Here is a 57,671-nt window from a genome sequence, read left to right on the forward strand (position 1 = left end):
CGTATCCCAAGGGGAAACACCGACGTTGGCGGGCGGCCCACCCTGATTTTCACGCCTGCGAGGCGTCACCGGAAGGGATAGGAGAACTGACCTGAGAATCGCCCCCGGCCTCTGCCGGGGGCGATTCGTCGTTCGGGCCGGTGAACGGTTCGCCTCCGGCCTACACCGCGGCCCGGTACGCGATCTCCCGGTCGAGCAGCCAGGCGGTGGTCGTCGTGGCATCCTGCGGGCGGGCGATCCCGTAGCCCTGCGCCAGGTCGCACCCGTACCCGCGGAGCCGCTCGAAGATGTCCGCGTCCTCCACCCCTTCGGCGATGATCTGCATCCCGAGCGAGTGCGCCAGCTGTACCGTGCTGTGCACGATCGCCGCGCTGCGCGGGTCGACACCGCAGCGGCTGACGAACGCCCGGTCCAGTTTCAGGTCGTCGACCGGCAGCACCTGGAGGTAGCTGAGGCTGGAGTAGCCGGTCCCGTAGTCGTCGACGGCCAGCCGCGGACCCATGTCGCGCAACCGGCCCAGCGTCTGCAGCGCGTTGTCGGCGTCGGTCATCAGCACGCTCTCGGTGACCTCCAGCTCCAGGGCCTCCGGCGGCAGGCCGTGCCGGCGCAGCAGCGCGCCCACCTGCTCCGGGAAGCCGGGATCGCGAAGGTCGGAGACCGACAGGTTCACCGCCACCGACACCGGCAGACCCTCGTCGTGCCACCGGCGGCTCTGCCGGCAGGCCAGGTCCAGCACGACCGCGGTGATCCGGCCCATCAGGTCGGCGCTCTCCGCGGTGTAGAGGAACGCGTCCGGGTAGATCAGCCCGCGTTCCGGGTGCTGCCAGCGGACCAGCGCCTCCACCCCGACGACCCGGGCGGCCGCGTCGACGGTCACCTTCGGCTGGTAGTGCAGCACCAGCTCACCACGGTCCAGGCCGGTACGCAGTTCCTCCAGCATGGTGAGCCGCGCCCGGGCGTGGTCGTCGAGGCCGGTCGCGAAGACCGGACCGCCGCCGTGACCGGTCTTCGCGGCGTACATCGCCACGTCGGCCCGGCGCAGCAGGGTGGACCGGTCGGTGCCGTCGTCGGGGCAGATCGCGATGCCGATGCTCGCGTCCACGTGCAGGTCCACCTCCGGCAGCACGAACGGCTCCCGCAGCGTGCGCAGCACCCCGGCGACGACCTCGGCGGCCCGGTCCCGCCCGGTACCCGGCACGATCAGCCCGAACTCGTCACCGCCGAGCCGCGCCAGCAGCACCTCGGTGCCCAGCGAGTCACGCATCCGGGCGCCGACCAGCCGCAGCAGGGTGTCCCCGACGTCGTGGCCGAAGCTGTCGTTGACCTCCTTGAACCGGTCCAGGTCGACGTAGGCGACCGCGAGCGTGGCGTGCGGCCCGTCCAGTTCGCGTTCCAGGCGCTCGACGAAGAACCGGCGGTTCGCCAGCCCGGTCAGCTCGTCGGTGCGGGCCTGCCGGCGGGCGGCGCCGAGGGCCTCCGCGGTACGGACGCTGGCCATCATCCGTACGATCGCCGCGGTGATCGCCGTCCCGGCGAGCAGGCTGCCGACCGGTGCGACGTCGTGTTCGGTCAGCGCCGCCCACAGCAGCAGGCCCAGGCAGCTGACCGCGAGGACGGCCGGGACCGCGGTGCTCAGCCACAGGCTCGGACGTCTCCTCTCGGCGCGCCCCACCGGCTGCCGGGCGGCCAGCGACAGCAGGGAGAGGCCGACGAGCCACGTCAGGTCGACACCGACCGGCACGTGGACGCCCTCCCACAGCAGCACCATGCTCACCGTGTCGGCGCCCGCGAACAGGGCCATCCCGGCGATCAGCAGGCCGAGCACCCGGTCGCGGCGCCAGCCGCACAGCGCCCACGCGCCGAGCAGGCAGCCGATGACCGCGATGTCGGCGATCGGGTAGGCGGCGTTCACGACGACGCCGAGCATCGTCGAATGCGGGGCCGGCTCGACCGCGGCGAGCACCGGCACCGAGACCAGCGACGTCACCGCGGTGGCCGCGATCACCCCGTCCAGCCAGGCGGCGGCGCTGACCCGGGGCAGCCGGTCGCGCAGCAACAGCACCAGCGCGATCCCGAAACTCGGGTAGAACGTCAGCCACAGCGGGTCGGCCGGGGTGATCAGGGGTTCCGGTTCGAGATCGCGGACGTACACCCACCAGTAGAGGTTGCCGCAGGCGTAGGCGAGCTGGCCCGCCGACAGGAACGCCCACGCCGTACGGACCGGGCGGGCGGCACGTCCGGCGACACCCGCGACGATCAGGCCCGGAATCAGGTAGAGGAGGTTGTGCAGCAGCCCGGCGGCGGTGCCGTCGGCCACGTCGAGGGCGTAGACAAGCACCTGGGCGGTCAGCAGGATGCCGAGGCACCACCACGCCACACGTTCGCGGCGGGTCGTCTCCGAGAAGAACGAGCGGGGCCACACGTCGGACCTATCGGAGCCCGGACGAGGATCTTGAGTGTTAGCCCGGTCTCCCCGAGGCACGGCAGGGCCGCCGGGCCACGCCGTGCCCGGCGACGTCGAGTTGCTGATGCTCGGGCAGGCGGGTGCCCAGCGCGGCCAGATGCACCGCGGTCACCACCTCGACGGTGTCGCCGGCCGGCATGGTGATCCGCGAACCGGGCGGCGCGACGGTGTCCGGTGGGCAGAGCACCGTGAATCCGTCGGGCCGGCGGGCGATCACACACGGGCCGACCGGGACCGCACGACGTCCCGGCGCCTCCACCCGGACGGTGCAGGGCTCGTCGACGTGGAGCAGAGCGAATTCGAGCCAGTTCACGCCCCCAAGATTGCCCGGCGGCGGCCGGATTAACCCCATGCCGGTCGCGACGGTGCCCGTGGCACGATCTCCGGATGCCGTACTACCCCGCCCACGACGGCCTGCGCCTGTTCTACGACGTGGCCGGGGACGGCCCGCCGCTCGTGGTACTGCCCGGCGGACCCGGTATGGACGTGCGCTACCTCGGTGACCTGGGCGGCCTGTCGGCGACCCGGCGGCTCATCCTCGCCGACGCCCGGGCCGGTGGCCGCTCCGAGGTGCCCGAGGACCGTTCGACGGTGTCGTTCACCGCCCAGGCCCGTGACCTGGAGGCGCTGCGCGAGCACCTGGGACTCGACCGCCTGGACGTCCTGGCGCACTCGGCGGGGACCCTCACGGCACAGGAGTACGCCGTCACCCACCCGCACCGGATCCGCCGCCTGATCCTGGTGACGCCGATCGGCCGGGCCGGCCGTGACACCGATCCGGCCGAGGTCGCGCGGATCCGGGCGTCCCGCTCGTCCGAACCGTGGTATCCGCAGGCGGCCGCCGCGGCAGGGCCGTTCGCGCAGGCGCTCATGGTGCCGTTCCACTGGCACCGATGGACGCCGGAACGCCGTACCGAGTACGTTCCCGGTCACGCCAACCGGCTGCCGTGGTTCCGGGACGGGTTCTACGCCGGTGACGCCCACCCGGGTCCGGTGCTCGCGCCGGTGCTGGTGGTGGCCGGCGCGTCGGACGGGATGATCGGCACCGCCCCGGCCCGGGTGGTGGCAGCCGCCCATCCGCACACCCGTTTCGAACTGCTGACCGAATCCGGTCACCGGCCCTGGGTGGAGCAGCCGGAACTGTTCCGCAAACTCGTCGAAGACTTCCTGACGTAGCGGTCGCCGTATCCGGCCCGCATCCGGCCCGCATCCTGCCCATCCCGGGTTGCGTCCGGCTAGCACCCGGTCGCATCCGGTAAGGCCTCCTAGGAGGCTGGGCCTGCCCCCGTCAGACCGTGGCCGAGTGCTCGACCTGCCGCGGGTCGTCGCCCGAAGGATCTCTAACCCAGGACGGCGACCAGGTGCTCGACCCGCCGCGGGTCTTCCCCGAAGGTCTCCAACACCGATCCACGTCGGCGACCGGCAGCACCACGATCTTGATCGTGCGATCCGCCATCGTCAGTTCGGTGGCTGGTTCGCTTACAGGAACGGCTGCCGCTCGCGCACCCCCGGCGTCGTCCCAGGGGGACTCCCTGGCCGGTATCCGGGCCGGATCCGCGGGGACGGGTCGCGCAGTGCCGGCGGGAGCAGGAAGGTGACGTTCTCGTCGGTGACCCGGTGTTCGGTGACGGTGTCCGGGCCGAGGGCGGCGATCACCTCGTCGACCAGGTGCGGCGGCGCGGAGGCGCCGGCGGTCAGTCCGAGGGTACGCACCCCGTCGAGCCAGTCGGTGCGGATCTGCGTGGCGTCCTCGATCAGGTGTGCGGGTGTGCCGTGGCGCCGGGCGACCTCGACGAGCCGGGCGGAGTTGGAGGAGTTGGCGGAGCCGACGACCAGGACGAGATCGCAGGCGGCGGCGATGGCGGCGACCGCCTCCTGCCGGTTGGTGGTGGCGTAGCAGATGTCGTCGGTGTCCGGCCCGGTGAGTTCCGGGAAGCGGTCCCGCAGCGCGCCGACGATCGCGGTGGTCTCGTCGGCGGCCAGGGTGGTCTGGGTCAGGTAGGAGACCCGTCGCGGGTCGTCGACGTCGACCGTGCCGGCGGCGGCGACGTCGCCGACCAGGCGGATCCCGGGGACCTGGCCGAGGGTGCCCTCCACCTCGTCGTGCCCGGCGTGGCCGATCAGCAGGACGGTGTCGCCGCGGGCGGTGAAGCGCCGGGCCTCGGTGTGCACCTTGGCGACCAGGGGGCAGGTGGCGTCGATGACGTGCAGGCCGCGGCGGGTGGCGTCGGTGCGGACGGCGGGTGCGACCCCGTGGGCGGAGAAGACGACGGTGGCGCCCTCGGGGACCTGGTCGAGTTCGTCGACGAAGATCGCGCCGGCGGCTTCGAGGCGGGCGACGACGTGGGTGTTGTGGACGATCTGACGGCGTACCCAGATCGGTGGTCCGTGCCGGTGCAGGGCGTTCTCGACCATGTCGACGGCGCGTTCGACGCCGGCGCAGAAGGACCGTGGGGCGGCGAGCAGCACTTCCATGATCACGGAGCTTAGGTGGGATGGTTCGCTGTTCTACAAAAACCGCCGAACAAGCCCCGAGCTGGGATAAAACGGGCTAGACGTAAGCCATATTCAGGGATGAAACGGGGCGTTGACTACCGTGACCAGTTCAGTGAAGCCGGCCAAGACCCGTGAGCAGCAGGACCAGGAGTACCAGCAGAGTCTCAGCACCATCGCGGCGCGGAACCTGACCCACACCACCAAGTCCGTCCCGCAGATGCAGGAGATCACCTCCCGGTGGCTGCTGCGCAAACTGCCCTGGGTCGAGGTCAAGGGCGGCGTCTACCGGGTCAACCGGCGGATGACCTACCGACTGGGTGACGGGCGGCTGACCTTCACCAACACCGGCGCCTCGGTGCAGGTGGTGCCGGGTGAGCTGCGGGAGATCGCGGTGCTGTCCGGGATCGAGGACGAGGAACTGCTGCGCGGGATCGCCGACCGGTTCGTCCAGCAGGAGTACCAGCCGGGTCAGGTGATCGTCGAGTTCGGCTCGGTCGCGGACAACCTCTACCTGATCGCGCACGGCAAGGTGGAGAAGATCGGCGTCGGGGCGTACGGCGACCCGCTGAGCCTGGGCGTGCTGGCCGACGGGGAGAAGTTCGGCGAACGGGTCCTCATCGACGACAACAAGATCTGGGAGTACACCGCCAAGGCGATGACCGCGGTGACCATCCTGGCCCTGCCCCGGGCGGCGTTCGCCGAGGTGACCGCACGCAGCGAGTACCTGCGCGAACTCGTCGAGGGATTCCGGGACAAGAGCCGCCGCCCGCAGAACAAGCACGGCGAGGCGGCGATCGCGGTCGCGGCCGGCCACTCCGGTGAGCCCACCCTGGCCGGCACCTACGTCGACTACGAGACCAATCCCCGCGAGTACGAGCTCAGCGTCGCCCAGACCATCCTGAAGATCCACACCCGGGTCGCCGACCTCTACAACGACCCGATGGACCAGCTGGAGCAGCAGCTGCGGCTCACCGTCGAGGCGCTGCGTGAACGCCAGGAGTACGAACTGGTCAACAACCGTGAGTTCGGTCTGCTGCACAACGCCGACCTGCGCCAGCGCATCCACACCCGCAGCGGCCCGCCCACCCCCGACGACCTGGACGAGCTGCTGAGCATGCGGCGCAGCACCCGGTTCTTCCTGGCCCATCCCCAGGCGATCGCCGCGTTCGGGCGGGAGTGCACGAAGCGGGGCATCTACCCGCCGCCGGTGGAGATGGACGGGCACACCGTGCCGTCGTGGCGGGGGGTGCCGATCCTGCCGTCCGGCAAGATCCCGATCAGCCACACGCACACCACCTCGATCCTGGCGATGCGGATCGGCGAGTCCGACCAGGGCGTGATCGGCCTGCACCAGACCGGCATCCCGGACGAGTACCAGCCGGGCCTGAACGTGCGGTTCATGGGCATCAACGATCAGGCCGTCATGTCGTACCTGGTCAGTGCCTATTATTCGGCGGCCGTGCTGGTGCCGGACGCGCTCGGCATCCTCGACCACGTCGAACTCTCGCACTGACATGTCGGTGATCTCGGATCTGCGGGGTGCGCCGCCGCCGCACCTGCGCGCACTGTTGCCGGGCCTCGGCATGTCCGCGGCCCGTGCGTTCCTGAAGCCGCTGGTGGCGCCGCCCGAGGACGGACGGCTGTACTGCCCGGACGCGATCAGGGACGATCCGGCGCTCGGCGCCCTGGTGGACGACCGGCTGCTCCGATGGGCCGGGGAGGTCGGGATCTACCCCGGCCGGCTCGACAAGCTGCGGTCCTACGGGTTCGGCCGCTACATGATGCTCGCCCACCCCGCCGTCAGCGACCCCGACCGGCTGTTGATGGCCACGAAATGCCTGGTCGCCGAGTGGGCCGCGGACGACTACTACGTCGACGAGGTGGAGCTGGGCGCCGAGCCGGCGGTGGTCGGCTCCCGCCTGGCCCGGCTGATCTCGGTGGTCGACCCGGCACAGATGGTTCCGCGGTACGCCGCCGACATGGACGGTTACCACCGGCTCCAGCCCATCTCGGAGGCCTTCCGCACCGCCGTGGAGCACCTGTCCGTCTACGCCTCGCCGGCGCAGCTGGGCCGGTTCCAGCATCAGATGGCGATCCTCTTCCTGGCCTGGACGCAGGAGGCGGACTGGCACGTCAACCGGCGCACCCCGCCGGTCTGGGAGTACCTGGTCCAGCGGCATCTCAACAGCTACCTGCCGCCGATGATCCTGATCGACGTGCTGGCCGGCTACGAGCTGCCGGCGCACGAGTTCTACCACCCGGAGGTACGCCGCGCCTTCACCACCGCCGGCAATGCGGCCGTGATCGTCAACGACCTGCACTCCGGGCCGGCCGAGTCAGACACCGACTTCAACCTGCCGCGCGTGTTGCAGCTGAACGAGGGCCTGAGCCACCGGGCGGCGATGGCCCGCACCGTCGAGATCCACAACGAGCTGATGCACACCTTCGTCGGGCTGGCCACCCAGCTCAGCGCCGCCGGATCGCCGAACCTGCGGCGGTTCCTCGCGGACACCTGGGCCTGGCTCGGCGGCAGCCGCCGGTGGCACGCCACCACCGGCCGATACAACCACGGGAGTCAACGATGACCAGCACGATCCTCCGTACCGACTTCGAGAAGTCCGTCGCCGCGTACTGGAACACCCACCGGAACGACCCGGTGAACCTGCGCCTCGGCGCGGTCGACGACCTCTACCACCACCACTACGGGGTGGGACCCTACGATCCGACGATCCTGGACGGCCCGGCCGAGGACCGCGAGCAGCGGATCATCGCCGAGCTGCACCGTCTGGAGAGCGCACAGGCCGACCTGCTGCTCGACCACCTCGGCCCGGTCGCCCCGGGCGACCTGGTCCTGGACGGCGGTTCCGGCCGTGGCGGCACCAGCATCATGGCGAACCAGCGGTTCGGCTGCGAGGTCGACGGCGTGTCCATCTCCGAATACCAGGTCGGGTTCGCCAACGAGCAGGCCGCGCGGCGTGGCATCGCCGACAAGGTCCGCTTCCATTTCCGCAACATGCTGGAGACCCGGCTGCCGGGCAACACCCGGCAGGCGATCTGGACCAACGAGACCACGATGTACGTGGATCTGTTCGACCTGTACGCCGAGTTCGCCCGGCTGCTGAGGTTCGGCGGGCGCTACGTGTGCATCACCGGCTGCGCCAACGACGTGACCGGCCTGCGCTCGAAGGCGGTCAGCCGGATCAACGAGCACTACACGTGCGACATCCACCCGCGCAGCCAGTACTTCAAGGCCCTCGCCGCGAACGGGCTCGTCCCGATCAACGTGGTCGACCTGACCGCGGCGACCATCCCGTACTGGGAGCTGCGGGCGAGGTCCGAGGTCGCCACCGGTATCGAGGAGTCGTTCCTGACCGCGTACCGGGAGGGCAGCTTCCACTACCTGCTCATCGCGGCCGACCGCATCTGATCAGTGGGCCGGGCGCGGTTCCGCCGCGCCCGGCCGTATCGCCCCGCTACCGGGCGGTCACCGCGGTATGTGGAACTCGACCTCGGTGCCCTGCCCGGGCCGGCTGTAGATCTCCGTGGTGCCGCCCAGGTCGGCGATCCGCCCGCGCATCGACTGGGCCACTCCGAGCCGTCCACCGGCCGCCGCCTCGTCCAGACGGTGCGGCCCGAAACCGGCGCCGTCGTCGCGCACGGTCACCCGTACGCCGTCCTGCTCGTCCTCCAGAAGGATCCAGGTCCGGGCCTCCGGGCCGGCATGCCGGCCGACGTTGTCGAGCGCCGCCTGCACCGCCGCCAGCAGCTCGGCCGCGCGGCCGGCCGGCAGGAGCACCGCCCCCGCCGGCGTGGACACCTCGATCCTCGGGGTGGCCAGCGCGGTCAGCGCCGCCCGGAGATCGACGTCGGCGCGCGGGTCGGCCGGGGCGGCGGCGCCGCTGAGCAGATTGCGCAGCGCCACCTCCTGCTCGCCGGCGAGGGCGGCGAGCTCGGTGCCGCCCTCCCGCTGCACCAGCGCCAGCACCTGGAGCACGCCGTCGTGAATGGGACGGGCCAGCCGGTCACGTTCCGCGGCGGCGGCCTCCCGCCGGATCTGTTCGGCGCGTCGGCGTTCGGCCCAGCGCCCGGCCAGGTGATGGGCGATGCCGAGGCCGGCGATCGCGGCGGCCGCCACCAGCATCAGTACGGCCGGGGTGGACAGTGATCCCATCGCCGACCCGATGTCCTGCGGAGGGGCGCCGCGCTGGATCCGGATCACCTCGAGGGCGGGCACGCCGGCCACCGTGAGCACCGCGGCGATCGGTCCGAGCGCTGCCGGGACCGCGCCGCGCGGTGCGAGCACGTGAGCGGTCGCCCCGAAGACCGCCGTCACCGTGGCGACCGCCAGCACGAGCATCAGGAAGGCGGGTACGACCCGCTGGTCGGCGGCCAGCCGCTGTGGTGCGCCGCCGGTGCCCTCCTCCACGATGAACATGGCCAGGGCGGTGCCGACCGCGAGGGTGGCGGTGGCGGCGATCCGCCACCGGTTGGCCACCGCCGCGATGCCGACGGCCACACCGGCGACGACGCCGATCAGGCGTGCGGGTCCGGTGGCGGCCAGGGTCTGGTGGGCGAGAACCAGGGGGTACGCCGCGGCGACCTGCACGGTCGCGGCGGTGAGTGCGCCGGTCAGTCCCCACAGCCCGGTCAGGGTGGCGCAGACGGCGACGAGCACGAGCGTCACCACGCCGAGGATCGCGGCCTTCTCGTTGCCGTACGCCAGGCTGTACCCGCTGACGCCCAGCAGCCGGGCGAGGTGCTCGGTGGGGAACAGCGCCACCGGCAGGACGACGAAGGCGGCCAGCCCGGCCGCGATCAGGAAGCGCAGGTGCCGCCAGGACCAGAAGCCGCCCTCGACGGCTCCGGTGGCGGCCCGATCGCCCTGTCGCAGCATCCAGAGCGCCGGCCCGACGGCGGCGAGCCCGGCGGTCAGCAGGCCGGCCCACCGGAGAGTGAGTCCCGCATCGGCCCGGTAGGGCTCCTCCGCGATGATGCGGGCCAGTGCCCCACCGGCCAGGACGGCCCCGGTGCCGAGCCCGGTCACCGCCACCCCCAGCACCACCGCCCGGTTGGTCAGCAGGCTCTGTGCGGCGCCGAGCACCCCGACGGCCAGCATCGGGAAGGCGGCGCTGGGCAGGTGGTAGAACGGCAGCGTCGTGGAATCGGGCAGCATGGCGGGCCAGACGATCGCCGTGCTGATCAGGCCACCCGCCACCAGCAGGTACGGCCACCAGCGCAGCAGGCACAGGGCCAGCACGGTCGCCGCGGTCGGGATGAGCGGGAAGACCAGGCCGCGCGAGTCGTAATACCCGTCCGGGCCCTGCACGCCGACCATCGGTGAGAACGTCGCGCCGTAGGAGGAGGCGGTCAGCGTGATCAGGAGACTGCCGCCCAGCCCGCCGAGCGCCGTCCACCAGCGCAGCATCCGCTCATTCATGGTGGTGATCATGACTGATGGACCGGCGCGGCGGCGTCCCGGTGCCTCGGCTCAGGCCGCCGGACGGTCACCGGGGAGCTGTGGAGATTCATGCGTCGACCATGCTGGAGACAGGTGGCCGCGGGCATGAGTACAGCTACTCATCTCCACCCGTTCTCCAGCTCAGGACAGATCGGGGTCAGGCCTCGACCAGGGCGGCGGCCAGACCGCGGGCGTGCTCGGTCCACGGGGCCGGGCGCATGGTGGCCGGGTCGAGGCGGATGTTGACGCGGCGGCCCTCGGCGTGGACCTCGGTGCCGTCCGGGGATGTCACCCGGAACCGGTAGTCGGCGCTGGTGGTGCCGAGTTTGGCCAGCCAGAAGTGCACGGCGATGTCACCGACCGAGGTCACCGGGCGGTGGAAGGTGATCGCATACTCCCGGACGGCGTTGAACGCGTCCGGTGAGGTGGGGCGGCCACCGGCGAACGAGACGCCCCGGTCGGCCCACCACTGGGAGACGGCCCGCTCGACCAGGACCGCGTAGCGGGAGTTGTGCAGGATGCCCATGGCGTCCAGGTCGTCGAAGTGCACCGCGGTGCGCTCGACGGCGCCGTGGGTGACGGTCGGCGTGGTCATGTCGTCTCCGGAAGGATCGTGGGGTCGGTGGCGATGGCGCGCAGGTGCTCCAGCAGGGAGCGGCGGGCCCGGCGGCAGGTGGGCCCGGCGCCGAGGACCGGGGACTGCATGACGGCGCAGACGCCGAGCGCCTCGGTCTGGTAGGCGAGCTGCCCGGGGTCGACGCCGGCCGGCAGGTCGCCGATCGTGACGGCCTCGGCGGCGAGCCCGGTCAGGAACGTCATCCAGTCGGTCAGCTCGGCGGCGAGACGGTCGCGGACGACGCCGGGGCGGGCGTTGAACTCGAAGTGGGCGTTGGCGAAGAAGCAGCCGCCGGGCAGCACGCCGGACTCGTAGAAGGCGAGCCGGCTGTCGTGCACGGCCCAGAGCCGGCGCACGCCGGGCGGGGCGGTCATGGCCGGCCGGATGACCCGGTCGGTCCACTGTGCGCGTGCCTGGTCGACGACGGCGAGCTGGAGCGCCTCCTTGGACCGCCAGTGCGCGAAGAGGCCGGACTTGCTGACCCCGAGCGCGTCGGCGACCTGACTGAGCGAGAGCCCGTCGAGCCCGGAGACGGTGGCGAGCAGCAGCGCCTGCTCGAGCACCGCGCTGCGGGTCCGCTCACCCCGGACCAGCCTGCCGTCCTGTGTCATAACCCGAACCTACAAAACGACCGACCGTTCGTAAATATTGAGCCGGTCACATCATCCGTTCCAGAACAAGCTGGCTCTCACCGCTGTCTCGGGGCCGCTGAGACAGCGGTGAGAGTCAGCCGACCGGACGGTTCGCCTACTGAGGGCGAGAGGGGGTTCGTCTCAGTCCGGGGCCTCGCCCTCGTCAGAGCCCGCGCTGTCCGGCTGGACCTCGTCGTCCGGCGCGGCCACCTCGATGTCCGGCGCCTCGACCTGGTCGCCCGGCGGGTCGGGCCGCTCCGCGTTGAGTGGCGGATGCTGTCCGGTGTCACTGCTGTCTGTCGTCATGACCTACCGGATCCCCGGTTCTCGGCGATCCACTCCTGGAAAGAGCGCACGAAGCGGCGGGACGGCCCGATTCAGCGGGTCAGGATCGGGGCGAGGACCTCGTGGACGTACGTGTTGGGGTGCTTGCCGGTGAACCGGTCGGCGAGCGGGCCGTAGGCGGAGACCGGGACGTCCTGCGCGGTGTGGCCGGTGGTGATCCACCGCATGCCGAAACGGAGCTTCGTGCCCTTGACCGGGAACGCGTCACCGTCGACGACGGCCAGGCCGCCGGTCTCGTGATCGCCGGTGACGACGACCAGGGTGCCGGGGTGGGCGGCGGCGAAGGACTGCGCGACCTCGACGGCCCGGTCCAGCTCGCCCATCGCCTGCAGGACGCGGCGGCCGTTGTTGGCGTGCGCGAACTCGTCGACGGCCTCCTCCTCGACCAGCAGGAAGAACCCGTCGGGGTCGGCGGCGAGGATGCCGAGGGCCTTCCGCGTCATGGTGGCGAGGTCGACGGGCGGCTCGTAGACGTCGCCGTTCTGCTGGAACATCTCCTCGTTGGCGAACAGTCCGAGCAGTCTGCCGCCGTCGGCCGCGGCGAGCCCGCCGGCGGTGGAGACGTACCGGTAGCCGTCGTCACGGGCCCGCGCGACGAGGTCGCCCTGCCGGCCGAGACTGGCCTCGGACGGGTCGGCGGAGGGCCGGTCCGGGTGGGCGCCGGGCGTGCCGGCGGGTAGCCACCAGTCCTCACCGCCGCCGAGGATGACGTCCGGTTTGGACACCTCCAGGTATTGGCGGGCGATGTCGTCCTGGGCCTTGCGGTCGACGGCGGTGGCGAAGAACGCGGCCGGGGTGGCGTCGGTGACCTGCGCGGTGGTGACCAGGCCGGTGGCCCGGCCGGCCCGTTTGGCCTGCGCGCCGAGGGTGGGCAGTGATCGGCCGCGGGTGTCGACGCTGACGGCGCCGTTGTAGGTGCGCCGGCCGGTGGCCCAGGCGCTGGCTCCGGCCGCCGAGTCGGTGACCACCGATGCCGGGTCGGCGGGGCTGGTGGTGAGCTGCCCGGAATACGGGAACCGGTCCATGGCCAGGCTGCCGTCCGGGCCGGCGAGGAAGAGCCGGCCCGCTTCGCGGTGGGCGGCGGCCATGCCGTCACCGTTGATGAAGATGACGTTGCGAACGGCCGCGGCGGACGCCGGGACCGCGACGCCGCCGTCGGCCGGAGGTTGCCGCAGCAGATACAGGCCGGTGAGGGCGAGCAGACAGGCGATCACCGGTACGGCCAGTTTGCGCACGAAACGTACGGTACGCGCAATCGCCGGTGTCAGGGCCGGGCCCGGCGCAGAACCTCCTCGGCGGTGAGCGCGCTCGCCGGGTGGTGGCTCAGGCACATCGGGGTGGAGACCTTGCGGAACGGGCGGCCCTCGGTGACGGCGTAGAACTGGCCGGTCCGCAGCCGGGAGATGTCCAGCACGGCACTGCCCTTGGCCTGGGCCACCTCCTTGGCGGCGGCGATCTGGGTGGGGCTGTTCAGGAACCCGAAGAACTGGGTGGCCGCGTTGCCGACGATCCGGTTGTGGATGCCCTTGGGCGCCTGGGTGGCGAAGATCAGGCCGAGACCGTACTTACGGGCCTGGCCGGCCAGTGCCAGGGTGCTCTCGGTGCAGGCGGTGGGGGCGCCGGACGGGGCGAACGTCTGCGCCTCGTCCATGACGAACAGGCCGCCGAGTGGGCGGTCGCCGGCCGGGTGGCGTTTGATCCACGAGAAGAGTGCCATCTGGAGCTGGTTGACGAAGCTCTGCCGCTGCTCGTCGTTGTTCAGCCCGATCAGGCTGACCACCGAGACCCGGGCCCGTCTGCCCGGCGCCGGGGTGAGCAGGACACCCGGGTCCAGGGGTGTGCCGGCGCCGCCCAGGAGCGGGTCGTTGACCATGGCGGCTTTCAGGGTCTCGGCCATCTCGGCGGCCAGTTCCCGGGCCCGGCCCAGCGTGGTGGCCTCGTCGGGCAGGTCGGTGAGCAGGTCGACGAAGTCGCCGAGGCCGCGCCCGCCGCTCCGGCCGAAGTGTTCCAGGGCTTTGCGCAGCACGGCCCGGCCGCGGTCGGCCTTGGCGGTGCCGGCCGCCATCCGGGCGCGCGGGGCGAGCGCGGCGACGGCCGCGTCCAGGGCGAGGGCGAACTCGTCGGGCTCGTCGAGGACGGCGGCGAAGTCCGGCAGCGGTTGCAGGCTCAGCGGGCGGCCGGACTCGCGGCGCGGGGTCCAGACGACCACGTCGGTGCCGTCGAGGTAGGCGCGGGCGCGGGCCGGGTCGTCACCGGTCCACGATCCGGGTGGCTGGGGCCAGGCGTCGCCGAGACGGGCCAGGTCGTTGTTGGGGTCCAGGACGATCGCCGAGACGCCGTGCAGGGCGCACTCCTCGACGAGCCGCCGGATCAGGACGGTCTTGCCGGAGCCGGAACCCGCGAAGATCACGGTGTGTTTGCGCAGCGACTCCAGGGTCAGCTCGACGGGTGCACCGGACTCGGCCGTGACGCCGGCCCGCACCGACGGCTCCCCCGCCGGGATCGGCACCGGCGCGGCGGCCGGGGCCGGCGCCCGCACCGGGACGCCGGGGTCGCCGAGGATCGCGGTGAACAGGGTGGTGCGCCCGGCCGGACGGTGCGAGCGCAGGAAGTCGGGCAGGGCGGGATCGTTCTCCGCCAGCAGGACGGCCAGAGCGGCGAACGTGCGCAGATCGTCCGGGGCGATCGTGGTCATCGTGCCGCCGAGGTCGAGGAACTCCTGGCGTACGCGGGTGCTGACCGGCCCGGTCGGCCAGTCGCCGTTGCGCAGCAGGACGGCCCGCCGTTTGGGGACCGCCGGGTCGAGTCCGGCGAGGCTGCGCAGCCGGGCCAGGCGGGCCTGGACCGCCCGCGCGTTGGTGTGCGCCAGACCGCGGAAGTACCAGTGGGCCTCGTCCTCGATCTCCGAGTTCAGCGTCTCGCAGAGCCAGGCGTGCGCCGACGGGTTGCCCTGTTCGACCGGCTGCACGGTGAACCGGCCGCCGCCCTGTTCCACCGCCCAGGCCCGTAACCCGGCCTCCAGCAGCCGCGGCATCGCCGTGTCCTCGGTCGCCGGGTCCAGCGCGGCCGTCACGTCGGCCTCACCGCTGAGCCGCCCGAGCCGGGCCGCGAGCCGGGACAGGTCCTCGGCGTCGGCGGGGGGCGGGGCCGGGGCCTCGCTCTCCCGGTGCCGGGTGAGGTCGGCGAGCGGGATGATCTCGTCGCGGGCCAGGCAGTACCGGACGTGCTCGTCGGCGCGTTCGATCAGCTGCCGGGGCGTGCGGTCGGCGGCACCCTCGAAGGCCTCCGGCAGGATCGGCCAGGTGAAATACGGCGGCTTGAACTCGGCCGCCTCGAAGAGCGGCGCGAACCGGGCCGCGATCAGCCGCTCCGCGACCTCCCGCGACGGCAGCCGCTGGAGCCGGGTCTCCTGCCGGAACCGGCCGCCGGGGGCGCCGTGGCGGATCCGCTGCCAGGAGGTCGGCAGGCAGGCGACCACGGTCACCGTCCGGAACAGCTTCTCCCGCAGGTCCATCAATCCGTGGCCCAGGTCGGCGGCGATCACGGCGGTACGGCCGGGGTCGCTCTGCGCGAAGATGACGTCGATCTGGTCGACCGCCAGCATGCTCGGGCCGGTCAGGGCGAGCAGCCGGGAGATCTCCACGGCCACGTCCTGTTCGGACTTGCCGACCCGGGGCAGGCGCCACCGTTCGGCGTCGGCGGGTGCCGGCTCGGCCAGCGACAGCAGCCAGGACTCCCCCAGGTCGGCGACGCCCGCGTCGGCGGCGGCCAGCAGGACCAGGGCCCGCAGAGTGAACCGGCAGTCGCGGCCGGCCTCCGGGTCGGCGGTCCGCACGCCGGCCACGAACGCGTCGAGGGCGGCCGGGGTGAGCGGTGCCTGCCCGCGGATCTGCCGGCGCAGCGTGCTGGGGATCTCGGCGCGTTCACTGAGACGTTCCAGGAACATCGCGAGCTGGGTGTGCCGGTAGTAGCCGGAGCGGCGCAGTCCCCGCAGCAGGGTGTGCACGATGTTCGTCCAGAAGGTACGGCCGTCGGCGATGCCCATCAGGAAGAAGTAGCCCTCCCGCTGCTGGGCCTTCTCCCGGGCCCAGCGCAGCAGGTGCGTCTTGCCGGCACCGTGCTGGCCCTCCACGACCAGACCCAGCGGGCTACCGGTACGGCGGGCCTCGGCCTCCTCGAAAGCGTGCAGCACGGCCGCCCCGGCCGCCCCGTTCAGCTCGTCGAGGTGCACGTCGAGGTCGGTCCACACGTCCTCGGGGGTGGGCGCCCAGTCCAGGCGCCGCAACTCGTTCAGCGCCCGCCGCTGGTCCGGCTCGATCACGGGCGGCCGATCGTGATCAGATGTTTGGCCTCGCCCCCGATGAGGATCGCCGCGTCGTGGGCGTCCGGGGTGAGTTCGTGGCGGGCCGGGTCCGGGTCGAGGTGGATCTCCCGGCGGCGGTCCAGGCCGGCCAGGGCACGGTCCTGGTCGGTCCGGTCGACGCCGGTCAGGCGCTGCCGGAGCGCGACGAGGCCGACCAGGTCGCCGGGTTTCTCGGCCAGTTCCCGGTAGGCGTCGAGGATCCGGTCCTCGATGGAGCCGGTACCGGTGCCGGTGCCGGGCCCGCGGTCGGGCTCGGTGAACACGTCGGCGATCTGCCGGTCGGTGCGGTCGAGGAGCCCGGCCAGGTGGCGGAGCGTGGCGTAGTGCAGCAGCCAGGCGCCGGAGACCCGCTCCGGTGGAGGGCAGCGGAATTCCCGGCGGGCCCGTGCCCAGCCCCGGTCGGTCAATTCGTGGAAGATCGCATTCCGTGGGCCCTTTTCGAAAACGAGCAGCCCGGCGGCGGCGAGTTCCTCGCGGACCGCTTTGGTGATCTCGATCCGATAGGCCTTACGAAGATCGGGATTCGACACCCGCTCCGCGCGCACCATCAGGGCGATCAGGACCTGGCGGGCGGGAGTGCTGAGCTCAGCGGCCATGAATGCGATCTCCGAACGATCATTCAGCGAACGGTACGACGCATGCATCATTACCGGATTCGATGAGAGCGCCATCATTCCCCGGATGTCCGCTATCCGATTCACACGCACGCCGGTAGGTCCATTGACACTCGACGAACGAACGGGCGCCCCCGTGGATCGAGGGCGCCCGTGCCGTTGACCACCGCATACGCCCGGCGGTCGCGCCGGGATCTTCAGGCCCGCCTACGTCGCGCCGTAGCGGAGGGTCGTCCTACTGGCTCGTACCGCATGACGGGTTTTGATCAGCACCAGGTCAGCGTGGAGTTGGACCGGGTGACGTTGCTGACGGTGTTGTTGCTGCCCGTGCAGGGGCTCCAGCGGATGTTGGTGTTGCTGACCGTCAGGTTCTGGAACCGGATGCCGGACGACGGCGCGAAGTCGGTGCGGGCCGCGATGCGGATCTCACCGCCGCCGCTGACCGTGCCGGAGACGCCGGCGACGACGACGTTGTAGCAGTTCTCGACCAGGATCGCGTTGTTGCCGGTGTTGGCGATGTCGACGCGGTCGATGGTGGCGCCGCCGCTCTCCGAGACGCAGAAGACACCACGGCCGCCACCGCGGGCCTTGACCGTGCCGACCTTGATGTTGTTCGGGTAGGAACTGCCGACCCGGCCGTTGCGGTTGGCCATCCGGAAGGCGGCGTATCCGGTGCCGGCTCCGGCGTTGTCGGCGTCGACGGTGCCGACGGTCGCGTTGATCGTCTGGTTCAGCAGCAGGCCGGACTCACCGACGCTCCGGGCGGTGACGGTGCCGATGGTGATGCCGTCGACGCCGTACGTCTCCATCGCGTGGCTGCTGGCGCCCTGCACGTAGACGCTGTCGACGCGGACGTTGCGGGTCCACTGGCTGGTGTCGCCGCGGTTGTCGATGCGCACGCCGAGGCCGCGGCTGAGCCGCATGTCGATCTGGCCCAGCCACACGTTCGTGACATTGCGCATGAAGATGCCGTAGATCGGCGCGCCGGTGACGTTGAGATACGGGACCTCGATGTTGCTGACGCCGCGGGCGTAGATCGGTGCGTAGTCGCCGCTGCCCGAGCCGGTCACGTTGATCGTGCCGCACACCGACAATGACGTGTAGCTCGCCAGGGAGATGCGACTGCCCGCGCTCATCGAGCCGTTGCCACGGACGACGACGCGCTGCATGGACGTACGGCCGGCGGTGAGACTGCCGATACCGGCCTGGACGGCGGCGCGGAAGTCGGTTCCGGTGTAGACGGCGGAACCCGCGGCGTTGCGGGCGGTCCAGGTGCTGCCGCTGACCGTCACCTGGGACTGGAAGGTGCCGTCACCACAGGCCGCGGCGGACGCCTGCTGGAGACCGAGGGCGGCGCCGGCACCGGCGAGGGCGGTGGTGAGGAGCGCGGTGAACGCGATCCGGAGGGAACGGGATCTCATGGGGGATTCCTTACGGTGAAAAGTGCTCACATCGGGGCATGTGAGCGCTCACGGGGATTCCCAGGAGTTTCCGCACGTTTCTTAAGACTGTCAAGTTTGTCGATGCTTATGGCAGGTAGACCTGATCCGCCTCGGTGATCGAACCGCCCTCGATCCGGAAACGCAGCAGCATGCCGCCCTCCAGCTGTCCGAGTTCGGCCTTCTTCAGCTCACCCAGATCGACCACCCGGATCCCGGCGCCGGGAGCGAACTTCACGGTGCGCAGCTTCGTGTTGTTGTTCCGCAGGTAATAACCGACGCACCAGTCGTTCTCGGCCGGGTTCTCGCCGTCGTCGGCGCACGCCTGCACGGCGGCCTTACCCACGAAATAGTCGACCAGGTCGTAGGTCAGCTCCCGGGATGCCGGGTCGATCTTGTTGATGAACGCGTACTGCGGACCGGAAACAGTCGCCGCCGGCGAGCCCGTGGCGGCCGCCGTCGCGGTCGCTGTGGTTGCGGTCGCTGTCGATGCGGGGTCCGCCGGTCCGGTCGTCGGTGCGGCGGCCGGCGCGGTCGTCGAGGCGCCCGGTGCCGGCGCGGACGGGGTGCCGGCGGTCTGGCTGCCACATGCGGCCAGCAGGAGAAGGAGCGGGACGAGAGTGAGGTGCCGGCGCATGCCGGTAACGTAACGGACCGCGACGGCCCGGGACCTCACCCTTCCAGGCCACTCTCCACCGGCCGGGCCCTCCCGCCCGTCGGCCGGCCGTTCGCGGCCGACTGCTGCTCCTCCGCCGCCGGGCCGTCCTTCGCCGCGGGGCCGTCCTCAGCCGCCGGGCCGTCCCTCGCGGCCGGTGTCCGGGCCGCTTCTGTGGCCAGCCGGACCGTCTCGTCGTGGTCGCGGCGGCACTCGATCTCCAGCTGCACCTCGGCGAGCGTCTCCAGCAGGACCAGCGCCCGCCGATGATGATCCAGCGCCGCCGGGAAGTCGCCGGACTCCCGCAGGGCGAGGCCGATCTGGTTGTGGCACCAGGCCTGCTGATGCGGCAGCCGGTGCTCGCCGGCCAGCCGCAACGCCTCCTCCAGCGTGGGCAGCGACCCTGTGGCGCGTCCGAGAGTGATCAGCCCGGTGATCCGCGCCGGGCCCTCGGCGAGGTCGAGCGCCGCCCGGGCCAGACCGGCCGCATCGTCGCGGTGCCCGAGCCGCAACGCCACCCACCCGTCGAACGCGAGCGCCTGCGATTCCCCACCCCGGTTCCCCGTCGCGGCGAACAGCGCCCTCGCCTGCTGAAATCTCTCCCGCGCCTCGGGATATCGCGACAGATCCCGGAGGACGAAGCCGGTCCGCAACGCCAGCGCTGCGGCGAGTTCCCCCTCCGCGGCGGCATCCTCCTTCGGGCGTCCAGCACCGTCCGGGCCCGCAGCAACGGCCGACTTCACGAAAACGGCAGGACTCGCGGAAGCAGCCGTGTTCGCGGAAGCAGCCGGGGTCAGGGGAGGCGCCAGGTCAGCGAGAGCCGCGGCGGCCTCATAGGCGTCGAGGGCCTCGGTGAGACGCCCGGCGGCGGCGTGCGCAAAGCCGAGATCGGCGAGCAGCGACGCCCGCTGCCGGTCCCGCCCGAGACGCCCGGCGGCGTCCGCGGCCTTTTCCAGCAGGCGTACGTGATCCGCGGTCCCCCGGTGCCGGAAGAACCAGACCCGCATCGCCGGCGCCAGATCGGCCACCACCTCGTCGTCCCCGAGGCGCACCGCGGTGTCGAAGGCCGCCACGAGATTGGGGTACTCCACGTCGAACCAGTCCGGCGCCGCCCCGGCCGCAACCGCCAGATAGTGCCGCAGCACCCGCCGGACCGCGGTTCCCGCTTCCGCCTCGTCCTCGGCGGCGAGGTCGGCCGCGTACTGCCGGATCAGATCGTGCATCCGGAACCGCCCCGGCGACGTCTCCTGGAGCAGGTGCGCGTCGACCAGTTCGTCGAGCACCTCGGCGCACCTCCCGCGGGGCAGCCCGGTGAGCGCGACCGCCGCATCAGTGCCGAAATCACCGCCCGGCAGCACCCCGAGCAGCCGGAACACCCTCCGCTGCCGGTCGTCGAGCTGCCGCAGCGACATGCCGAACGCCGCGTCGAACCGGTTGGCACCATCGCGCAACCGTTCGGCGAGCACCGCGACCGTCCAGCCGGGCCGGTGCCGCAGCCGGGCCCCGGCCATCCGCAGCGCCAGCGGCAGCCCACCACACTGCGCGAGCACCTGCTCGACGCCCTCGTCCTCAGCAGCGCCACCGGCCAGGCGACCCGTGTCGGGCCGAGAGAGGCCAGCGGCGCCACCGGACGGGCGGCCCGTGTCGGCGTCAGCCGCCGACCGGGAGAGGCGGGCGGCGGCATCGGCGGGAAGACCGGTAGCGGCACCGCCGGAAGGACCGCCAGGTGCGTCACCGGAGAGGCGGAGGGTGAGCCCGGCGGCGCGGGCGAAGAGGCGGGCCGCGTCGTCGCCGTCCAGAGGTGTCAGTGACAGCGGCGGCACAGCGTCCAGGCTGATCAGGCGGTTGCGGCTGGTCAGCAGCACCGCGGACCGCCCGGCGCCGGGCAGCAGCGGCCGGACCTGGGCGGTGTCGGCCGCGTTGTCGAGCACGACGAGGACCCGGCGGCGGGACAGTTCGGACCGCCACAGCGCGGCCCGGTCGTCGACGGCCGCCGGCAGGTGGGTGACGTCGAGGGCGCCGAGCAACCGTTCCAGCGCGACGGCAGGTGCCAGCGGTTCGTGGCCGGGAGTGAAACCGTGCAGGTCGAGGTAGAGCCCGCCGTCCGGGTAGGCGCCCGCAGCGCGGTGGGCGACGTGCACGGCGAGACTGGTCTTGCCGACTCCGGCCATGCCGTCGATCGCGACCGCCCCGGCGGTGCGCAACAGTTCCTCGGCGCGGGCGATCTCGGTCTCCCGGCCGGTGAAGTCGAACAGGTCGGCGGGCAGGTCGTTGCGGCGCGGCGGTGGGGCTGCGCCGGCCCGGTCGGCTTCGGCCCAGATCGGGCGCAGCGGCCGCGGGTCCCGGCCGACGGCCCGGCACAGGGCGACGACGGCGTCCCACGGCGGGACGAGACGGCCGGTCAGATAGCGCGACAGCGACGAGCTGCTCAAGCCGGCCCGGGTGGCCAGCGCGCGCAGGCTGAGGCCGCTCACGTCCTTGATCTGGGCGAGCTGGGACACCAGTCGCTCGTGCGGGCCGGCCACGTGCAACACCGTACCGTCCCGTCCCACGGCTGCCGTTCTGCCGTACATCCGTGCTGGTCATGGTGTTGCCGACTGTCCCACGGTGTCCCACGGGCGGCGCGGGCCGGGACCACCCGATGGTCCGATGGATCCAGCGAAGGGAGGAACGATGCCGATCGAACGGATGCCGGACCCGCTGACCCTGATCCCGGGCGCGGAACAGGCCCTGACCGCGCTGGAACAGGCGATCGCGGCCACCGGACTCGACGCCCGCCTGCTGGCGCTGTGCCGGCGGCGGACCGCCGAGACCAACGGCTGCGGTGACGGCCCGGCCGGCGCGACCGACGGCTGCGGTGACGGCCCCGCCGGCGCACGGACCGCTGAGGAACGGGCCGTACTGGCCCTGACCGACGCGGTGACCCGGCTCGATCCGGTTCCCGACCAGCTGTGGGACCGGGCCGCCACCCACTTCGACCAGCGCGAACTGGCGGCCCTGCTCCTGACCGTCGCCGTTGCCGGCGCCCGGCACCGGCTCACCATTCCGACCCGGAGAGGAAACACCATGACCAGGACGTACGACGGATTCACCGAGGCGGAGCGCGGCGCGATGAAGGAGCGCGCCAGGGAGCTCAAGAACGGTGCGAAGGAGTCCGAGGTGCTCGCGAAGATCGCCGAGATGTCCGGCACGGACCGGGAACTGGGCGAGGCACTGCACACCCTGATCCGCGAGGCGGCGCCGGGCCTCACCCCGAAACTCTGGTACGGGATGCCCGCGTACGCCCGCGACGGCAAGGTGGTCTGTTTCTTCCAGCCGGCCGCCAAGTTCAAGTCCCGCTACGCCGTGCTGGGCTTCAGCGACGAGGCCCGGCTCGACGACGGCGACATGTGGCCGACGTACTTCGCGATCACCGAACTCAGCGCCGGGGTGGCGTCGCGGATCAGTGCCCTCGTCGGCGAGGCCGCCTGACACTCCGGCTCCCCGCACTGGTGAGATAGGACCATGGCGTGGTTCACGGACGCGGATCTGCGGCGGCTCGCCGGCTCGAAGTCCTACGAGCGCGGCGCCGAGTACGTCGACGCGGTCGGCACTGTCGACGAGCTGCCGGACGGGGTGGTCGCCACGGTCGAGGGCACCGAGTCGTATGTGGTGCGGCTCGTCGACAGGCGCGGGCTCCGCGGCGAGTGCTCGTGCCCGTGGGGCGAGGACGGCAACTTCTGTAAGCACTGCGTCGCCGTCGGGCTGTCGCTGCTGGCCGCCGGGCCGGTCCGGTCGGGGGGCGGCGCCCGGCGCGGCCCGGTGGATCTGCGCGCCTACCTGGAGGCCGTGGACCGTTCGGCGCTGGTGGACCTGGTCGTGGAGCTGGCCGCCGACGATCCGGCCCTCTACCGCAAGCTGTCGCTGCGGGCCGCCACACACGGCGGGCCGGACGTCAAGGAGTTGCGCCGTCTCGTCGGCGGTCTGCGGGCCCGGGGCTTCCTGTCGTACGGGCGCAGTTTCGAGTACGCCCGCAAGGCCGCCGACGTGCTCGACGCCCTCGACTCGGTGGCGGCGGCGCACCCGGCCGAGATCGGACCGCTGTATCTGACGGCGATCCAGAACATCACCCGGACCACCGAGCAGGCCGACGACTCGTCCGGCAGCATCGGCGACGTCCTCGACCGGGCGGTGTCCGGTTACGCGGCCACCTGCCGGGCGGCGCCACCCGATCCGGTGAAACTCGCGACCTGGCTCGTCGACTTCCAGGTGAACGGCCCCGGCTGGCCGGACATCCCGATCGCCGACTTCGCCGAGGCTCTCGGCCCGGCGGGCCTGACCGCCTACCGCGACCGGCTGGCGCAGGCACCCGCCGACCCGGCCGGAACCATCCGTCACCTGCGTGAGGACTATCTCAAGGTGATCGCGAAGGACACCGACGCGCTGGTCGCCCTCTACGCCGAGGACCTGCCGCAGGCGTACCGCTACCAGCAGATCGCCGGGGTACTGCGGGCCGCCGGCCGGCCGGCGGAGGCGATCGCCTGGCTGCGGCGCGGCCTGACCGAAGCCGATCACCCGGACAGCCGGATCGACGAGATGCTCGCCGACCTGCTCACCGAGACGGAGGAGTTCGCCGAGGCGGCCGGGATCCGATGGGGTTTGTTCAGCCGGCGGCCGGGGACGGCGAGCCACCGGGCGCTGCTGGACGCCGCCGAACGCGCCGGAACGCTCGCCGGGACCGCCGAACGCGCCGACGCGTTCCTGCACGACCGCGCCCGGGCCGGCGGTTACGCGGCCGACCCGCTGATCGAGATCCTCAGCGCCTCCGGCGACGACGACGCCGCCTGGTCCGCCGGAATCGAGTACCGGTGCGGCCCCGGCATCATGTGGCGATTGGCGGTGGAGCGGGCGCGGGCCCATCCGGCGGACGCGATCCCGTTCTTCGCACGGCAGGCCGAGAACGAGATCGACAAGAAGACCAAGAAGGGGTACGCGGAAGCCGCGCGCCTGTTGACCGAGTTGAGGACGCTGCACGAACGGGCGGGCAGCGACGGTTTCCCCGCCTATCTGGCCGAGCTGCGCCACACCCACCGCAACAAGCCGACCCTGATGGCGACCCTCACCGGCGCGGACCTGTAAGCGGCCTGATCGTGTTGCCGGGCGCGGCTACGGTTTCGCCATGGCCTCTGTCTCCTACGGGCGCGCCGCCGCGGTCGCCGCCCTGCAAGCAGCGCTCAGCAGCACCTGGATCGCCGCGCGGGAACTCCCGCCCGCCAAACGGCGCCTGGCCCGTCTCGGTACGACGGCCGCCGTCGCCGCGATCGGCTATGTCACGTCGCCGAAGGAGCCGGAGCCGGACGGGGAGCCGGGGGAACTCGTGGTCGCCGACCGGCCGTTCCCGGTGTCCGAGCCGCCGGTGCCGGAGGACGCGCCCGAGCCCGCCTTCGACAAGCGCAAGGCAGTGGTCGGTCTCGCGATGATCGGCCTGACCGTGGCGGCCGTCGTGGGGCGCCGCACCGTGGAGAAGCGCTGGCTGGCCCGGCTCACCCGCAACGGGCACCCGCATCCGACGCGTGCTCTCGCGGTCCGGATCGGCGTGATCGAGTTCGCCGGCCAGTTCGCGCTACAGGTGGCGGAGGCCCGCCGGACCGCCACCCGCTCAGACGGCTGACCGCATTGACCGGACGCCGGGCCGCCGCCCGGTCGCGGGGCTGCCCGGCGTGCGGGGCCGCTGCCCGGTCGCGACGCTGACCTGGCGGCCGGATCTCATTCCCCGGCGGCGCTCAGGATGTCGGCGACACTGTCGCGTTTGACCGCGCCGTACAGCTGCTTCGACAGGTCCTCGTCCGGGAAGACGACGCTCTCGTTGCCCACCATGCCGGTCCCGAGGGTGGGGTTGGTCATGAAGGAGAGGTCGCCGCCGCGCAGTCCGCTCATCTCGGTGGCCGTGTCGAAGATCGACAGGGTCTTGTCCACCGAGACCGCGTCGGCGGTGGCCTCGATGAGGTCGGTGAGCTCGCCGGGGTTGGCGAGGGTGCCGCCGGAGACCGCCTCGTTCAGGACCGCCTTGATCACCTGCTGCTGGTGGCGGATGCGGGCGAAGTCGCCGTCGGCGAACTGTTTGCGCTGGCGGGCGTAGTCGAGCGCGGTGGCGCCGTCCATGTGCTGCACACCCAGCTCGAACCTGCGGTAAGGCTCGTGGATCGAGGTGAACTCCTGCTGGACGTCGATGTCGACGCCGCCGACCGCGTCGACGATCTGCTCGAAACCGGCGAAGTCGATGATCGCCACGTTGTCGATGCGGACCCCGGTGTATTTCTCGACGGTCTGCACGACCAGCGGGACACCACCCCAGGCGTACGCCGCATTGATCTTCGCCTCCCGGCCGCCGTGCTTGCCGTCCCGGCTCTTCGGCACGGCGACCCAGGTGTCCCGCGGGATCGAGATGAGCTGCGCGCTGGACCGGTCGGCCGGCAGGTGGGCGAGGATGAGGGTGTCGCTGCGGGAGCCGCCGGTGTTCTCCGGGTCCCGGGAGTCGCTGCCGAGCAGCAGGATGTTGCGGGCCTCGGTGGCCTCCTTCTGCGGGCGCTCCTGTTCCGGCACGCCGTCGAAGGCGTCGACCCGCTCGATGCCCTTCTCCACCGACCGGAGGTAGACGCCTCCGGCGACGGCACTGCCGGCGCCGAGGAGCCCGACCACCAGCAGACCGATCAGCACGTAACGCAGACGCCGGCTCGGCTTCTTGTGCCTTGCCGGCTCCGGTGTCTGCCCGGGCAGCTGGATCTTCTCGGTCTCCGCGTCGAGGGGCGGCGGGTTCGACATGGCGAGGATCATACGAGCGACCCTCATGTTGACCTAGCCGCTGATCGGATATGCCCGAGCTTGGGTAGCGGTTTGTGACGAACACGACCGGCCCATGACCAGGAAACGGACGGCGACGCCCGGTGGACGATGCCCTGCGGCACGTCGAGGCGCCGGCCGCGCTGCTGCCGGAAGCACAGCGCGGCGCCCACGCGTACGCCGACGGCACGCTGGGCGGTTACCGCCGGCCGCCCGGGGAGGCGGGTCAGCGCAGCAGGACCGGTAGCGACGCGAGGCCGCGGGCCCGGAACGACGGCCGCCAGCGCAGCTCACCCGGCGGAACGGCGAGCCGTAGCGCGGGAAAGCGGCGCAGCACGGTGCCGACGGCGATCTCCAGCTCGATGCGGGCCAGCGGCGCGGCCACGCAGTAGTGGATGCCGTGCCCGAAGCTCAGGTGACCGCCAACCCGTCCGGGGCGTACCTCGCCGGGTTCGGCGAAGGCGTCCGGGTCACGGTTCGCCGCGCCGACCACCAGCAGTACGGTCTGCCCGCGCGGCACCACCACACCGGACACGTCGACGTCCTCGGTGGGGAATCGGCGCAGCAGCACGGTGGCCGGGGATTCGTACCGCAGCAGTTCCTCGACGTCGAGCGGCAGGCCGGGGTGGCGCAGCATGGTGAGGACGCCGGTGCCGATGGCGTGCACGGTGTTCTCGTAGCCGGCGAGCAGCAGCAGGAAGGCCAGCGACGTCAGCTCGTCCTCGCCGAGCCGGTCACCGGAGTCGCGGGCGGCGATCAGCGCGGACAGCAGGTCATCGGCCGGGTCGGCGCGTTTGGCCGCGATCAGTCGCCGCAGGTAGGAGTGGATGGCCCCGATCGCCGCCGCGGCGGCGGCCCGGTCACCGGCCGGGGGCAGCAGCATCGTGTCGGTCCAGAGCCGGAAGTCGTCCCGGTCGGCGCCCGGGAAGCCGAGCAGGTCGGAGATGATCGCGACCGGTAGTGGGCCGGCGTAGTCGCGGACCAGGTCGGCCTCGTCGTCGCCGGCGATCCGGTCCAGCAGGGTGTCGGCGGTGTGCTGGATGACCGGGCGCAGGCTCTCGGTGCGGCGCGGGGTGAACGCCTGCGAGACCAGGCGCCGGATCCGGGTGTGGTGCGGCGGATCGGTGTTGAGCAGGTTGGCGTCGAGGGCGGGCGGCAGGGCGAAGCCGCGCCAGCTGCCGTCGCCGTTGGCCTTGTCGACCGACAGGCGGGGGTCGGCGAGCAGGGCGCGGACGTCGGCGTAGCGGGTGACCAGCCAGACCGGGGAGCCGTCGGGGAGTTCGGCCCGGCACGCCGGTGCGTTCTCCCACAGACGTTCGTGCAGGTCGCCGGGGACCGTCATCGCCTCGTGCCTCCCGGGCGGACCCCATGGACGGGAAAGGCGGGGCATAGGAAGGGCCGGGCATCCACGGGGGGAGATGCCCGGCCTTTCACTGCAAATCGAACCACATGCATCGGCTTTCCGCTACCGGCAGGGGGCCCTTGATCGATTACAGTCTCGCTATGCCGGGGTTTCCGGGTCGCTCCAGGCCGTCTGCACCAGCGTGACGTCGGCGTTGCGGCGCACCAGGAAGCCACGGCCGGCCGGCTGCGGACCGGGGCGGACACTGCCGAAGAGCTGACCTTCGTCCCGGTCGCCGGACATGATCAGGGCGGGCGCGGAGAGTTCGCGGAGGCGGTGCAGCAGGGGCTCGTACAGGGCCCGTCCGGCGCCACCGGCCCGCCGCGCGATGATCAGGTGCAGTCCGATGTCGTGCGCGTACGGCAGCAGCTCGGCCAGCCGGCTCAGCGGATTGGTGCCGCCCGCGGCTACCAGGTCGTAGTCGTCGACCAGGATGTACAGGTCGGGTCCGCTCCACCAGCTGCGGTTGCGCAGCTGCTCGGCGGTGACGTCGGGGCCGGGCAGTCGCCGGGACATGGCGGCGTGGATCGACTCGATGTTGTCGGCCAGGTGCTGACTGGTCGACGCGTGGACCAGCAGGTGTTCGCCGTCGATCGCGCCGCGCAGGCCACGGCGGTAGTCGACCAGCACCACCCGGGCCTCGGCGAGCGAGTGGGTCGCCACGACGGCGCGGGCGATCAGGCGCAGCAGGTTCGTCTTGCCGCATCCGGCGTCGCCGAAGATCACCAGGTGCCGGTCGGTGACCGGGTTGAGCGCGACCGGGGCCAGGTTGGCCTCGTTGAGGCCGATCGGCAGGCCGGGGGTGCCGGCCAGGTCACTCGCCGGGACCAGGGCGGGCAGCAGCCGGACGCGGGGTGCCGGGTCGTCGGGCCAGGCGGCCTTGACCCGCCCGGCGAGGTCGGTGACGCCCTCGGTGATGTCGTGGACGTCGGTGGAACCGTCGATGCGGGGCAGGGCGGCCAGGAAGTGCAGCCGGTCCGGGGTCAGGCCACGGCCGGGGGTGCGGGCCGGGACGTCGGCGGCGGCCCGGCGGTCGATCACCGATTCGCCCGGTTCGTCGAGGTGCAGCTCCAGGCGGGTGCCGAACAGTGGCTGCATGGCCGTGCGCAGGTCGCTCCACCGGTTCGCGGTGATCACCACGTGGACACCGAGGCCGGGACCGCGCAGCGCCACCTCGATGACGGTCTGCTCCAGCTCCTCGAAGTCGCGGCGCAGTGCCGCCCAGCCGTCGATGATCAGGAAAACCTCGCCGTACATGTCGCCGGCGTCACCGTGTGCGGTCCGCTCGTCGACCAGGCCCGCCACCTCGGCCACGACGCGGCGCACGGTGTCGGTGTCGGTGTGGCCGGCGACCCCGGACAGGTGCGGCAGCCCGTCCAGGCCGTGCAGTCCCCCGCCGCCCAGGTCGACGCAGAAGAACTGCACCTCGCGGGGGCTGTGGGTGAGCGCGAGTGCGCCGATCAGGGTGCGCAGCAGGGTGCTCTTGCCGGACTGCGGGCCACCGGCGACGGCCAGGTTGCCCACGTCCAGCACGTACGGGTCACGGCGCTGCTCGAAGGGGTGGTCGACGATGCCGATCGGCACGGTCAGCCGGCCGGCGCCGGGCCAGCCGTCGGCGACCAGGCCGCGGCCGTCGACGACGTGCAGGTCGCCGAGCAGGTCGCCGAGGGCGGGCGGGTCGGTCATCGGCGGCAGCCACACCCGGTGGGCAGGCCGGCCGTGGCCGGCGAGGCGGTCGACGACGACACCGAGAACGGTGCGCCATCCGTCGTCGGCGTCGCCGTGGATGCCGGAGACGTAGGCGGCCCGGAACCGGGTCAGCGGGCCGTCACCGGCCCTCAGCAGGCCGGTGCCCGGCAGTCTCGGCAACTCGTAGGCGTCGGGCACGCCGATCGTGAGCCGGCTCTCCACGACGGAGAAGGTGCGCAGACCGATCCGGTACGACAGGTGGGCGTCGAGGCCGTGCAGGCCGGCCTCCTCCAGCCGCTGGGTCGCCAGCAGCAGATGTACGCCCAGCGCCTGCCCGGTCCGGCCGATCTGGACGAACAGGTCGGCGAGGTCGGGTTGCCGCTCCAGCAGCTCGGTGAACTCGTCGCAGACCACCAGCAGCGCCGGCAGCGGGACACCGTCGTCGACCGCCGTCTGGCGGCGGGCCAGTTCACCGGCGAGGGCGTCGCGCAGCCGGGCGACCGCGGACGGTTCGTCGGTGTGGCCCATCAGGGCGCTGATGTGCGGCAGTCGCTCGAACTCGGTGAAGGTGGCGGCGCCCCGGTGGTCGACCAGCACGAGGTTGAGGTCCTCGGGCCGGTTCGTGACGGCCAGAGCGGTGACGATCGTGCGCAGCAGTTCGCTCTTGCCGGAGCCGGTGGCGCCGACGATCAGGCCGTGCGGGCCCATCGTGCCGAGGTCGAGTTCGACGACGTCGCCGTCCGGGGCGAGGCCGAGCGGGATGCGCAGTCCGTCGCGGTCCCGGCGGGCGGCGGTGGGGTCCAGTGCGGTCAGGTCACCGAGGTCGAGCAGGTCGGCCAGTTCGTTGCGGCGTGGCCGTGGCGGTTCCTCACGAACCGGCGGCGGTGGCTCCTGCGGAACCTGCGGCGGTGGCTCCTCCCGAACCGGCGGCGGCGGTGGGGGCTCCTCGGGGGCGGCCTCGCGGACCGGGGCGGGTGGGGGCTCCTCGACGGCGGTCCCGGCCGGGTCGGACAGGCGGTGGAGGGCGATCTGCTGGGCCGTCTGCTCGGCCTGCATCGCGCTGAGGGTGTCGGGCCGGCCCAGCGAGGTGACCCGGACGCCGGTGTCGACGGTCAGGGACGACGGGGCGACGTCGAGTCGCAGCAGCGAGCGCGTGTCCTCGTACCACCTCGGATTCTGATCCTCGGCCGGCGGACCGGAAAGCTCGACCACCGTCATGGTGTCCGGGATCTCGACGGGCCGCTCGGCGCCGTCGAGGACGACCACGAGCGGCGCGTCCGCGGCCGCGAGCACCTGGTCGAGTTCGGTCATGGTGTCGAAGACCAGGCGGCCGCCGGCCGGGCCGGTGTGGGTGTGCGGCAGCCACAGCACCCAGTCCCAGCCGGCCCGCCGTTCGGGCGCGGCGACCACGGCGATGCGCAGCTCGTCCGGGGCGTGCAGGGTGGCGAGCTGGCCGAGCAGGGCCCGGGCCAGGCCGGTCACCGGTTCCCGGTCGCCGCGCAGCAGCACCCGGCGGAACTCGCGCAGCCGCACCGCCACCGGCAGCCCCGGCAGCGGCCCGGCGGCGGCCGGCACGGCCTCGGGAATGACGAGGCCGCCCGGCAGCCGGTGCCCGTCGACGGCGATGCGGACCTCGGCGAAATCGGCGTCCCCGGGACGCCGCTCCCACATCCGCGGGGAGGCGGCCACCGACGCGAGCGCGTCGGGTTCCGGATGCCGCCACAGCAGAGCGGTCCGCTGCTGGGCGAGGAACCGCAGGTAGTCCCGCGATTCGAGCAGCATCTCCGCCCCCGGGGGCGGCGGGCCCACCTGACGTGGCAGCCGTCGGAACACCTCAGCACTCACCCCTGCGCCTCCCGGGAATCGACGCCCATCGTAAGTGCTGACCGGTTCCCCTCGCAGGGTCGCGTCGGGTCAGCCGCCGCTCACCGGGTGGAACGGCTTCGGTGCGGTGCGCGGCACCGCGCCACGCTCGGCCGGCCGTGGGGCCGGGAGGTTGTCGAACAGGGTGCGGCCGATCGTGGCGTGGGCCTGCACCGCCGGGTGCGTGGCGCCGTAGTTCTCCGGCTCGCCGAGCCCTTCGGCGAACATGGCGTACGTCAGCAGCGGCGCCCCGTCGGCGCCGAACATGATGCCGACCTCGTGCCGGGACTCGCCGAGTTCGTTGAAGTCGGCGCCGTACTTGGTGGCGACGCGTTCGCGTTCCCGCGACGACATCACCCGGCGCACGCCGTCGTGGTAGCCGTTGAGCCAGCGGGTGATGCTCAGCAGGAAGTCACAGGACGCCGGTGTGAGCAGCGTCTTGGTGGCCAGCCGCCACAGCAGGTCGTGCATCTCGCGCGGGGTGGTGGTGCCCAGGAAGAACCGGTTCGGGTTGGCGACCGGCTCGACCCGGGTGTGCACGAACCCCTTGGCCGCCAGGATCTCGTTGATCTCCAGCGCCGGGACGACACGGCCGCACATGCGCACCGCCGTGTTGTCCGACACCAGCAGCATGGCGGTGAGGAAGTTCGCGACGGTGATCTCGTCGCCCCACACCCGGTGCAGGTGGTAGATGCCGGAACCGCCGAGGATGATGTCGGCCTGCATGTCCAGCCTGGTGTCCAGGCTCAGCAGCCCACGGTCGATCTTGTCCATCACGGCGACGGCGACGGCGAGTTTCTGCACGCTGTAGCCGTGGGTGACGTGATCGGCGTCGTCCTCCACGATCGGCCGGAGCGCCCCGCCGGCACCGACCTCGGCGATGTGGGTGTGCCAGACCCCGCCGGCCTTGCGCTTCTCCTTCTCGTACACCTTGCGGATGCGTGCCGGTCCCCGCGACGAGGCCTCGGCCGGGCTGCTCACGCCGGCTCCGGCGGCGGCGGCCACGGCTCCGAGCCCCAGCGCCGAGCGGCGGGACATGCTCGTTGACATCGCTCTCCCTCAATGTGGAAACGGTGAACCTGCGGCAAGGTACACCACATCCGCCCATAGGAGAGGAAACCGCAGCACAGGCCCCGTCCGGCCTCAGCGGCGTGCGAGCCGGCGGGCTCCTGAGGCGCCCGGCTGGTAGGGCAGCCCGTAGTGGGCGAAGACCGCCGGCTCGTCGGTGGCCGCCAGTTCCCCGTCGAGGTCGATGCTCGGGGCGTTGCCGACCAGCTTCTTGTCGTAACGGACACGGATCGCCTTGGGACTGACGGTCGCGCCTACCAGGGGCACGAAGACGAGCCGGTGCCGGCCGATGAAGCCGATCCGCACGGTGGCGAAGGCCGGTTCGTCGCCGATCGTGTCGACGTAGATCGCCTCCAGATCGCCGATCTTGTCGCCTTCCGGGTCGACGACGTTCTCACCACGCCAGTCACGCAGGTTCTCCGCTGGAAACATGTGAGGGGGATTGCCCGCGGGGAACCGCCGGAAACCCCGGCGTCAGTTCCCCTCGATCAGGCCCGCCGCGAACTCCGCACCCTGCTGCACCGTGCCGTTGCGCGGGTAGGCCAGGTGGGCCGCGAAATTGTTGCCACCGCCGCAGACCGGGTCGCCGTTGTTGCAGAACTCCTTGGCCTTCGGACCGAAGACGGCGCTGCTGCCGGCGATCGTACGGCGTTGCAGGCCCAGCGGGTTGCCGAAGACGACGACCGCCGACACCCGGCCGGCCAGGTCGGCGGGGATCGCCTCACCCGCGGTACCGGCCCCACGGATGCCCATCGCGATGTCGGTGACGCTGGCACCCTGCGAGTAACCGCCGATGACGAACTGCGTCTGCGGGCATGCCGCGGCGACCGACGCGATGTGCTGACTCATGTTGGTGGCGCCGGGGCCGGCGCTGCGCTGGTTGCTCGCCGCCGCGTAGACGACGGCGAACGAGCTGACCGTACGACCGGGAAGCTCCGCGCCGAGCGCCTGGGCCAGCGGCCGTCCGACGATGCCGAGACCCTGCGGTTCGCCGGTGCCGCGGGCGAAGACGAGCTGCACATCGGTGCAGCTGCCGTTGTCCGCGGCGGCCCCGCCGGTGCCGGTACCGGCACCGGCGTTGTTGCGGGAGCCGAAGAAACCGAACCGGCCGAAGCCCGGGACGGTGGCCGCGAACGCCTGCGGCGTCACCACCGCTCCGCCGACCACGACCGCGGCGCTGATCCCGACCAGCATGATGCGACGAGACTTCCCGGGACGCTTACGTTGTGTGACCATTCTGCCTCACCCTTTCCGCCATGGGTATGCGGTGAGGGGTACGGCGGGAGCTGGGCGACGGGCTCAACGGCCGCCGGTTCACGCGACGGCCGTCTCAGAATGCCCGTCACTCCTTGCGCTGGACGCCGATCTCGTTCTCACTGACCCGGGTCGGTTCGAGGACCCGGTGCAGGAACTCGCGGGTGCGCTCCTCCCGCGGCCGGCCGAACACCTCGGCGGGCGGCCCCTGCTCGACGACGACGCCGGCGTCCATGAACACGACCCGGGAGGCGACCTCGCGGGCGAACGCCATCTCGTGGGTGACGACGAGCATGGTCATCCCCTCGGCCGCGAGCCCCCGCATGACGGCGAGCACCTCGCCGACGAGTTCCGGGTCCAGCGCGCTGGTCGGCTCGTCGAAGAGCATCAGCTGCGGGTCCATGGCCAGGGCCCGGGCGATGGCGACGCGCTGCTGCTGACCGCCGGACAGTTGCGCCGGATACGCGTCGGCCTTCTCCAGCAGCCCGACCCGGGACAGGTTCGCGGTGGCGATCCGGGCGGCGTCGGCCCGGCTGCGCCGCAGCACCCGCCGCTGGGCGATCGTGACGTTCTCCCGCACGGTCAGGTGCCCGAACAGGTTGAACTGCTGGAACACCATGCCGATACCGCGGCGGACGGCGTCGATGTCGCAGTCCGGGTCGGTGACCTCGACCCCGGCGACCCGGATCGAGCCGGCCGTCGGCTCCTCGAGGAGGTTGACACAGCGCAGCAGCGTCGACTTGCCGGAACCGGAGGGCCCGATCACGCAGACGACCTCACCCGGCTCGACCGACAGATCGATACCGCGCAGCACCTCCAGGGTGCCGAACGACTTGTGCAGGCCACTGATCTCGATCGTCGACATCGCGGTCACCTCTCCCTTCCGGCGCGGCGTTCCAGCCCGCGGACCAGCTGCGACAACGGCAGGGTGATCACCAGGTAGAGCAGCCCGGCGACCACCAGCGGCGTCGGGTTGACCCGGGTGTTGAGAGTGTCACCGGCGAACTTGGTCAACTCGATCGTGGTCGAGGTGACGCCGAGGACGTACACCAGGGAGGTGTCCTTGGTCAGCAGGATGATCTCGTTGGTCAGCGGCGGGATGACGATCCGGAACGCCTGCGGCAGGACGATCGAGATCATCGCCCGGGGGTGCGACATGCCGAGCGTGCGGGCGGCCTCCAGCTGCCCTCGCGGGACCGCCTGGATACCGGCCCGGATGGTCTCGGCCATGTAGGCGGCGGCGGTCAGGCCCAGGCCGACGGCCACCGACCCGTAGACGCCGCCGGGGATCTCCCGGTCCGGAAACGCCAGGGGTACGCCATAGCCCACCATGAACAGCACGAGCAGGGCCGGCAGCCCCCGGAACAGTTCGATGTAGGCGGTGGCGAACCAGCGGTACGGCAGGATCGACGACAGGCGCATCAGCGCCAGCACGAGCCCGAGCGTCAGACCGAACACGAACGCCAGCAGGGTGTAGACGATCGTGTTGCGCAGCGCGACGGTGATCGCCTCGGGGAACATGCTCTCCGCGACGTCGAGGCGCAGGAACGCGTCGGACAGGCGCCCCCAGTCGGCGGCGGCGGCCACGGCGGCGATCGCCGCGGCGAACAGGACGTAGCCGGCGACCCGGAAGAGCTGCCGCCGGCGCCGTGGACTCATGGTCATACGGTGGGCTTGTCCCCGATCCAGGTGGCGTAGAGCTTCTCGTACGTACCGTCGGACTTCGCCGCCGCGAGAGCCTCGTTGACCGCCTTGAGCAGCGCCGCGTTGCCCTTCTTCACGGCGAAGCCGTACTGCTCGCCGGTGTCGAACCCGGCCGCGACGGCGACCTTGCCGGGGTTGGCCTTGATGTACTCGTTCCAGACCGGCAGGTCGTTGACGGCGGCCTCGACCTGGTTGGTGGACAGCGCCTGCTGGAGCGCGGCGAGGTCCTTGTACGACACCACCTCGACGTCGAGCTTCTTCTCCGCGACCTGGGTCTTGATGTAGTCCTCACCGGTGGTGCCGCCCTGCACGCCGAGGCGCTTGCCGGCCAGCTGCTCCAGGGTCTTGACCTCCTTGCCGGTGACGACGGCGAGCGCCTGGGTGGCGTCGAAGTAGGGGTCGGAGAAGTCGAGGACCTTCTTGCGCTCGTCGGTGATCGTCATGCCGGCCGCGGCGATGTCACACTTGCCGGACTCCAGGTCGGTGCCGGACTTGATGCCCTCGAACGGCGTGTCCACGATCGCCTGGGTGACGCCGAGTTTCGTGGCGACCAGGTCGATGAGCGCGACGTCGAAACCGACGACCTTGCCGGCGGCGTCCTTGGACTGGAACGGCGCATACGGCAGGTGGGTGCAGGTGGTCAGCGACCCGGTCTTGATCAGTGGCACCCCGGACGCGGTGGTGCCACCGGTGTCCTCCTTGGCACAGCCGGCGAGCGCCAGCGTCACGGCGGCCGCGAGGACCGCCACCTTTCGAGTGCGTCCCAGCATGTTCATACGTCTCCCCGGCCAGACCTGTTCGGACCACATCAGACTAATCCGATGTGGTCATCTTCTCAGGCCGGCTGGACGATGACGATCTTGCCCCGAGCCCTCCCCTCGCCGACGTGGGTGAGTGCCTCGGGCACCTGGTCGAGGGTGAAGGTGCGGTCGATGTGAACGGTCAGGTCACCGGCCACGCAGCGGTCGGCGACCGGGGTGAAGTGGTCCGGGCCCGCCTTGACCGCCAGCACCCCGATGCGGCGCCCGGTGAACGGGCCGGCGGTCAGGACGCGCAACAGTGTCCGCGTCGATCCGCCGACACAGCGGTAACGGCCGCCGGGGGCCAGGGCCCGGCGGTAGGCGAACACCGAGCGGTGGGCGACGAGATCGAGGATCAGATCGTACGGTCCGGTACGGGTGAAGTCGTCGCGCCGGTAGTCGATCACATGGTCCGCTCCGACCGCCCGCATGAAGTCGAGTTTGCCCTCGTTGTCGACGCCGGTCACCTCGGCGCCGGCCCGCCTGGCCAGCTGGATCGCGAACGCACCGGATCCGCCGCCGGCGCCGTTGATCAGGACGCGCTGCCCGGGCCGGGTACCGGCGACGCCCTGCATCGCGATCACCCCGGCCTGCGGGATGGTGGACGCCGTGGCGGGGTCGAGGGCGGCCGGGCGGTGGGCGAGCACGCGCTCGGGGGCGACGGCGTACTCGGCGAATCCGCCTTTGAGGGCGAGGTTGTCGCCGTACACCTCGTCGCCGGGCCGGAATCGGGTGACGCCCGGGCCGACCGTTTCGACCCGGCCGGCGATGTCGGAGCCGAGGACCGGGCGGGCCGGGGTGCGCAGGCCGCCGAGGCGGGAGTAGAAGGGGGTGCCCCGCAGGGTCTCCCAGTCGCTGAGGTTGATCGAGGTGGCCGCGACCCGGATCAGCACCTGTCCGGCGGTGGGCACCGGGGTCGGCAGGTCCTCGAGGCGCAGCATGTCGGGTGGTCCGTACCGTTCGTGGACGACGGCTCTCACCGGCCCGAACGTAGCAGGACGACGCCCGGCCGGCCCCCGATGCCCGCTCCGGGACGGGAGCGGGCATCGGTCCTCCGGCCGGGTCAGCAGGCGCCGGGTCCGCCGTAGCGGAAGGTCCGGCCGCTCAGTTTGGTGACGTCGTAGTGGTTGCTGGTGCTGCGCACGTACATGTCGACGGCCGGGCCGTTGATGTAGCTGACGCTGCCGATGCGGGCCGACGAGGTGTCCGAGGCGCCGTGCAGGCCGTTGCCCATGTCGGTGCAGGGCGCGGCGGCGGCGGCGGCCACCTCGCCGAACACCTGGACCAGGCCGGTCTGGGTGAAGCCGCCGGACCACAGCGACGCCGGGTAGTAGCCGACCCATTCGGTGTCGTACGCGATCCACCAGGCGCCGTTGTAGTACTGGATGCCGAGTCGCTTGGTGACGTCCTGCGGGAGCGTGTCGCCGGGGCTGATGTTGGCGCTGTACTGGACGAAGCCGCAGCCGTTGTAGCAGGTGGGCTGGCCGTTGACCCAGTGGAAGACGAACAGGTGGGGGTCGTCGTCGCCGTTGACGACCTGGTCCACGTTCCAGCCGACCTCGACGATCTGGTTGCCGCTGCTGGACTGCACGGCCAGTTCGGCGAGCGTGTGGTAGTCCGAGGACGCCAGGGTGGGCTTGTTGATGGAGAAGTTGGCATAGGCGCCGTCAGTAACCGCGGCCTGGGACCCGACGTTGTAGTGGAAGTAGACGGTCTGCGAGGCCTGGTTCATGGTCGGTGGTCGCGGAGGGACGATCTCGGTCGGCTCCGACTTGAGAACGCCGGTGCGCGAGGAGCGCCCTTTGGGGGCGTACTCGTCGGTGGCCGGTTCGTCGTCGGGTGCGGCCGCGTCCAGACCGGACGATTGCAGCATCTCGCTGCTGGCGCCGTCGGTGCCGGTGTCGAGGCTGGTGGGCGCCGCCCCCCAGGGCAGTCTCGGTGGCGGAGCGGGTTCGGATTCCTCCTCCGGGGCCGGGGAGACGACGGTGGGGGCCGGTTCCGGTACCTCCTCCGCCCCTGCGTTGAGGGTGGAGGTGAGTCCGATCGAGCCGACCACTACGGCGACCAGGGCGGCAGCGAACGCTCCTCGGCGTGAATTCGACACTTGTCAGTCCTTGGGTTTTCGTCGGGTGCCGGAATCGTGTCTCGGCGGCGCGGGTCACCGTATAGCGCCGTTGCAGCGCTCAGGAATAGGCCGTGATGCTATTAGCGGCGGAATATTCGAACGGGGTAGTCCGATCTTCCGAGTGGTCTCGTAGAAACCCCTGCGAGCAGCCACGATGAGATTTTTTCGGGTCTGCCGTGACATTTGCGGAACCGGCGCTCGGACCGGATTTCGGATGACCCCTCGCGAGCGATTACTGAAAGAGCCAATCTGACTTACGGTTCTTTCCAATCGTTCTCATGCGTCACCGGAGGAAGGCAACCTCGCCATGAAGGTCATCTCCGTATCACCACTCAGGCGCCCACTGTCGGCGGTCATCGCGGTTCTGCGCCGGATGCGCCAGCGGCGACGGGTGGCGCCGCCTGAGCCGATGCCGGCCCCGCCTGTCGCCACCCCCGACCGGGCGCCGATGAAGGCCGCGTACCGGGCGAACTCGGCCGCGCACCGGCTGTCCTCGACGCCGTCGGTGGTACGCCGGTCCCCCGCCATGCATTGATTGACATCGATCGCTGAGCGGGTGACGATACGACCGTCCGACTGGGAGCGCTCCATGTCAGAGGGGTCGTCATGCGAGGTCGTCTGCACGCCACCGTGCTGATCGCCGCGGCACTCACCGGCGCCCTGCTCGCCCCGTCCGCTCCGGCCCGGGCGGCGGCCGGTGACGGCACCCCGGGCGACCCCGGCATCGACTTCGTCGGGCGCTGGAACACCACGAACGCCTCGGCCTACGTGCCGTACTGGGCCGGGGCGTACCTGCGGGTCGGTTTCACCGGGCGGACCGTGAAGCTGAAGCAGCGCAACACCGTCGACCTGTGGGCCTCCATCGACGGCAGGCCCTTCACCGCCTTCAAGGGTTCCGGCACGATCAACCTGACACCCACCGCGCTGGCCGCCGGCAACCACACGCTGATCGTCAGCTACCGGCAGGTGGCCGGCTCCTACACCGGCGACGCCGTCTTCCAGGGACTGATCCTCGACGGTGGCGCCACCACGTTCAAGGCACCGGCCCGCCCCCGACTGGTCGAGTTCATCGGCGACTCGATCACGGCCGGGACGACGAGCAGCCAGCTGGCCGTCACCGGCTACGGCTTCCGGACCGGCGAGAGGCTCGGCCACCACCACACCCAGATCGCGATCGGTGGCATGTGCCTGTCCGAGACGGCGGACGGATGCTGGGCGCACGAGACCCGCTACTGGATGGCCAGTGGCGGGCAGGCCGGCACCGCCGCGTGGGATTTCAGCCGCTACACCGCCGACGCCGTGGTGATCAACCTGGGCACCAACGACCGCGGCCACGGGGTGGGCGGGCCCGACTTCCAGGCGAGGTACACCGCGTTCCTCACCCGCATCCGGGCCAGGTTCCCGAATGCCAGGCTCTTCGCCATGCGCACGTTCGCCGGCCGGTACGCGGCGGAGACACAGGCCGCCGTGCGGGTCCGCAACGCCGCCGGTGACGCGGCGGTGTTCTACGTGGACACCACGGGCTGGCTGCCGCCCGACGGCCTCAGCGACTCGGTGCACCCCAACGACAAGGGCCACCAGGCGATCACCGACCGGCTCGCCCCCGTCATCGGCGCGCGGCTCTAGATCACGCCGCGGCGGCCGCCAGCTGGTCCCGCCCGGAGCGTTTGGCGACGTAGAGATGCGCGTCGGCGCGGTCGTACAGGTCGCGGCCCGGTTCGCCGGGACGGCTCGCGGCCAGGCCCATGCTGAGGGTGACCCGCAGACCGGGCATGATCGTGTTCCAGTCACGGGCCTGGATCACCCGGCGGATGCGCTCGGCGACCGTACGGGCCTCGGCCTCCCCGGTGGCCAGGAACAGCGCGAACTCGTCCCCGCCGAACCGGATCGCCACCTCGTTCTGCCGGCAGTGCGAGCGCAGCACCGCGGCGATCTCGCCCAGCACCCGGTCACCGACACCGTGGGAGTAGCGGTCGTTGATGTCCTTGAAGTGGTCCACGTCGATGAGCAGCAGCGTGCCGCCGTCGACGAGGGTGTTGATGTGCCGGTCGAACATCCGCCGGTTGCCGAGCCCGGTCAGCGCGTCCGAGGCGGCGGCCAGGTCCGCGGACGTCCGCGCCGCCTCCAGCTCGACCCGGCGGTAGGCCTGCCGCAGCATCGTGCGCCGGTCCAACCGCAGCTGCCACAGCGCCTCGACGTGGGTGCGCAGCGCCTCCAGCATCGCCTGGGTGGCCTCACCGGGCACCTCGGACGCCGCCGTGACCGCCAGTTCGTACTGGAAGAGAAGCCGTTCGGCCCTGAGGGCGGCGAGTTCCAGGGCGGCCCGGAACTCGCGGTGGGCGGCCCGCCACTCACCGGCGGCGCGCAGGGCCAGCCCGTGCGCCAGGTGCAGCAGACGCGATTCGTGGTGCTGGCCGGCCGCCCGCATCCGGGGCAGCAGCTCACCGACCACGGCGAGCGCCTCCTCGATCCGGCCGGTCTTGGCGTGGCAGACGGCGAGCAGCGCCGCACCGAGCGGCGAGTCGATACCCTGCTCCATCCAGAACCGGAGCACCGGCTCGCACCTGCCGATCAGGCCGGCCGCCTCCTCGGTACGGCCCACCTGCTCCAGCCGCAGCGACCACTCCAGCAACAGCTCCGCGTGGGTCAGCTCGGCGCCGGACTTGTACAGCATGTCCGGCGAGTCGAACGACTGCAGGCTGCGGCGCATCGCGTCGTCGGCGAGTTCGAACAGGTCGGCGCTGCGGGCCGCCTCGCCCAGTGACGACATCGCGGAGAAGTAGCGCGGCCCCTTACGCGGCGCCACGTCCAGCAGCGCCATCGCCCGCGCCACGTGGTGCAGGCCGTCGTCGATGCGGCCGAGGTTGATCAGCACCCGCGCCACGTCGGCCAGGATCTTGGCGTCGGTCGCCCTCGGGCCGCCGAGCGCGTCCTGGTCGGCGATCAGTTCCTCGCCGATCTGCAGTGCCTCGTCCAGCCGGCCCATCGCGTTGAGCGCGTACATCCGGCCGAGCCGGCTGATCCGGTGCGTCCGCCGGTCCCCCAGCGCCAGCAGGATCGCCTCGGCCTCGTCCGCGGCGGTCAGCGTCTCCGCGTGGTGACCGCGGATGGTGAGGTCATGCACGTGCAGCGCAAGGCCGGGATAGGCACCGTAAGGTGACACCAGCACCGGCAGGCGGTTCATCGGCAAGCCCCGTTTCCCATGGCCATACCGTCGGCCGCCCGACCTCGGATGTGAGGTCTCCGCCCGGAACGACGGTGGTGCGCTCCGCGGTTTTCGCGTCTAGCGTCCTCCAGCCGTCGATTCCGGGAACAGGCGAACACGAGCCGCTAGATCGCCCGGCATCGAGGCAGGCCCGGCGAGGGAGTCGAGCACCTCGACGGCTCGGGCGGTGTCGCCGAGGACGGCGTACTGAACGGCCAGTTCCTCGTGAATCGCATACCTGTCGTCGGCGGGCAGGCCGTCTCGGCCACACGGTTCATCGACCAGTCGCCTGTACAGCGAGACGGCCGTTGCCCCCTCGCCCAGGTCGGCGTGTGCCCGCGCCTGCTCCCGTCGTAGGTGCAGGATCGCCGGATGTCCCTCGGGTAACCGGGCTTGCAGGATATCGAGCGCGACCGCGCATGCGGCGGCGGATCGGGCGGCGTCGCCCGCGGCGACCAGCGCCATGGCCAGGTCCCTGTGCAGCTCGGCGTGTTCGGGGCGATCGCGGCCCGGAGTCTGTGCGATGGCCTCCTCCAGGACCTCGACGGCCCTGTGGTGTTGCCCGTCTCGGCCGTAGCGTTCGGCGAGGGACCGAACCCGGCGCAGGTCGACGGGAGTCGAGTCCGACAGCGGCCTTCCCACCGTGCCGGCGTTCTCGGGTACGGCCGTGGCCGGTCGACGTCGGAGTTCGTTGTAACGCAGGATCGTCTCGGCAGGTGACCGGTTCACGAAGCCCACGAGCCGGGGAAGTGGTTCGAGTCGTGCGCTCAGCCGGTCGTACACCTCCGCGGCGGATCCGGGTCGGTGCTGCGGGGTCTCACTCGTCAGTTCCGCGGCCACGATCGCGAGGTCGTCGGGTATGTGCTCGTGTCCGGTGAGCAGGTCCTGTATCAGGTGCCCCAGGGCATAGAGATCCGTGCGGGGTGTCGAGATCCCGAGGGTTCGCTCCGGCGCCTGGTAACGCGCCCGACCGATGACAAGACCGGGCGGGGTGAGTCTGGTGGACAGGCCGCCGTACAGGATGGCCGCGCCGAAGTCCACGACCTTGACGCCGCCGTCCGGACAGAGGATCACGTTGTCGGGGGCGAGGTCGCGGTGGATCAGTGAGGCCGCGTGGGTGTGCGCGAGTACAGCCGACACCTGTGTGGCGATGAACACCACCCAGGGCAGTGGCACGGGATGGACCTCGTCGATGAGTTCTCGGATCGTGGAGCCCTCCACCCACTCGGCCACGATGTACTCACGACGGCCGTCTCGGCCCACATCGTGGATCATCGGGATGCCCGGATGGGTGACCCGGGCCGCCAGCCGAGCCTCCCGACGGAAACGACGTACGAACTCCTCCGCGACGTCGTCGTCGAGAAGGTCTCGATTGATCAGTTTGAGCGCCACGAACCGGTCCAGGCGGGTGTCGTAGGCGCGGTGGATCTCCCCCATGCCTCCTACGAGAGGTGCCTTGCTCAGTTCGTACCGGTCGGCGACCAATGCGCGCGCGGGACCGTTCACCGGAGCAGCCTGTGGGTGATGAACGGGCTCGGCGTGCCGTGCCAGAACACCGCCAGCTCGTCGCGGGCCCTGGTGGCGGCGACGAAGAGCAGGGACCGGGCCCGTTGGCGCTCCATGCGGAAACGGGTGGGGTCCTCGTCTCGCCAGGCGTAGACGGCCTGGTTCGGCACGAGTCCGTCGCTGATGCCGGCCAGGATCATGCGCTGGTATTCCAGGCCCTTGAAGCGGTGCATCGTGCCGACGTGGACCCCGTCGGTCCGGCCGGGGCCGTCGGAGCCGATCTCGACCACGTCGACACCCGCGGTGGCGAGGTGGTCGACGACGTCGGCGGCGAGTCCACGGGTGGGGACGGCGACGGCGATGCCACCGGGCAGGTTCTGCCAGGCCCGGATCGTGTCCACGATCTTCGAGAGCTCCTGCTGCCAGGATTCGGCGGCCTGGAACGTCGGCCGTCCGCCCGCGAGCAGCGAGCGGTATCCGTCCAACGTCTCGTGGCCGTCGTCGAGGTCGTCGTAGGACTCGCCACTGACGAGTTCCAGGGAGGCGGCCAGGATCTGCCGGGTCGTCCGATAGCTCAGTGTCAGACGGTGGCTCCTGCCGCGTACGCCGATGCCGACGGTGGAGAGCGCCACCCTGTTCTCGTAGATGCGTTGGTGGGAGTCGCCCGCCACGAACAGGTCGTCGGGGCCGGCGGGGACGAGGGCGCGCAACAGTCTCCAGTGGGCGATGCTCAGGTCCTGTGCCTCGTCGACGATGACGTGGCGGTACCGCCCGGTGGTGCCCTGCTCCGCCAGACGGGCGGCTTGGACGGCCACCTGACGCAGGCTCCACATCCTCCGCTTCTGGAGCCAGGCCTCGAACTGCTCGGTGAGCGCCCAGACGGCGTCGCGTGCCTCACGGCTCAGCGGCCTGCCGCGGCCCAGCCGTCGGGCCCGGCGGTACTCGTCGCGGGTGCCGAGCATCTGGTTCAGGATCACGCCGTTCCACTCGTCGGCCAGGAACTGCGGGCTCCACCGAGTGTGGCCGACCTCGCCGAGGAAGGTGCGCCAGTGTTCGACGAGACGGTCGTCGTCGATCAGCTGTCGTGCTTCACCCGGTGTGCCTTCGCGGGCGATGTGCAGGGCCAGCCGGTCGATGTTGCGGACGTCGACCCGGTCGAGTAATGCCTGACCGCCCAGGGTGCGGAGCCGGGCGGCGAGATCGTTGGCCAGGTTGCGGTTGAAGGTCGTCAGCAGGATGGGCCGATCGTCACCGGCCGGCAGGCTCGCCGCCAGGTGTGCCACACGATGCAGTGCGACGACGGTCTTGCCCGTTCCGGGGCCGCCGCTGACCCTGGTCGGGCCGGACGTCTTCTTGGTCGCCAGCGCCCGTTGGGTCGGGTGCAGGAAGACCTGCCATTTGATGAAGCTCTCGTCCAGCACGGCGAGCAGCGCCTCGTCGTCGGTGGTCACCGGTGTCGTCGGCCGTGCCACGGCGGTCGCGAGGTCGTCCGGATCGACGGTGTCGTCGATCCGCACCGGCTCGGTGATCTGCTGCCGCACCTGGGCGACCGTCTTGCCGTCGTGCAGGGCGAACAGAACGTCGACGGTGAGCTGTGGCGCGTGTTCGACCAGTTGCAGCAACCGGTCCTCGTCGGTCAGGGTGCGGATGTGCGGCAACAGCAGTTCGGTCACTCCGAGGCTCAGGAGGACCTCGTCGTCGAAGGCGTCGAACAGCGGCTCGGCCGTCGGGGGGAGCAGACGGTTCAGGATGTCGTTGTCGACGGGCTCCAGATCGAGGACATCGAGGCCACCGGTCACCCGGTTGACCCGGTAGGCGTACCGGCCGAGGTCGTCGTACACCTCGCGACGGTGTTTGACGTCGATCAACAGGTAATCGGCCGCCGTGACGTGCAGCAGGACGGCGCGGAGATCGGCGTTGACCCGGGCGGACCACAGGTTGTCGTCGCCTTTGAGTTGCTTGAGGCGAAGCCCTTGGGCGTGCGGATTGGCCCGGAACTTGTGTTGGAACTCGAAGACCGCGCCGATGTCGGAGCGGGACAGTTTCAGGATCTCCTTCTCGGCGCTGACCAGCACCCCTAGGTGAGCTCCGGTGTTCATCGACCCCTCGATCAGTCTGTCGGGACGGTGGTTGCCAGACGGACTCACCGACGGCGGCGGTGGCGCGCCGACCAGTTCGGTGGGTCCGGTGTAGCAGTCGGTCGAGTCCGTGGGTGGTGCGGTCACCGGGGCCGCCGTGGTGTGCGGTGTTCCGGTGGAGGTCTCCCGGACGAGTTCGGCGCGCAGGTCGCCGAACTCGTGGCCGCCCGCGGTCGCGAGGACGGTGAAACCGGCGACGACCTCCTTGGCGGTGGGACGCAGGCGGCCGTCGAACGAGAGCATGGCGCTGATCAACGGCATCAGGTCGGCCGGCAGGCCGGACAGATCCGGTGAACGGGTCGCGTCGGCGATCCAGGCCGCCACCGCGTGCGCCGGGCCGCTCGGATAGGGATTGCGCCCGGTCGCGGCGAACAGCAGCGTCGCGCCCAGCGCGTAGACGTCGGTGGCGGGGGTCGGCGCCGACTCCCCGGTGGCCTGCTCGGGAGACATGTAGGCGACGGTGCCCATCGTCTGGCCGGTCTGCGTCAGGTGTTCATGGCCTTCGGAGAGTACGGCGATGCCGAGATCGATGATGCGGGGGCCGTCCGCGCCCAGCATGATGTTGGCCGGTTTCAGGTCTCGATGGATCAACCCGGCGTCCTGGATCGTGATCAGGCCCTCGGCCGCCAGCGCACCCAGCGCCGCGACGAGTCGCGGCGCCAACGGGCCTCGACCGTCGACGTGTTGCCGCAGCGTCCGGCCGGGCACGTACTCGACAGCCAACCATGGGCGGCGGGCGTCGATGTCCGCCCCGCGGAATCCGGCGACACGCAGACCCTGGGCCTGGCGCAGGTTGATGATCTCCGACGCGAACCGGCGGCGCATCCGCTCATCGCTGAGCAGGTGCGGCAGCAGGACCTTGACGGCGACATGTTCAGCCGTCCGTGAGCGGGCGAGATACACCCGACCCATCCCGCCGCTGCCGAGACACCCGATCACCTCGAAGCGGTGGTCGTCGCCGATCCACCGTGGGTCGTCTGACGTCAGTGCCCGCAACGACTACCGCCCGCCGATCGACGTGGTCATCGGTCCGTGTCGAGCGTGCCCGCGAGCAGCCCTCCCACGATCATCTCGACGAACTCCTCCCCCAGGGCCGTCGCCCGTCGTAACCCGACGAGCATCTCCTGCAGGCGCCGGAAATACTCACCGTAGAGGTGCTGCTCCCGCGGGGACAACGAGGGTATGCGCGCCCGCCGGACCTCGATGCGGGGGATCGAACCGGTGGAGACGACGCGTCGGAGGTTGGCCGAGGAGCTCAGGCAGCCCAGGATGAACCACGGATCCCAGTGATCCGGATTCGAGCGGATGCAGATGCGCCGGTTGTCGAGCGGCTCGCCGTCGCCGTCGTGGTCGACGACCTGCAGATCCGGGCGGGGACCGGTGGACGAGATCAGGACGTCGCCTGCGCGCAGGGGTGAGCCGGGTTCGGCGATGACGGCCAGCGAGCCCCTCTTCACCAGGTCTCCGACGGTCGTGTCGGCCACCGGGTCGTGTGAGGATCGGCGGGCCTGCACCGGCGGGAGCGATGCGGGCAGGGATGCCATCGCCGCAGCCAGTCGGTCCCGGGTCACGGCCACCTGTGTGAAGTCGGGGGCCCGCTGGGAGCCCGACACGTGGCGCGACGGGGTGAGGTCGACGTCTTCGCTGCTGAGACTGACCGGGTCGAGCCGGACGGCGTGGGCACCGATCTCGTCGGGCAGCGGGCGGCCGGCGAGGTGCGCGCGGACGGCGCCTCGGATCATCTCGGCGGCCTCCGGCCACGGCTGTTCTGCGTCGACCATCAGGACGGCCTGTGGCCCGTCGACCGCATCCGGCCTGCGCAGCATCCACAGGTGCCGCCGCATGTTGTACGGCGCGGTGACGCCGGTGGGTAGGGCTATCACGGCGCGGAGGGCGCCTCGGCGTAACAGCTCACGGCGCACCCGTCGCCCGGCCGGCCGTTCGGCGACGCCGGGGGGCAACAACATCCACACGTGCCCGCCCGGGTGCAGCCGTGCCAGCGCGTGCTGTATCCAGGCGAGCTCGGGCTCACTGCGCGGTGGTAGGGAGTACTCCCATCGGAGGTCCCGGGCGAGTTCCTCGTAGGGCCAGCCGCCGGCGTTGGGCGGGTCACTGACGACGATGTCGACGCGGACGTCGGCGAAGGCGTCGACGACGAGGTCGCCGCGGCGCACCTCGACCCGGGTCGGGCGGTCGACGGCGGCGGCCAGGCGGGCGCGGGCTATCGCGACGAGGTCGTCGTCGGCGTCCTGGGCGATCACGCGTGCGGCATGACGGGCGATGGCGGCGTGTACGAGGACACCGGTGCGGCAGGCCGGGTCCATGACGGTCGACCCGTGTGGTTGCGCGAGTTCGACGACGAGCGCCGCGACCTCGGCGCTCGTCGATCGCCCGCCGGCGCCGCGCCGGTCGCGAAGATCGACGAAGCGGGTGGCGAGCGCTTCCAGGACGGTGTCGGTGCCGATCTCCGCGGCGATGGCCCGTATCTCGGCGGCGACCTGCGCGTAGGGTCCCGTGGCCGGCTCGGGTTCGAGGAGGAGCCGCACGATCGCGGCGACGGCGTCGTCGGAGTCCATCGACGCGCGCTGCAGCACGAGGTGGAGACGGTCGACGTCGGTCCGAGTGGGCATCCGGCCGTTGGCCTCGAGCCACACCTCGATTTCCGCGAGGGGGAACGTCGGGCTCGACACGCTGCCGCCGACGGGTTTGGGGAAGTCCGGGTGTCGCTTGCGCCAGTTGCTCACCGCTGCCCGACTGACGCCCGCCAGACGTGCGATGTCACCGGCGGTCACTTCGCCCCCATGTTTCACCCTGTCCACCCCCTTGTCCGGAGGCTACCCGGCGCGGCAGCGTTGACAAAATTCGTCGCCAACAAGTGCCGTTGACATTGTTCACGGCAACGGTTTACGGTCTGAGGGCGGCACAGCCGAGACGTCCGCCGGTCGGACCTCTCGGACCGCCCGGACGGCGGAGTCGTCATCACCACGAACGCCGCTCACGTCCGGATAATTGAGTGCCGCACTACCACTCCCACAGCTATCGCGTGACTGTGCCCCAACCGGCTCGAGGCGGGACTGATGAGCTCTTCCACCCCCACACCGTCGCAGACATCCGTCCGCCAGATCGTGGAGAACCTCTCCTCGGTCGCCTTGCGTCACTACGAGATCGATCCCGGGATGGTCCAGGAACACGCCAACGGCGAGCGACGGATCACCCAGGGTGGCTACGGCGATCGCCAGATCTACGAACTGGTGCAGAACGGCGCCGACGAGATGCGCGCCGTCCGCGACGGGGAGATCCGCGTCGTCCTCACCGACGACTTCCTCTACTGCGCCAACAGCGGCAATCCGATGACCGCCGCGGGCGCCGACACCATCCTGCGCATGGGCGTCTCCCGTAAGCGAGGCGGCCAGATCGGACGTTTCGGAGTCGGCGTGAAGTCGGTCCTGAGCGTCAGCGACGCCCCGCAGTTCTTCAGCACCACCGGATCCTTCGGTTTCGACCGCGAGTGGGCCGAACGAACCATCCGCGCGGTGGCGCCCGACGCCGCCGAGATCCCGATCCTGCGGATGGGGCGCGTGCTGGACACCGACCGCGAATCCGCGGCCGACCCCATCCTGGCCGAACTGTTGACGTGGGCCGCCACCGTGGTCCGCCTCCCGCTGCTGCCCGGCAAGGCCGACCGGCTCAGCCGTGACCTGCACGCCTTCCCCACCGAGTTCCAGCTCTTCTCGCCACACGTGCGCTCACTGCTGCTCGAGGATCGCACCAAGGGCAGGCGTACGACACTGCGAGAACTGTTCGTACGCTCCGACGGCGACCACTACACGTTGGAGGCGTCCACCGACGGCAGGCAGACCACCAACTCGTGGCGGGTCTTCACCCGTACCTTCCATCCCTCCTCTGGGGCGCAGGAGGGGGCGGGTGAGCTGCACAACCGCCCGGAGATCGACGTCTCCTGGGCGGTGCCGGACAAGGGTCGCAACGACCGGGGCACCTTCTGGGCCTTCTTCCCCACCAACTACGCCACCACACTGCGCGGCCTGCTCAACGCACCGTGGAAGACCAGCGAAGACCGGCAGAACCTGTACGACAAGAACCCGTTCAACGACGAACTCATCGTCCAGGCGGCGCATCTCGTCGTCGAGTCCCTGCCCGCCCTCGTCGACCCGGCCGACCCGGGCTCGTACCTGGCGCTGCTGCCCGGCCGTGGCCGTGAGGCCCAGCAGTGGGCCGACGAGCGTCTGACCCGACAGGTGTGGACGACGGCGGCCAGGCAACCCTCACTGCCGGACCAGGCCGGGATCCTGCGCCGACCCGCCGAGCTGCGTCTGCCGCCGGAGAACATCCCCGACACCTGGATGAGGCTCTGGGTCGGTTACGCGGGTCGTCCCCGTGAGTGGACGCACCCCACAGTCGAGCAGCGGGACCGCCGCGCCCGCGCACGTCTGATCTTCGAGACCGCCGGACTCGGCGAGTCACCGATCACCGCCTGGCTCGAGGCCCTGGTCGAGGACGGCACTCCGGAGGCGTCGGCTCAGGCGATCCGCATCGCCGCCGGGCTGCGACGCGACGGCAACGAACACGCCGCGGCCGCCCGCAAGGCGCGGATCGTGCTGACGGAGAACCACGGCATGGTCGCCGTCGACCGGCCCGACGTCTTCCAACGCAGCGGTCACGACGAGCTGAGCGACGACCTGGTGTACGTCGACACGCGGGTCACCGACGTCATCGGCCTGCGCACCGCCCTCACCGATCTGGGCATCCGAGAGGCCACCGCGCTCGGCAAGCTCGAGGCCGTCCTCGACCGGGGCTTCGGCGGATACGGCGACAAGCAGTGGCAGGCCCTGTGGAACCTGATCCGACGGGTCACCCCGCGCGAAGCCGGCGACGCCGTCCGCAAGGCGGTCGAGGAGCCGCTGCGCACCGTGCGGGTGTGCACGATGGCCGGTCGTTTCCGCCCGCTCGGTGAGTGCCTGCTTCCGGGTCGGGTCGTCCCTCCGGACGGCAGCCGTGACAAGCACACGGCCGTCGACCTGCGGGCGCACGGCACCGATCGGCCCGCCCTGATCGAACTCGGCATGGCGGACGTCCCGACGATGGACCTCGACCCGCAGCAGGAGGCCTGGTTCGAGCAGTACCGCGAGTTCGCTCTGGAGCGCCTCAACGAGACGGTTCAGCCGGGCTCCAAACACCGCAAGCTGACCACCGTGGAGCTTCTCGGGAGCAGGCCACCCGGGCCCCTGAGCGCCCTGACCGAGCTCGGCGACGAGGGGCGGGCGTTGTTCGTCAAGCATCTGCCACCGGCACGGATGGTGCGCGACTGGACGGCACGGGCCTGGAACAGCACCCATCCGGTGCCCTCACCGCTGGTCTGGATGGTCCGACGGCACGGGAAGGTCGACAGCAGTCAGGGTCTGCTCCCGGTGAAGCTCACCGTCAATCCCAGCCTTCAGGAGTACGCCGACATCCTCCCGGTGGCCCGCATCGACCGTACCGTCGCCGACGTGCTCGGCCTGCCCGCGAGTATCGAGAGGATCCCCGAGGGGCTGTGGCGTCACGTCGTGCAGACCGTGGAGTCCTCGCAGAACGACGCCGTACCGGGCAAGGCGTACGCGCTGTTCCTGCGCTCGGCGAAGGAGTGGCCCGGCGGCGCCACCCGATGCCGCATCGGTGACACCTGGGGCACCCGTCCCGACGCCGAGATCTGTGCCACGGCCGACCGCGACGAGTACGACAACCTGGTCCTGGAGCGGGTTCCCGCGCTGCTGGCGCCGACGGCAGCCGACGCCGAGGCGATGATCGAGGCGTGGGGGCTGCTCCGGTACGCGGACGCCGTCAGCACCGAGGTCCGCACCGCGGAGGAGGCCGAGCCCGTCGACGTCGTGGCGGAGTATCCGCACCTACAGATGATGCGCGGTCGACAGGTCGCCGGGTTCTCGTACGTGATCTGCGGCGATCTCGAGGAGGTCAAGCGCACACCCGCGGGTATGCGGATCAGCCCGCTCGACTCGGCCGTCCGCGACCGTGTCGTCTTCGTCCGGCACCCCGCCGACGACAGGCGCATCCTCGAGGTGATCTCCAAGGAGCTCGATCTGCGCCTTCAGTCGGCGGAGATCGACCGCATCCTGCTCAAGCGCGAGGAGGCGAAGAACCAGGACGTCCTCAAGCAGGTACGGGCCACCCGTGACAAGGTCGAGAAGATCCGCCTCCTGGTCGAATCCGAGCGTCTTCGTCGGGGCCTGCCGGAGGGCCTACTGGCGTGGGAGGAGGCGCGTCGGGGCGGTCCCGTCGACGACCGGCGGGTCGCCGAGCTCGCCCTGCATGCCCACGGTGACGGCATCCTGCGCCATCACCGCGACGATCTCAAAAGGATCGACGAGAGCCTCGGCCTGCCGTTCACCGGCGATGTCAAATCCCGCCAGAAGGTGGCGGAACTCGACTTCCCGGATGCGTTCGCCGGCACCAGGGAGGAGCTGCTGACTCCGCTTGAGACGGCCGTGGGGCCGACGCCGCACTTCCCTCTGCACGACTATCAGGAGATCATCGCGTCACGTTTGATGCTGATGTTGTCGCAGCCCCAGCCGCACCGTGGGATGGTCAGCCTCCCCACCGGAGCGGGCAAGACCCGAGTCGCCGCCGAGGCGGTCATCCGCCACCTCAAGACGCTCGGCCCGGAGCAGCAGACCGGACCGGTGCTGTGGATCGCCCAGTCCAACGAGTTGTGCGAGCAGGCCGTACAGAGCTGGAAGTACGTCTGGGAGAAGGCCGGCGTCGGAGGCGTACGACTCAACATCAGTCGGTTCTGGGGCTCTCGCCCCGCGACCCGGATCACCGGATCTCCGCAGCTGGTGGTCGCCACCATCCAGCAGCTGCGCGAGCGTCTGGACAAGCCAGAGTACGCCTGGTTGCGGGACTCGATGGTGGTGATCATCGACGAGGCGCACTCGTCGATCACCAAGAGTTACACCGAGGTGCTGGAGCAACTCGGCATCACCCACAACCGCCTGGCCCGTCCCCTGGTCGGATTGACGGCGACGCCGTTCCGAGGCAAGGACAGTGACGAGACCCGGCGGCTGGTCAACCGTTACGACAACAACCGGCTCGACAAGGGTGTGCTGGGTGAGGACCCGTACGGCAGGCTCCAGGACCGCGGCATCCTGGCCCGGACCAAACACGAGACGCTGCGCGGCGGTGACCTCGTCCTCACCGAGGACGAACTGCGGCGGGTGGAGATGGTTCCCGGGCTCCTCCCCAAGGAGGCGGAACGGCGGCTGGCCGAGGACCATTCACGCAACGAGGCCCTGATCAAAGCACTCATCCGGGTCGAACAGCAGGGACCGGTGCTGGTGTTCGCCACGTCCGTCAGCCACGCCCACTTCCTCGCCGCGGTCCTGAACGACCACGGCATCCCGTCGGCCTCGGTCGACGGCGAGACGCCGACGACCCGACGCCAGCAGATCATCGATCGGTTCGGCAAGGGTCGCAAGATCAAGGTGCTGACCAACTACGGCGTACTCCACCAGGGCTTCGACGCCCCCGCCACCAGGGCCGTCGTCGTCGCCCGGCCGACCTACAGCCCCAACGTCTACCAGCAGATGATCGGCCGCGGGCTCCGCGGTCCCCGGAACAACGGCACCGACGAGTGCCTGATCCTCAACGTGGAGGACAACGTCGTCAACTACCGGCAGAAACTCGCGTTCACCGACTTCGAGCAGATGTGGCACACGGCATGAGCACGCCACCGGTCACCACCGAACCGACCGACGAGCAACTGAGTGTCATCCGACGGCCCGTCGACTCACACACGCTGCTGATCGCCCCGGCCGGCACGGGGAAGACCTTCACCGTCGTACGCCGGATCGAGCACCTCCTCGCGGAGGGCCTCGCACCCGACGAGATCCTCACCCTCTCCTTCTCCCGAGCCGCGGTCGCTGAGCTCGCGAAACGGACGACGGGACAGACCCACCTCGTCGACGTCCGTACCTTCGACGCCTGGGCGTTGGACCTGCTGCGGAACACCTACTCCGACGAGGAGTGGGGTCACTGGAGCTTCGACGAGCGGATCGCCGAGGCCACCGCGGCGCTGGCGCAGGGCGACACCGAGTACTACACGCACCGGATCCGGCACGTCCTGCTCGACGAGGTCCAGGACCTCGTCGGCGCCCGGCAGGACATGGTCCGCGCGTTGTTGACCGCGCTGAACTGCGGCTTCACCGTGGTCGGTGATCCCGCCCAGGCCGTCTACCGGTTCCAACAGCGACCGGACCGGACCGAGGGTGACGTGTTCACCTGGCTGCGGGACGCCTACGCCGACGACCTCGAGGAGACGGCTCTCAGCCGTGACTTCCGGGCCCGCAAGCCACGAGAGCCGGGCCTCGTCACGTGCGGTGTCGAACTTCGGGCGACCACGATCGGCGAGGAGACCCTCCGATCGGTCCGTCACCGGTTCCTCGACCTGCTCTGTGTCGGAACGGTCGGCGACATCGCCGGCGGTCTCGCCTACCAGGGCGGCACCTCGGCGGTCCTGTGCCGCGACAACGGTCAGGTCCTGCAGATCTCCGCCGCGTTGCACGACGCCGGAGTGACCCACCGGGTGCAGGGACGGGCGGGCGAGGCCGGCTTGCCCGGTTGGGTCGCCGACCTCTTCCGCCATGACGGGCGCACGATCGACGAGGACACCTTCCGCGCCGGCACCGGGGCCGTGGACTCGGCGCTCGCCTGGGCTTCGCTGCGCGGTGCGGCAAGGGCCGGGTCGAACCGCGTCGACCTCGATCGGCTGCGCGACGCGTTAGCCTCCGGGCGGCACCGGCTGCCGCCCGACCCGGCGGCCGAGCCCGTCGTCTCGGTGTCGTCCATGCACCGTGCCAAGGGGCTGGAGTACGACCACGTCTTCATCCTGGAGAGTCCGCGGCGCGATCATCACGATGCCCTGGACGAGGCCCGACTGCTGTACATGGCGATGACCCGCAGCCGAGAGGACGTCTTCCGCCTCGAACCGATCGCCTCGAACGGCCCGCTGCACGTCAAACGCTGCAAGGCGAACGGACGATGGGGCCGCTACCACTTCCGCAGGCACCGCGGTCGATACGGGCTGGCCATCGAACCGGGCGATGTGAGCACCGACCTGCCCGCCGGTACCGCCGGGTTCACCGACGACCCCGGTGAACTGCAGCTATACCTGGCCCGGCAGGTGCGGCCGGGCGATAGCGTGACTCTGGAACGCGCCGACTCGGAGCCCGCGGACGACCTACCGGTGCCGATGTACGTGGTCCGGCACGACGGTCGCCTGATCGGCGTCGTCTCCACGGCCTTCCGCGAGGCCCTGTCGGCGTACCTGTTCGACCGCGCCGCACCGCGCACCGACGCACGATGGCCGCACACGATCACCGACTGCCGGGTCGAGGACGTCGAGACCGTCTTCGGCAGCGCCGCGGCGGGTAGGCGCTTCGGCCTGGGCGCACACGGGGCGTGGCGCGCCCCCCGATTGACCGGACTGACCTGGTTCCAGTGGGAGGACGGGGACACCGCAGATGAGTGACTTCACCGAACATTTCGCCTTCCGTGACACCCTCACCCAGCGGCTCGTCGAGGACGTACTCGGCCCCGCCGAGGAACACGAGATCCTCACCGATCCGCCCGCGACCACCTACCTCACCGGCGTCCTCTACCCGCAGCGTGACCACGCCGGCGCGGTCGAGGAGTCGGCGGAGAAGGACTTCGATCTCGGCGGTGCCGAGACCGACGTCGACGACCAGCCCGACAGCGGCGTCTCCCTCGCCAACGTCCAGAACCCCTCCTCGATGGGTCTGAGTTTCGCCGTTCATCCCCGCGCCACGACGGCGACGATCACCGTCACCGCGGCCACCTATCAGCCGGTCGACGAGGCGGGCAACCCGGTCGAGGCCCAGATGGAGGCGGCCCGCTCCATCGAGGACTCGAAGGTCCGATGGCGCAGACTGCCGGTCGAGGCCGATGTGACGATCGATCTGCGCCCGGGATCGGGCCGGACCTACGAGGTCGTGCCGGGTCTGGAGATCCGGGCCCGGGTCCGCCCGGTGGGTGACCGCCGGGACGCGACCGCCGTCACCGTCACCCTCGTCAACAACCATCCCGCCGCGGGCCTGGTCCTGCGCGACCAGTGGTGCTTCTTCCAGTGCGGCCTGCGGGTGGACACCGATCCCCGGCAGCCGACGATCATCGAACAGACCCGCCCGGCGGTCGATGACGACGACGAGACGCTGTTGGCCGCCATGCTCTACCACCACGCCCCCACGTTCGCCACCGGCCACGGCTGTGCCGTCGACTGGGACCCTCAGCACCGCGAAGCCGACGAGCCGGACGAACCACGGTCGGTCACCGCGGTCTGGTCCTCCTTCACACCGCGATACGACGTGCTGCTCGCCGAGAGCAACCCGGAGATCGACACGACCGGTCTGCGCATGATCGATCTGGCGCGCGGTGACGACGCCACGGTGATCGCGACGCTGCGGGCGCTGATCGGCGGCTACCGGGTATGGGTCGAGGACCGCGAGACCGAGGCGGCGGGGATGGCGGACACCCCGTTCGGAGGGGTGGCCGTCGACCAGGCCGGCCAGTGCCGCGGCGCCTATGAGCGCATGGACGCCGGTATCGATCTGCTGGCCGAGGATCCGCAGGTGATGCGGGCGTTCCGGCTGGCCAACCACGCGATGGCCGTCCAGCGTGCCCGTACGGTCATGCTCAAGGACGGCGACCGGGACGAGGACCTCTCCCTCGGGCGCTGGTATCCGTTCCAGCTGGGTTTCCTACTGCTCTGCCTGCGCGGGATCGCCGATCCCGACCACGCCGACCGCCGCGTGGCCGATCTGCTCTGGTTCCCCACCGGCGGCGGGAAGACCGAGGCCTATCTGGGTCTGGTCGCCTTCACCGTCTTCCTCCGGCGGATCCGCAACGCCGAACTCGGTGCCGGCGTCACGATTCTCATGCGCTACACCCTGCGGCTGCTCACCCTGCAGCAGTTCGAGCGGGCCACGACCCTGATCTGCGCCATGGAACGGCTGCGGCAGCAGCAGGACGACATGCCGGGCGACGAGATCTCCATCGGCATGTGGGTCGGGCGCAGCGCCACCCCGAACCACCTCGAGGACGCCGAGGCCGCTCTCAAGAAGCTGCGGGCCGGCAACACCCTGGCCACGGAGAACCCGGTGCAGCTGCGCCGCTGTGCCTGGTGCGGCGTGGACATCGACGCGTTCAACTACAGCGTCGACCACACCGCAGGCCGTCTCATCGTGGCCTGCGGCAACACCGGCTGCTTCTTCGAGTCGGGGCTGCCGGTGCATCTCATCGACGCCGCCGTCTACCGCCACCGGCCGACGCTGATCATCGCGACCGTCGACAAGTTCGCCCAGATGGCCTGGAAGGAGGAGCCGGCGGCGCTGTTCAACCGCAGCGACGGCACGCCCGCCGGTACGCCGCCGCCGGAGCTGATCATCCAGGACGAGCTCCACCTGATCTCGGGTCCACTCGGAACCCTCGTCGGCCTCTACGAGACCGTCCTGGACATCGCGGCGCAGCGCCCGAAGGTCATCGCCTCCACCGCGACGATCCGCCGAGCGCAGGACCAGGGCCGGGCGTTGTTCGACCGCGACGTGCATCAGTTCCCGCCCTCGGGTCTGGACTCCCGGGACTCCTGGTTCGCCGTGCAGGCCCCGCCGGAGCGCAAACCGTCACGTCGCTACATCGGACTGTTCGCTCCCGGAAGCAGCCAGGCGAGCCTGCTGATCCGTGCCTACGCGGCCCTGCTGCACCACGCCGCCACCGTCGAGGGCAAGGACGAGGTCCGCGATGCGTACTGGACGCTGCTGGGCTACTTCAACAGCCTGCGGCTGTTGGCGTCCGCGGAACTCCAGGTCAACGACGACGTCGTCAAACGCATCCAACTGCTCACCGATGAGCCGGAGCCGCCGGAGCTCACCACGAGTGAGCTCACCAGCCGGGTGGCCGCCTCGGAGATCCCGAAGCGACTGCGTGACCTCGACACCAGGTTCCCGCACGTCGACGCGCTCCAGGTCGTACTGGCCACCAACATGATCTCGGTCGGCGTGGACGTCGACCGGCTGGGCCTGATGGCGGTGACCGGTCAGCCCCAGACGACCGCCGAGTACATCCAGTCGACCAGCCGGGTCGGCCGACGGTATCCGGGGCTGGTCGTCATGCTGTACAACGCCGCCCGGTCTCGGGACCGGTCCCACTACGAGCGCTTCCGGTCGTACCATTCCGCCCTCTATCGCCAGGTCGAATCGACGAGCGTGACGCCGTTCTCGGCCCGGGCTCGCGATCGCGCCCTGCACGCGGTTCTGGTCAGCGCGGCCCGCGTCATGCACCGGGAGGCGCGTCCCAACGGTGCCGCCAAGGATCTGCCGCACCTCGAACCGAAGTTGCGGGAGCTGTCGGAGCGCATCCTGGCCCGGGTCGCCGCCGTCGCCCCGGACGAGGTCGAGGGGACTCGGGACGACCTGGAATGGGTCCTGGTGCGCTGGCAGGAACTGCTCGACCGCAACGACAGACTGGTCTACGACCAGCGCAGACCGAAGTTCGACACCAAACCCCGGTCGGAGTACGCGGCCCTGCTTCGCAATTTCGACGACGACGATCTACCGCACTCGTTCCCGACGATGAACAGCCTCCGTGACGTCGACGTCGAGACGAACATGATCCCGCGGGAAGGACGATGAGGATGCCTGGACGCTCACGGACTCCGCGTACCGGCCGCAGTGCCGCCGGCGCCGCCCCGAAACCGATCGGCAGTGCACGCCGAGCGCAGATGATCACGACGTACGGCGTGGGTTCCATGATCGCCATCGAGGACGCGTCGTGGATCGTCGCCGGCCTCGAGGATTGGCGGCCCAACACCGAACAGCAGGTCTACGAACCGCGTCTGCAGCGGGCTCTGGGTGTCGACTACCTGTACCTGCCGCCGGCGGAGAGCGCCCATTTCACGGCGGGCCTCCGACGGTTCCCCGAGTTCTACTCCT

40 protein-coding genes and 3 pseudogenes (1 of these 43 running past the window's edge) are annotated in these 57,671 nt (G+C 71.0%); 14 read left to right on the forward strand and 29 right to left on the reverse strand.

All coding sequences use genetic code 11. From position 1 onward, the window contains the following. Positions 1–160: 160 nt before the first annotated feature. Positions 161–2,422 carry a putative bifunctional diguanylate cyclase/phosphodiesterase gene (locus BC793_RS37495; RefSeq protein ID WP_109601322.1) on the reverse strand — a complete coding sequence of 754 codons (2,262 nt, stop codon included), beginning with the start codon at positions 2,420–2,422 and terminating at the stop codon, positions 161–163. A 37-nt stretch (positions 2,423–2,459) separates the two neighbouring features. Then, a complete protein-coding gene (locus BC793_RS37500; RefSeq protein WP_109601324.1) occupies positions 2,460–2,777 on the reverse strand; it encodes a DcrB/PsbP domain-containing protein in 318 nt (105 codons plus the stop codon). 74 nt (positions 2,778–2,851) lie between these two features. Between BC793_RS37500 and BC793_RS37505 the strand changes: the two genes are divergently transcribed. Continuing rightward, complete coding sequence (locus BC793_RS37505; RefSeq protein ID WP_109601326.1) at positions 2,852–3,640, forward strand: alpha/beta fold hydrolase; 789 nt, start codon at positions 2,852–2,854, stop codon at positions 3,638–3,640. Between the two features lie 303 nt (positions 3,641–3,943). On the opposite strand, the gene ispH is transcribed toward BC793_RS37505, so the two are convergent. Further along, positions 3,944–4,939: a 4-hydroxy-3-methylbut-2-enyl diphosphate reductase gene (gene ispH / locus BC793_RS37510; protein ID WP_109601442.1), complete on the reverse strand. Its 996-nt coding sequence runs from the start codon at positions 4,937–4,939 to the stop codon at positions 3,944–3,946. 121 nt (positions 4,940–5,060) lie between these two features. On the opposite strand from ispH, the gene BC793_RS37515 reads away from it, so the two are divergent. The 3 genes from BC793_RS37515 to BC793_RS37525 are packed head-to-tail and all read left to right on the forward strand — an operon-like array spanning position 5,061 to position 8,387. Further along, entirely contained in the window at positions 5,061–6,473 is a 1,413-nt protein-coding gene (locus BC793_RS37515; protein WP_239170496.1) for a family 2B encapsulin nanocompartment shell protein, read from the forward strand. A 1-nt stretch (position 6,474) separates the two neighbouring features. Further along, a complete protein-coding gene (locus BC793_RS37520) occupies positions 6,475–7,545 on the forward strand; it encodes a family 2 encapsulin nanocompartment cargo protein terpene cyclase (RefSeq protein ID WP_109601328.1) in 1,071 nt (356 codons plus the stop codon). Next, a complete protein-coding gene (locus tag BC793_RS37525; RefSeq protein ID WP_109601330.1) occupies positions 7,542–8,387 on the forward strand; it encodes a geranyl diphosphate 2-C-methyltransferase in 846 nt (281 codons plus the stop codon). Before BC793_RS37520 ends, BC793_RS37525 begins: the two co-directional genes overlap by 4 nt. Positions 8,388–8,444: 57 nt before the next feature. Here the strand turns inward: BC793_RS37525 and BC793_RS50820 are convergent, their stop codons facing one another. From BC793_RS50820 to BC793_RS51875, 10 genes are all read right to left on the reverse strand, one after another. Continuing rightward, on the reverse strand, positions 8,445–10,397 hold the full coding sequence (locus BC793_RS50820) for an ATP-binding protein (protein WP_203896512.1): 1,953 nt from the start codon (positions 10,395–10,397) through the stop codon (positions 8,445–8,447). A 178-nt stretch (positions 10,398–10,575) separates the two neighbouring features. Continuing rightward, on the reverse strand, positions 10,576–11,013 hold the full coding sequence (locus BC793_RS37535; RefSeq protein ID WP_109601332.1) for an acyl-CoA thioesterase: 438 nt from the start codon (positions 11,011–11,013) through the stop codon (positions 10,576–10,578). Beyond that, the gene (locus tag BC793_RS37540; protein ID WP_109601333.1) at positions 11,010–11,645 is read right to left on the reverse strand and encodes a TetR/AcrR family transcriptional regulator; all 636 of its coding nucleotides are present in this window, start codon (positions 11,643–11,645) and stop codon (positions 11,010–11,012) included. Before BC793_RS37540 ends, BC793_RS37535 begins: the two co-directional genes overlap by 4 nt. A 162-nt stretch (positions 11,646–11,807) precedes the next feature. Beyond that, complete coding sequence (locus BC793_RS49935; protein WP_158319498.1) at positions 11,808–11,972, reverse strand: hypothetical protein; 165 nt, start codon at positions 11,970–11,972, stop codon at positions 11,808–11,810. 71 nt (positions 11,973–12,043) lie between these two features. Then, positions 12,044–13,246 (reverse strand): alkaline phosphatase, encoded by a 1,203-nt coding sequence (locus tag BC793_RS37545; protein ID WP_239170497.1) that lies wholly within the window; start codon positions 13,244–13,246, stop codon positions 12,044–12,046. Between the two features lie 29 nt (positions 13,247–13,275). Then, entirely contained in the window at positions 13,276–16,332 is a 3,057-nt protein-coding gene (locus tag BC793_RS37550) for a helicase HerA domain-containing protein (protein WP_203896513.1), read from the reverse strand. Further along, positions 16,329–16,970: a hypothetical protein gene (locus tag BC793_RS50825; protein ID WP_158319499.1), complete on the reverse strand. Its 642-nt coding sequence runs from the start codon at positions 16,968–16,970 to the stop codon at positions 16,329–16,331. Before BC793_RS50825 ends, BC793_RS37550 begins: the two co-directional genes overlap by 4 nt. Before the next feature lie 284 nt (positions 16,971–17,254). Next, positions 17,255–18,409: a hypothetical protein gene (locus BC793_RS37560; RefSeq protein ID WP_109601335.1), complete on the reverse strand. Its 1,155-nt coding sequence runs from the start codon at positions 18,407–18,409 to the stop codon at positions 17,255–17,257. A gap of 106 nt (positions 18,410–18,515) precedes the next feature. Then, positions 18,516–19,064 (reverse strand): hypothetical protein, encoded by a 549-nt coding sequence (locus BC793_RS37565; RefSeq protein WP_109601337.1) that lies wholly within the window; start codon positions 19,062–19,064, stop codon positions 18,516–18,518. Positions 19,065–19,099: 35 nt separating this feature from the next. Then, positions 19,100–21,607 (reverse strand): ATP-binding protein, encoded by a 2,508-nt coding sequence (locus BC793_RS51875; RefSeq protein WP_307784593.1) that lies wholly within the window; start codon positions 21,605–21,607, stop codon positions 19,100–19,102. A 541-nt stretch (positions 21,608–22,148) separates the two neighbouring features. Here BC793_RS51875 and BC793_RS37575 point away from each other — a divergent pair. From BC793_RS37575 to BC793_RS37585, 3 genes are read left to right on the forward strand one after another with little or no spacing between them, the layout of a single operon-like run. Beyond that, complete coding sequence (locus BC793_RS37575; RefSeq protein ID WP_109601447.1) at positions 22,149–22,553, forward strand: iron chaperone; 405 nt, start codon at positions 22,149–22,151, stop codon at positions 22,551–22,553. 33 nt (positions 22,554–22,586) lie between these two features. Next, positions 22,587–24,200, forward strand: coding sequence for an SWIM zinc finger family protein (locus BC793_RS37580; RefSeq protein WP_109601341.1), 1,614 nt, complete (start codon positions 22,587–22,589; stop codon positions 24,198–24,200). Positions 24,201–24,240: 40 nt separating this feature from the next. After that, a complete protein-coding gene (locus BC793_RS37585; RefSeq protein WP_109601342.1) occupies positions 24,241–24,732 on the forward strand; it encodes a hypothetical protein in 492 nt (163 codons plus the stop codon). A 95-nt stretch (positions 24,733–24,827) separates the two neighbouring features. Here the strand turns inward: BC793_RS37585 and BC793_RS37590 are convergent, their stop codons facing one another. From BC793_RS37590 to BC793_RS37645, 12 genes are all read right to left on the reverse strand, one after another. Then, entirely contained in the window at positions 24,828–25,883 is a 1,056-nt protein-coding gene (locus tag BC793_RS37590) for an LCP family protein (RefSeq protein ID WP_109601448.1), read from the reverse strand. Between the two features lie 244 nt (positions 25,884–26,127). Beyond that, positions 26,128–27,243, reverse strand: a complete 1,116-nt coding sequence (locus BC793_RS37595) for a cytochrome P450 family protein (protein WP_203896514.1) — start codon at positions 27,241–27,243, stop codon at positions 26,128–26,130. A gap of 159 nt (positions 27,244–27,402) precedes the next feature. Next, positions 27,403–30,774 carry a type VII secretion protein EccCb gene (eccCb, locus tag BC793_RS37600; protein WP_203896515.1) on the reverse strand — a complete coding sequence of 1,124 codons (3,372 nt, stop codon included), beginning with the start codon at positions 30,772–30,774 and terminating at the stop codon, positions 27,403–27,405. A 132-nt stretch (positions 30,775–30,906) separates the two neighbouring features. Beyond that, positions 30,907–31,905 carry a serine hydrolase gene (locus BC793_RS37605; protein ID WP_109601346.1) on the reverse strand — a complete coding sequence of 333 codons (999 nt, stop codon included), beginning with the start codon at positions 31,903–31,905 and terminating at the stop codon, positions 30,907–30,909. A gap of 93 nt (positions 31,906–31,998) precedes the next feature. Continuing rightward, positions 31,999–32,355, reverse strand: coding sequence for a PRC-barrel domain-containing protein (locus BC793_RS37610; RefSeq protein WP_109601348.1), 357 nt, complete (start codon positions 32,353–32,355; stop codon positions 31,999–32,001). 42 nt (positions 32,356–32,397) lie between these two features. Continuing rightward, positions 32,398–33,159, reverse strand: a complete 762-nt coding sequence (locus tag BC793_RS37615) for a cutinase family protein (protein ID WP_249037403.1) — start codon at positions 33,157–33,159, stop codon at positions 32,398–32,400. Positions 33,160–33,265: 106 nt separating this feature from the next. Next, positions 33,266–34,042: an amino acid ABC transporter ATP-binding protein gene (locus BC793_RS37620; RefSeq protein WP_109601450.1), complete on the reverse strand. Its 777-nt coding sequence runs from the start codon at positions 34,040–34,042 to the stop codon at positions 33,266–33,268. A 5-nt stretch (positions 34,043–34,047) separates the two neighbouring features. Beyond that, on the reverse strand, positions 34,048–34,836 hold the full coding sequence (locus BC793_RS37625) for an amino acid ABC transporter permease (protein ID WP_239170499.1): 789 nt from the start codon (positions 34,834–34,836) through the stop codon (positions 34,048–34,050). 2 nt (positions 34,837–34,838) lie between these two features. Continuing rightward, positions 34,839–35,651, reverse strand: coding sequence for a transporter substrate-binding domain-containing protein (locus tag BC793_RS37630; RefSeq protein WP_239170500.1), 813 nt, complete (start codon positions 35,649–35,651; stop codon positions 34,839–34,841). Between the two features lie 65 nt (positions 35,652–35,716). Next, positions 35,717–36,661, reverse strand: a complete 945-nt coding sequence (locus BC793_RS37635; RefSeq protein WP_109601355.1) for an NAD(P)-dependent alcohol dehydrogenase — start codon at positions 36,659–36,661, stop codon at positions 35,717–35,719. Positions 36,662–36,744: 83 nt separating this feature from the next. Next, positions 36,745–37,785, reverse strand: a complete 1,041-nt coding sequence (locus BC793_RS37640) for a neprosin family prolyl endopeptidase (RefSeq protein ID WP_239170501.1) — start codon at positions 37,783–37,785, stop codon at positions 36,745–36,747. 297 nt (positions 37,786–38,082) lie between these two features. Further along, positions 38,083–38,430, reverse strand: coding sequence for a hypothetical protein (locus BC793_RS37645; RefSeq protein ID WP_146246635.1), 348 nt, complete (start codon positions 38,428–38,430; stop codon positions 38,083–38,085). Between BC793_RS37645 and BC793_RS37650 the strand changes: the two genes are divergently transcribed. After that, on the forward strand, positions 38,413–39,432 hold the full coding sequence (locus tag BC793_RS37650) for an SGNH/GDSL hydrolase family protein (RefSeq protein WP_109601361.1): 1,020 nt from the start codon (positions 38,413–38,415) through the stop codon (positions 39,430–39,432). The genes BC793_RS37645 and BC793_RS37650 overlap by 18 nt on opposite strands. 1 nt (position 39,433) lies before the next feature. Here BC793_RS37650 and BC793_RS37655 read toward each other — a convergent pair whose 3' ends face one another. The 4 genes from BC793_RS37655 to BC793_RS37670 all read right to left on the reverse strand — a co-directional run bounded on the left by BC793_RS37655 (position 39,434) and on the right by BC793_RS37670 (position 47,447). Beyond that, on the reverse strand, positions 39,434–40,990 hold the full coding sequence (locus BC793_RS37655; protein ID WP_239170502.1) for a GGDEF domain-containing protein: 1,557 nt from the start codon (positions 40,988–40,990) through the stop codon (positions 39,434–39,436). 99 nt (positions 40,991–41,089) lie between these two features. Continuing rightward, complete coding sequence (locus BC793_RS37660) at positions 41,090–42,448, reverse strand: serine/threonine-protein kinase (protein WP_109601364.1); 1,359 nt, start codon at positions 42,446–42,448, stop codon at positions 41,090–41,092. A 65-nt stretch (positions 42,449–42,513) separates the two neighbouring features. Continuing rightward, the gene (locus tag BC793_RS37665) at positions 42,514–45,594 is read right to left on the reverse strand and encodes a protein kinase domain-containing protein (protein WP_275416284.1); all 3,081 of its coding nucleotides are present in this window, start codon (positions 45,592–45,594) and stop codon (positions 42,514–42,516) included. A gap of 83 nt (positions 45,595–45,677) precedes the next feature. Then, the gene (locus BC793_RS37670; RefSeq protein WP_109601368.1) at positions 45,678–47,447 is read right to left on the reverse strand and encodes an N-6 DNA methylase; all 1,770 of its coding nucleotides are present in this window, start codon (positions 47,445–47,447) and stop codon (positions 45,678–45,680) included. 384 nt (positions 47,448–47,831) lie between these two features. Here BC793_RS37670 and BC793_RS52950 point away from each other — a divergent pair. The 6 genes and pseudogenes from BC793_RS52950 to drmB form a co-directional block, all read left to right on the forward strand. Continuing rightward, a pseudogene (locus BC793_RS52950) lies at positions 47,832–48,116 on the forward strand (sacsin N-terminal ATP-binding-like domain-containing protein); the annotation flags it as partial. Between the two features lie 900 nt (positions 48,117–49,016). Then, positions 49,017–51,692, forward strand: a pseudogene (locus tag BC793_RS52955) (DEAD/DEAH box helicase family protein); the annotation flags it as partial. 270 nt (positions 51,693–51,962) lie between these two features. Then, positions 51,963–52,391: pseudogene (locus BC793_RS52960) on the forward strand (DEAD/DEAH box helicase); the annotation flags it as partial. Continuing rightward, positions 52,388–54,196: a UvrD-helicase domain-containing protein gene (locus BC793_RS37680; protein WP_109601372.1), complete on the forward strand. Its 1,809-nt coding sequence runs from the start codon at positions 52,388–52,390 to the stop codon at positions 54,194–54,196. The pseudogene BC793_RS52960 and the gene BC793_RS37680, both read left to right, overlap by 4 nt. Further along, positions 54,189–57,371 (forward strand): helicase-related protein, encoded by a 3,183-nt coding sequence (locus tag BC793_RS37685; protein ID WP_109601374.1) that lies wholly within the window; start codon positions 54,189–54,191, stop codon positions 57,369–57,371. Before BC793_RS37680 ends, BC793_RS37685 begins: the two co-directional genes overlap by 8 nt. A gap of 2 nt (positions 57,372–57,373) precedes the next feature. Continuing rightward, a protein-coding gene (gene drmB, locus BC793_RS37690; RefSeq protein WP_109601376.1) for a DUF1998 domain-containing protein crosses the window boundary here: on the forward strand, positions 57,374–57,671 show its beginning. It continues 1,493 nt past the right edge of the window; 298 of the gene's 1,791 nt are visible here — the first part of the coding sequence; its start codon is at positions 57,374–57,376; its stop codon lies off the right edge, out of view.

The organism is Actinoplanes xinjiangensis, assembly GCF_003148685.1.
GTDB classification, from domain to species: Bacteria; Actinomycetota; Actinomycetes; order Mycobacteriales; family Micromonosporaceae; genus Actinoplanes; species Actinoplanes xinjiangensis.

Bases quoted from the DNA above. Each gene is read 5' to 3' on its own strand.
- BC793_RS37610 (WP_109601348.1), bottom strand. From the start codon at position 32,355: ATGTTTCCAGCGGAGAACCTGCGTGACTGGCGTGGTGAGAACGTCGTC.
- BC793_RS37525 (WP_109601330.1), top strand. From the start codon at position 7,542: ATGACCAGCACGATCCTCCGTACCGACTTCGAGAAGTCCGTCGCCGCG.
- BC793_RS37535 (WP_109601332.1), bottom strand. From the start codon at position 11,013: ATGACCACGCCGACCGTCACCCACGGCGCCGTCGAGCGCACCGCGGTG.
- BC793_RS37505 (WP_109601326.1), top strand. From the start codon at position 2,852: ATGCCGTACTACCCCGCCCACGACGGCCTGCGCCTGTTCTACGACGTG.
- BC793_RS50820 (WP_203896512.1), bottom strand. From the start codon at position 10,397: ATGAATGAGCGGATGCTGCGCTGGTGGACGGCGCTCGGCGGGCTGGGC.
- BC793_RS37580 (WP_109601341.1), top strand. From the start codon at position 22,587: ATGGCGTGGTTCACGGACGCGGATCTGCGGCGGCTCGCCGGCTCGAAG.
- BC793_RS37685 (WP_109601374.1), top strand. From the start codon at position 54,189: ATGAGTGACTTCACCGAACATTTCGCCTTCCGTGACACCCTCACCCAG.
- BC793_RS37625 (WP_239170499.1), bottom strand. From the start codon at position 34,836: ATGAGTCCACGGCGCCGGCGGCAGCTCTTCCGGGTCGCCGGCTACGTC.
- BC793_RS37655 (WP_239170502.1), bottom strand. From the start codon at position 40,990: ATGAACCGCCTGCCGGTGCTGGTGTCACCTTACGGTGCCTATCCCGGC.
- BC793_RS37615 (WP_249037403.1), bottom strand. From the start codon at position 33,159: ATGGTCACACAACGTAAGCGTCCCGGGAAGTCTCGTCGCATCATGCTG.
- BC793_RS37595 (WP_203896514.1), bottom strand. From the start codon at position 27,243: ATGACGGTCCCCGGCGACCTGCACGAACGTCTGTGGGAGAACGCACCG.
- BC793_RS50825 (WP_158319499.1), bottom strand. From the start codon at position 16,970: ATGGCCGCTGAGCTCAGCACTCCCGCCCGCCAGGTCCTGATCGCCCTG.
- BC793_RS37560 (WP_109601335.1), bottom strand. From the start codon at position 18,409: ATGAGATCCCGTTCCCTCCGGATCGCGTTCACCGCGCTCCTCACCACC.
- BC793_RS37620 (WP_109601450.1), bottom strand. From the start codon at position 34,042: ATGTCGACGATCGAGATCAGTGGCCTGCACAAGTCGTTCGGCACCCTG.
- BC793_RS37660 (WP_109601364.1), bottom strand. From the start codon at position 42,448: ATGGGGGAGATCCACCGCGCCTACGACACCCGCCTGGACCGGTTCGTG.
- BC793_RS37575 (WP_109601447.1), top strand. From the start codon at position 22,149: ATGACCAGGACGTACGACGGATTCACCGAGGCGGAGCGCGGCGCGATG.
- eccCb (WP_203896515.1), bottom strand. From the start codon at position 30,774: ATGCTGCTCGAATCGCGGGACTACCTGCGGTTCCTCGCCCAGCAGCGG.
- BC793_RS37590 (WP_109601448.1), bottom strand. From the start codon at position 25,883: ATGTCGAACCCGCCGCCCCTCGACGCGGAGACCGAGAAGATCCAGCTG.
- ispH (WP_109601442.1), bottom strand. From the start codon at position 4,939: ATGGAAGTGCTGCTCGCCGCCCCACGGTCCTTCTGCGCCGGCGTCGAA.
- BC793_RS37630 (WP_239170500.1), bottom strand. From the start codon at position 35,651: ATGCTGGGACGCACTCGAAAGGTGGCGGTCCTCGCGGCCGCCGTGACG.
- BC793_RS49935 (WP_158319498.1), bottom strand. From the start codon at position 11,972: ATGACGACAGACAGCAGTGACACCGGACAGCATCCGCCACTCAACGCG.
- BC793_RS37650 (WP_109601361.1), top strand. From the start codon at position 38,413: ATGCGAGGTCGTCTGCACGCCACCGTGCTGATCGCCGCGGCACTCACC.
- BC793_RS37585 (WP_109601342.1), top strand. From the start codon at position 24,241: ATGGCCTCTGTCTCCTACGGGCGCGCCGCCGCGGTCGCCGCCCTGCAA.
- BC793_RS37680 (WP_109601372.1), top strand. From the start codon at position 52,388: ATGAGCACGCCACCGGTCACCACCGAACCGACCGACGAGCAACTGAGT.
- BC793_RS37565 (WP_109601337.1), bottom strand. From the start codon at position 19,064: ATGCGCCGGCACCTCACTCTCGTCCCGCTCCTTCTCCTGCTGGCCGCA.
- BC793_RS37520 (WP_109601328.1), top strand. From the start codon at position 6,475: ATGTCGGTGATCTCGGATCTGCGGGGTGCGCCGCCGCCGCACCTGCGC.
- BC793_RS37605 (WP_109601346.1), bottom strand. From the start codon at position 31,905: ATGTCAACGAGCATGTCCCGCCGCTCGGCGCTGGGGCTCGGAGCCGTG.
- BC793_RS37540 (WP_109601333.1), bottom strand. From the start codon at position 11,645: ATGACACAGGACGGCAGGCTGGTCCGGGGTGAGCGGACCCGCAGCGCG.